Source organism: Streptomyces sp. NPDC047841, assembly GCF_040704085.1.
Lineage (GTDB): Bacteria > Actinomycetota > Actinomycetes > Streptomycetales > Streptomycetaceae > Streptomyces > Streptomyces argyrophylli.
This window is the reverse complement of the sequence record NZ_JBEYRP010000007.1, coordinates 293543-350726: the sequence shown is the minus strand read 5'-3', so window position 1 is coordinate 350726 and position 57184 is coordinate 293543. Positions and strand designations below refer to the sequence as shown.

General features: G+C 73.1%; 51 protein-coding genes (2 of these 51 cut by a window edge). 33 read left to right on the top strand and 18 right to left on the bottom strand.

Annotation, left to right across the window (positions count from 1 at the left end; all coding sequences use genetic code 11):
• On the top strand, positions 1-1080 hold the 3' portion of the coding sequence (locus AB0947_RS14010; RefSeq protein WP_366750579.1) for an amino acid permease. It extends 339 nt beyond the left edge of the window; 1080 of the gene's 1419 nt are visible here — the last part of the coding sequence; its start codon lies off the left edge, out of view; it ends in the stop codon at positions 1078-1080.
• 981 nt (positions 1081-2061) lie between these two features.
• On the opposite strand, the gene AB0947_RS14005 is transcribed toward AB0947_RS14010, so the two are convergent.
• Positions 2062-2643 carry a biotin transporter BioY gene (locus tag AB0947_RS14005; protein ID WP_366750578.1) on the bottom strand — a complete coding sequence of 194 codons (582 nt, stop codon included), beginning with the start codon at positions 2641-2643 and terminating at the stop codon, positions 2062-2064.
• Positions 2644-3080: 437 nt separating this feature from the next.
• On the opposite strand from AB0947_RS14005, the gene AB0947_RS14000 reads away from it, so the two are divergent.
• The 8 genes from AB0947_RS14000 (at position 3081) to AB0947_RS13965 (ending at position 11597) form a co-directional block, all read left to right on the top strand.
• Positions 3081-4280, top strand: coding sequence for an ROK family transcriptional regulator (locus AB0947_RS14000; RefSeq protein WP_366750577.1), 1200 nt, complete (start codon positions 3081-3083; stop codon positions 4278-4280).
• A 206-nt stretch (positions 4281-4486) separates the two neighbouring features.
• Positions 4487-5530, top strand: a complete 1044-nt coding sequence (locus AB0947_RS13995) for an ABC transporter substrate-binding protein (protein ID WP_366750576.1) — start codon at positions 4487-4489, stop codon at positions 5528-5530.
• A complete protein-coding gene (locus tag AB0947_RS13990) occupies positions 5527-6372 on the top strand; it encodes an ABC transporter permease (protein WP_366750575.1) in 846 nt (281 codons plus the stop codon). Before AB0947_RS13995 ends, AB0947_RS13990 begins: the two co-directional genes overlap by 4 nt.
• Positions 6348-7082: an ABC transporter ATP-binding protein gene (locus AB0947_RS13985; RefSeq protein WP_366750574.1), complete on the top strand. Its 735-nt coding sequence runs from the start codon at positions 6348-6350 to the stop codon at positions 7080-7082. The genes AB0947_RS13990 and AB0947_RS13985 overlap by 25 nt, the downstream gene beginning before the upstream one ends.
• Positions 7079-8416 (top strand): LLM class flavin-dependent oxidoreductase, encoded by a 1338-nt coding sequence (locus AB0947_RS13980; protein WP_366750573.1) that lies wholly within the window; start codon positions 7079-7081, stop codon positions 8414-8416. The genes AB0947_RS13985 and AB0947_RS13980 overlap by 4 nt, the downstream gene beginning before the upstream one ends.
• Positions 8417-8427: 11 nt before the next feature.
• Positions 8428-9318 carry a TauD/TfdA family dioxygenase gene (locus AB0947_RS13975; protein WP_366750572.1) on the top strand — a complete coding sequence of 297 codons (891 nt, stop codon included), beginning with the start codon at positions 8428-8430 and terminating at the stop codon, positions 9316-9318.
• 122 nt (positions 9319-9440) lie between these two features.
• A complete protein-coding gene (locus tag AB0947_RS13970; RefSeq protein WP_366750571.1) occupies positions 9441-10826 on the top strand; it encodes an amino acid permease in 1386 nt (461 codons plus the stop codon).
• A gap of 123 nt (positions 10827-10949) precedes the next feature.
• Entirely contained in the window at positions 10950-11597 is a 648-nt protein-coding gene (locus AB0947_RS13965; RefSeq protein ID WP_366750570.1) for a superoxide dismutase, read from the top strand.
• Positions 11598-11708: 111 nt separating this feature from the next.
• Here the strand turns inward: AB0947_RS13965 and AB0947_RS13960 are convergent, their stop codons facing one another.
• Positions 11709-12347 carry a DsbA family protein gene (locus AB0947_RS13960; protein WP_366750569.1) on the bottom strand — a complete coding sequence of 213 codons (639 nt, stop codon included), beginning with the start codon at positions 12345-12347 and terminating at the stop codon, positions 11709-11711.
• Positions 12348-12485: 138 nt separating this feature from the next.
• Between AB0947_RS13960 and pepN (AB0947_RS13955) the strand changes: the two genes are divergently transcribed.
• The 3 genes from pepN (AB0947_RS13955) to AB0947_RS13945 all read left to right on the top strand — a co-directional run bounded on the left by pepN (AB0947_RS13955) (position 12486) and on the right by AB0947_RS13945 (position 17263).
• The gene (pepN, locus tag AB0947_RS13955; protein WP_366750568.1) at positions 12486-15065 is read left to right on the top strand and encodes an aminopeptidase N; all 2580 of its coding nucleotides are present in this window, start codon (positions 12486-12488) and stop codon (positions 15063-15065) included.
• Positions 15066-15272: 207 nt separating this feature from the next.
• The gene (locus AB0947_RS13950; RefSeq protein ID WP_366750567.1) at positions 15273-16346 is read left to right on the top strand and encodes a hypothetical protein; all 1074 of its coding nucleotides are present in this window, start codon (positions 15273-15275) and stop codon (positions 16344-16346) included.
• 107 nt (positions 16347-16453) lie between these two features.
• Positions 16454-17263 carry an SGNH/GDSL hydrolase family protein gene (locus tag AB0947_RS13945; RefSeq protein ID WP_366750566.1) on the top strand — a complete coding sequence of 270 codons (810 nt, stop codon included), beginning with the start codon at positions 16454-16456 and terminating at the stop codon, positions 17261-17263.
• A gap of 4 nt (positions 17264-17267) precedes the next feature.
• On the opposite strand, the gene AB0947_RS13940 is transcribed toward AB0947_RS13945, so the two are convergent.
• From AB0947_RS13940 to AB0947_RS13915, 6 genes are all read right to left on the bottom strand, one after another.
• Positions 17268-18452, bottom strand: coding sequence for a glycosyltransferase (locus tag AB0947_RS13940; protein ID WP_366750615.1), 1185 nt, complete (start codon positions 18450-18452; stop codon positions 17268-17270).
• Positions 18453-18592: 140 nt separating this feature from the next.
• On the bottom strand, positions 18593-19720 hold the full coding sequence (locus tag AB0947_RS13935) for a serine hydrolase domain-containing protein (protein ID WP_366750565.1): 1128 nt from the start codon (positions 19718-19720) through the stop codon (positions 18593-18595).
• Between the two features lie 95 nt (positions 19721-19815).
• Positions 19816-21567, bottom strand: a complete 1752-nt coding sequence (locus AB0947_RS13930; protein WP_366750564.1) for a TIGR03767 family metallophosphoesterase — start codon at positions 21565-21567, stop codon at positions 19816-19818.
• Between the two features lie 199 nt (positions 21568-21766).
• The gene (locus AB0947_RS13925) at positions 21767-22231 is read right to left on the bottom strand and encodes an NUDIX hydrolase (RefSeq protein ID WP_366750614.1); all 465 of its coding nucleotides are present in this window, start codon (positions 22229-22231) and stop codon (positions 21767-21769) included.
• 27 nt (positions 22232-22258) lie between these two features.
• Positions 22259-23146, bottom strand: coding sequence for a pyridoxamine 5'-phosphate oxidase family protein (locus AB0947_RS13920; RefSeq protein ID WP_366750563.1), 888 nt, complete (start codon positions 23144-23146; stop codon positions 22259-22261).
• A gap of 2 nt (positions 23147-23148) precedes the next feature.
• Positions 23149-23595 carry a VOC family protein gene (locus AB0947_RS13915; RefSeq protein ID WP_366750562.1) on the bottom strand — a complete coding sequence of 149 codons (447 nt, stop codon included), beginning with the start codon at positions 23593-23595 and terminating at the stop codon, positions 23149-23151.
• A gap of 124 nt (positions 23596-23719) precedes the next feature.
• Between AB0947_RS13915 and AB0947_RS13910 the strand changes: the two genes are divergently transcribed.
• Complete coding sequence (locus AB0947_RS13910; RefSeq protein ID WP_366750561.1) at positions 23720-24262, top strand: CGNR zinc finger domain-containing protein; 543 nt, start codon at positions 23720-23722, stop codon at positions 24260-24262.
• Between the two features lie 152 nt (positions 24263-24414).
• Complete coding sequence (locus AB0947_RS13905) at positions 24415-27711, top strand: S8 family serine peptidase (RefSeq protein WP_366750560.1); 3297 nt, start codon at positions 24415-24417, stop codon at positions 27709-27711.
• 76 nt (positions 27712-27787) lie between these two features.
• Here AB0947_RS13905 and AB0947_RS13900 read toward each other — a convergent pair whose 3' ends face one another.
• Together AB0947_RS13900 and AB0947_RS13895 are read right to left on the bottom strand one after the other, a co-directional pair.
• A complete protein-coding gene (locus tag AB0947_RS13900) occupies positions 27788-28891 on the bottom strand; it encodes a hypothetical protein (RefSeq protein ID WP_366750559.1) in 1104 nt (367 codons plus the stop codon).
• A gap of 1 nt (position 28892) precedes the next feature.
• Entirely contained in the window at positions 28893-29444 is a 552-nt protein-coding gene (locus tag AB0947_RS13895) for a sigma-70 family RNA polymerase sigma factor (protein ID WP_171160015.1), read from the bottom strand.
• Between the two features lie 329 nt (positions 29445-29773).
• Between AB0947_RS13895 and AB0947_RS13890 the strand changes: the two genes are divergently transcribed.
• Positions 29774-30793, top strand: a complete 1020-nt coding sequence (locus tag AB0947_RS13890; protein WP_366750558.1) for an aspartate-semialdehyde dehydrogenase — start codon at positions 29774-29776, stop codon at positions 30791-30793.
• A 79-nt stretch (positions 30794-30872) separates the two neighbouring features.
• On the opposite strand, the gene AB0947_RS13885 is transcribed toward AB0947_RS13890, so the two are convergent.
• On the bottom strand, positions 30873-31355 hold the full coding sequence (locus AB0947_RS13885) for a DUF1203 domain-containing protein (RefSeq protein ID WP_366750557.1): 483 nt from the start codon (positions 31353-31355) through the stop codon (positions 30873-30875).
• Positions 31356-31467: 112 nt separating this feature from the next.
• Between AB0947_RS13885 and pepN (AB0947_RS13880) the strand changes: the two genes are divergently transcribed.
• Complete coding sequence (gene pepN, locus AB0947_RS13880) at positions 31468-34044, top strand: aminopeptidase N (RefSeq protein WP_366750556.1); 2577 nt, start codon at positions 31468-31470, stop codon at positions 34042-34044.
• Between the two features lie 164 nt (positions 34045-34208).
• Here the strand turns inward: pepN (AB0947_RS13880) and AB0947_RS13875 are convergent, their stop codons facing one another.
• Positions 34209-34514 carry a hypothetical protein gene (locus AB0947_RS13875; RefSeq protein WP_366750555.1) on the bottom strand — a complete coding sequence of 102 codons (306 nt, stop codon included), beginning with the start codon at positions 34512-34514 and terminating at the stop codon, positions 34209-34211.
• Positions 34515-34881: 367 nt separating this feature from the next.
• Between AB0947_RS13875 and AB0947_RS13870 the strand changes: the two genes are divergently transcribed.
• On the top strand, positions 34882-35382 hold the full coding sequence (locus tag AB0947_RS13870) for a MarR family transcriptional regulator (RefSeq protein ID WP_366750554.1): 501 nt from the start codon (positions 34882-34884) through the stop codon (positions 35380-35382).
• Between the two features lie 231 nt (positions 35383-35613).
• Here AB0947_RS13870 and AB0947_RS13865 read toward each other — a convergent pair whose 3' ends face one another.
• The 3 genes from AB0947_RS13865 to AB0947_RS13855 are packed head-to-tail and all read right to left on the bottom strand — an operon-like array spanning position 35614 to position 38280.
• Complete coding sequence (locus tag AB0947_RS13865; RefSeq protein WP_171156272.1) at positions 35614-35895, bottom strand: hypothetical protein; 282 nt, start codon at positions 35893-35895, stop codon at positions 35614-35616.
• A 9-nt stretch (positions 35896-35904) separates the two neighbouring features.
• On the bottom strand, positions 35905-38034 hold the full coding sequence (gene malQ, locus AB0947_RS13860) for a 4-alpha-glucanotransferase (protein WP_366750553.1): 2130 nt from the start codon (positions 38032-38034) through the stop codon (positions 35905-35907).
• On the bottom strand, positions 38035-38280 hold the full coding sequence (locus tag AB0947_RS13855) for a hypothetical protein (protein ID WP_366750552.1): 246 nt from the start codon (positions 38278-38280) through the stop codon (positions 38035-38037).
• 156 nt (positions 38281-38436) lie between these two features.
• Between AB0947_RS13855 and AB0947_RS13850 the strand changes: the two genes are divergently transcribed.
• The 5 genes from AB0947_RS13850 to AB0947_RS13830 all read left to right on the top strand — a co-directional run bounded on the left by AB0947_RS13850 (position 38437) and on the right by AB0947_RS13830 (position 43128).
• Positions 38437-39045 (top strand): RNA polymerase sigma factor, encoded by a 609-nt coding sequence (locus tag AB0947_RS13850; protein WP_366750613.1) that lies wholly within the window; start codon positions 38437-38439, stop codon positions 39043-39045.
• Positions 39042-40043 (top strand): zf-HC2 domain-containing protein, encoded by a 1002-nt coding sequence (locus AB0947_RS13845; protein WP_366750551.1) that lies wholly within the window; start codon positions 39042-39044, stop codon positions 40041-40043. Before AB0947_RS13850 ends, AB0947_RS13845 begins: the two co-directional genes overlap by 4 nt.
• Before the next feature lie 384 nt (positions 40044-40427).
• Entirely contained in the window at positions 40428-41186 is a 759-nt protein-coding gene (locus tag AB0947_RS13840; protein WP_366750612.1) for an ABC transporter ATP-binding protein, read from the top strand.
• Positions 41183-42529: a hypothetical protein gene (locus tag AB0947_RS13835; protein ID WP_366750550.1), complete on the top strand. Its 1347-nt coding sequence runs from the start codon at positions 41183-41185 to the stop codon at positions 42527-42529. Before AB0947_RS13840 ends, AB0947_RS13835 begins: the two co-directional genes overlap by 4 nt.
• Positions 42526-43128: a hypothetical protein gene (locus tag AB0947_RS13830; protein WP_366750549.1), complete on the top strand. Its 603-nt coding sequence runs from the start codon at positions 42526-42528 to the stop codon at positions 43126-43128. The genes AB0947_RS13835 and AB0947_RS13830 overlap by 4 nt, the downstream gene beginning before the upstream one ends.
• Positions 43129-43197: 69 nt before the next feature.
• On the opposite strand, the gene AB0947_RS13825 is transcribed toward AB0947_RS13830, so the two are convergent.
• Entirely contained in the window at positions 43198-43734 is a 537-nt protein-coding gene (locus tag AB0947_RS13825; RefSeq protein WP_014672759.1) for an HNH endonuclease, read from the bottom strand.
• Positions 43735-44051: 317 nt separating this feature from the next.
• Here AB0947_RS13825 and AB0947_RS13820 point away from each other — a divergent pair, with 317 nt between their 5' ends.
• Both AB0947_RS13820 and AB0947_RS13815 read left to right on the top strand, forming a co-directional pair.
• Positions 44052-45164: a mechanosensitive ion channel family protein gene (locus tag AB0947_RS13820; protein WP_366750548.1), complete on the top strand. Its 1113-nt coding sequence runs from the start codon at positions 44052-44054 to the stop codon at positions 45162-45164.
• A gap of 84 nt (positions 45165-45248) precedes the next feature.
• Positions 45249-45875 carry a Uma2 family endonuclease gene (locus tag AB0947_RS13815; protein WP_366750547.1) on the top strand — a complete coding sequence of 209 codons (627 nt, stop codon included), beginning with the start codon at positions 45249-45251 and terminating at the stop codon, positions 45873-45875.
• Here the strand turns inward: AB0947_RS13815 and AB0947_RS13810 are convergent.
• Complete coding sequence (locus AB0947_RS13810) at positions 45862-46476, bottom strand: hypothetical protein (protein ID WP_366750546.1); 615 nt, start codon at positions 46474-46476, stop codon at positions 45862-45864. The two genes, AB0947_RS13815 and AB0947_RS13810, sit on opposite strands and share 14 nt — an antisense overlap.
• Entirely contained in the window at positions 46473-47009 is a 537-nt protein-coding gene (locus AB0947_RS13805; RefSeq protein ID WP_366750545.1) for a hypothetical protein, read from the bottom strand. Before AB0947_RS13805 ends, AB0947_RS13810 begins: the two co-directional genes overlap by 4 nt.
• A 260-nt stretch (positions 47010-47269) precedes the next feature.
• Between AB0947_RS13805 and AB0947_RS13800 the strand changes: the two genes are divergently transcribed.
• The 9 genes from AB0947_RS13800 to AB0947_RS13760 all read left to right on the top strand — a co-directional run.
• Complete coding sequence (locus AB0947_RS13800) at positions 47270-48097, top strand: hypothetical protein (protein WP_366750544.1); 828 nt, start codon at positions 47270-47272, stop codon at positions 48095-48097.
• A 218-nt stretch (positions 48098-48315) separates the two neighbouring features.
• Entirely contained in the window at positions 48316-49527 is a 1212-nt protein-coding gene (locus tag AB0947_RS13795; RefSeq protein ID WP_366750543.1) for an ROK family transcriptional regulator, read from the top strand.
• Between the two features lie 41 nt (positions 49528-49568).
• The gene (locus AB0947_RS13790; protein ID WP_366750542.1) at positions 49569-50912 is read left to right on the top strand and encodes an ABC transporter substrate-binding protein; all 1344 of its coding nucleotides are present in this window, start codon (positions 49569-49571) and stop codon (positions 50910-50912) included.
• Positions 50912-51853 carry a sugar ABC transporter permease gene (locus AB0947_RS13785; RefSeq protein WP_366750541.1) on the top strand — a complete coding sequence of 314 codons (942 nt, stop codon included), beginning with the start codon at positions 50912-50914 and terminating at the stop codon, positions 51851-51853. The genes AB0947_RS13790 and AB0947_RS13785 overlap by 1 nt, the downstream gene beginning before the upstream one ends.
• Positions 51854-51855: 2 nt before the next feature.
• A complete protein-coding gene (locus tag AB0947_RS13780) occupies positions 51856-52749 on the top strand; it encodes a carbohydrate ABC transporter permease (RefSeq protein ID WP_366750540.1) in 894 nt (297 codons plus the stop codon).
• A 7-nt stretch (positions 52750-52756) separates the two neighbouring features.
• On the top strand, positions 52757-54022 hold the full coding sequence (locus AB0947_RS13775; RefSeq protein WP_366750539.1) for a 6-phospho-beta-glucosidase: 1266 nt from the start codon (positions 52757-52759) through the stop codon (positions 54020-54022).
• The gene (locus AB0947_RS13770) at positions 54013-54999 is read left to right on the top strand and encodes a BadF/BadG/BcrA/BcrD ATPase family protein (protein WP_366750538.1); all 987 of its coding nucleotides are present in this window, start codon (positions 54013-54015) and stop codon (positions 54997-54999) included. The genes AB0947_RS13775 and AB0947_RS13770 overlap by 10 nt, the downstream gene beginning before the upstream one ends.
• Positions 55000-55071: 72 nt before the next feature.
• Entirely contained in the window at positions 55072-56526 is a 1455-nt protein-coding gene (locus AB0947_RS13765; RefSeq protein WP_366750537.1) for a cytosine permease, read from the top strand.
• Between the two features lie 319 nt (positions 56527-56845).
• Positions 56846-57184 carry the start of a hypothetical protein gene (locus tag AB0947_RS13760; protein WP_366750611.1) on the top strand. The gene runs 987 nt beyond the window's last position, so only the first 339 of its 1326 coding nucleotides appear in the window; the start codon lies at positions 56846-56848; its stop codon lies off the right edge, out of view.

Sequence of the window (57184 nt, the reverse complement as noted above, 5' to 3'; positions counted from 1 at the left end):
CTCGAAGGGTGGGTCCCGGCCGTCCCGCAGTGGGGCTGGGCGCTCATCGTGATGTCCGTGCTGACCGCGACCAACCTGGTCTCCGTCGGCTCCTACGGCGAGTTCGAGTTCTGGTTCGCCGGCATCAAGGTCGTGGCGATCGGCGCGTTCATCGTCGTCGGCCTGCTGGCCGTCTTCGGCGTCCTGCCGGGCGTGCACGCCGACCAGGCGAGCTTCGGCAACCTGACCTCGCACGGCGGGTTCCTGCCGCACGGTCCGGGCTCGATCCTCACCGGTGTGCTGCTGGTGGTCTTCTCCTTCATGGGCAGCGAGATCGCCACGCTGGCGGCCGGCGAGTCCGAGGACCCGCAGCGCGCGGTCACCAAGTCCACCAACAGCATCATCTGGCGGATCGGCGTCTTCTACCTGGGCTCGATCCTGATCGTGGTCACGCTGCTGCCGTGGGACGACGCGTCCATCGCGAAGGACGGCTCCTACGTCGCCGCGCTGAACTCGCTGGGCATCGCGCACGCCGGTCAGATCATGAACTTCATCGTGCTGACCTCGGTGCTGTCCTGTCTGAACTCCGGCCTGTACACGGCCTCCCGCATGGCCTTCTCGCTCGGCGAGCGGGGCGACGCGCCGAAGGCGTTCGCGCGGGTCAACGGCCGTGGCGTGCCGATGGCGGCGATCCTCGCGTCCGTGGTGTTCGGCTTCGTCGCCGTCTTCTTCAACTACCTGTCCCCGGACAAGATCTTCCTCTTCCTCGTCAACTCCTCCGGAGCGGTGGCCCTGTTCGTGTGGCTGGTCATCTGCTTCTCGCAGCTGCGGATGCGGAAGATCATCCAGCGCGAGGCGCCGGAGAAGCTGGTCGTGCGGATGTGGCTGTACCCGTACCTGACCTGGGCGACGGCCGCGCTGATCGTGTTCGTCCTCGGCTACATGCTGACCGACACCAAGCACGACGGCCGCGAGACCGTGCTGCTGTCGCTGCTGGTCGCGGCGATCGTGCTGGTGATCGCCGTGGTGAGGGAGCGGATCCGGGCCGGCCGCCCGGCCCCCGCCGCGGAGGCCCCGGCCGACAAGGTGTCCGTCGGCTGATCCCGGCACGGCACGGCCGTACGCCATGGCCGCATGACCTGACGAAGACTGTCGGGTCGTGCGGCCATGCTGCGTTCGGAGCCGCACACGGACCAGCGCGCCGGCGTGACCCGCGCCAGGCGGTGGGGGAGGTTCCGCGCCGGGCGAGGGCGCGGTGTCGTACGCGCTGGGCGGCGGGCTCGGCATCCTGGCCGGAAGCTGGGTACGCGGCCGACCACCTGCGGTGACCGGAGCTCGTCACCGCCCCCGGCACACTCCGCCGGGCCCCCGGACTGCGACCCCGACCCCCACCGGGCACTGCCCGGTACCGGCCAGAACCCGGGCGTGGTGACCGAGCCGGAGGCCGGGCTCACCCCGGCGCGGACGCTGTACGGCGGCTCGCCCGGCTTCGACGGGCGGACGGTGGGCCCGGCGGGCATGCGGGGCCTGGGCGGACCGTGCCGGACGGGCGACCTCCTCCTCACCGCCGTGCCGCGCCCGGACGCACCCGGGCCGCCGCTGCGGCTGCGGGGCGCGTACGGCGACTCGCCCGGCTTCGACGGGCAGACGGTGGGCCCGGCGGCCGCGCTGCGGGCGTGCGGGGCCTGGACGCGGACCATGCCGGACAGGCCGACCTCGTCCTTCGCCGCCGTGCCGTACCCGGGCCGCAGCCGCGGGGCGCGTACGGCGGCTCCGGCCGGGGCGCCCACGGCGGTCCCGGCGGCGTGGACATCGTCGCCCCGCCGCGGCGCGCTCGCGCGGCCGGTGCCGGACGTGGTGCCCCGGCGGGAGGGGCGGTTCCCGGTGCGGGTGCTGACGGTCGGCGGCCGTCAGCGGGGGCGGGCCGTGCCGGAGCCGGTGTTCGCGCTGCCGGTCGCTCGGCTTCGCCTTCGGCGCGGGCGACCGGAGTGCGGGGCGGTACGACGCCAGGACGCGGAAGAGGCTCGTCCGGGTGAGGGGGGACCTACGACCCGGCGAGCCTCTTCCGCGGGAACTACGGCGTCAGCGCTTGTCGACCAGCTTCCAGGCGGTGGGCAGCAGGCCCATCGCCAGGGCGGCCTTGAGGGCGTCACCGATCAGGAACGGGGTGAGGCCGGCCGCGACGGCCTGGGACGCGGACAGGTGGGCGGCCAGGGCCAGGTAGGGGACGCCGACCGCGTAGACGACGGCCTCGCCGAGGATCATCGTGCCGGCCGTGCGCAGCGCGGAGCGGTCGGCGCCGCGGCGGGCCAGGGCGCCGACGAGCGCGGAGGCGAGCAGCATGCCGAGGACGTAGCCGAAGGAGACCATGCCCGCGCCGGAGGTGCCCTGCGCGAACCACGGCACGCCCGCCACACCGGCGACCGCGTACAGCGCGAGGGAGAGGAAGCCGCGGCGGGCCCCGAGCGTGGTGCCGACGAGCAGCGCGGCGAAGGTCTGGCCGGTCACCGGCACCGGGGAGCCGGGCACCGGCACGGACAGCTGGGCCGCGAGACCGGTGAGCACCGCGCCGCCGACGACGAGGGCGACGTCACGGACGCGGGACGCGGGCAGCAGGTCGGCGAGGACGGCGCCGGGGCGGGCGGTGGCGGTGGCGGTGCTCATGGGGACTCCGCGGGTGACGGGGACATGCTGGGACAGGGTGACGCTATCCGAGCCTGCCGCGGCCGATCACCGTCAGCGCCCGACAAAGGGCGGAACGAGAGCTTCGTCAGCTCCGGACAAAGAGTGCCGGCTACACCGGCCGGGGCGTGACCCTGATCACGGAGGCAGGGACGTTTCGCTCACGTGAAGTCCGTGCTGACGAAACTGTGCGGTCTCACCAAACGGACGCCGGTCGTCTGGTCGGAGTCCTTCCCCCTGCCCTACCCTTCAGCCATGGTTGCCCAGGCCCGTCATCTCACCTCGCGTCGCTATGTCGATCTGCGACGCCAGGGCACGGCCACCTGTCGCCGTCCGGGATAGGGGCGGGCCGTCCGGCACGCCTCACCCCCTTCCGAGCCTCCGAGACGTGTCGGCCCCGCTCCCGAGGACGGTCCTCCATGCCCCGTACCGCCGTTTCCGCCCTGCCCTCGCCCGTGCCGCGTGCCGCCGACAGCGACCGGCGGCGCACCAGCGCCAGCGTCGTGCTGCGCTCCGTGCTGGAGCACGGCCCGGTGGCGCGCAGCACCATCGCCCGGCTGACCGGGCTGTCCCCGGCGTCGGTGACCGAGCACTGCGCCCGGCTCGCCGAGCGGGGCCTGATCCGGGAGTCGGCCGCGCCCCGCCGCTCGAACGGGGTCGGCCGGCCGCACGTGCCCGTCGACCTCGACGACACCCGCTTCCTGGTCGCCGGGGTGCACGTGGCCGTGCCGTACACCACGGTGGCGCTGCTGGACCTGCGGGGCCGGGTGGTGGCCCGGCGGGAGCTGCGGCACGAACGGACCGACCCGGCCTGGGTGGTGGCGCGGGCCGCCGAAGGGCTCGCGGGGCTGCTCGCACGGATGCCGGGCCGGCGCCCGCTCGGGGTCGGGCTGGCGGTCGGCGGCTGGGTGGACCGGGAGACGGGCACCGTGGTCGAGCACGAGCTGCTGGGCTGGCGGGACGTGCCGGTGCGGGAGTTGCTGCGCGCCCGCGTCGGGCTGCCGGTCCAGGTGGACGGGCACGCGCGGGCGCTGGTGCACGGGGAGCGGCTGTTCGGACGGGCCCGGGGCAGCCGGAGCGTGCTGCACCTGTTCGTGGGCAACGTGGTCGACGCCGCCTTCGCCACCCATGACGAGGTGCACTACGGCCCCCGGTCCGCGGCCGGCGCGATCGCCCACCTGCCGGTACCGGGCGGCACCGAGCCGTGCGCGTGCGGCCGTACCGGCTGTCTCCAGGTGGAGCTGAGCGAGCGGACGCTGTGCCGGCGGGCGCGGGCGGCCGGGGTGGCCGATCCGGCCAACCCGATGCGCGTGGTGGCCGCGGCGGCGGGCGGGGACCCGGTGGCCCGGCGGCTGCTGGTGGAGCGGGCGCGGGCGACGGGGCGGGCGGCCGGGCTGCTGCTGGACGTGCTGAACCCGGAGACGGTCGTCGTCACCGAGGTCGGTGTCATCCATGTCGAGGGGTGCCTCGAGGCGTTGCGGGACGCGGTCGGCACGGAGCGTTCCGCCGCCGTCCTCCCGACGAGTTTCCCGGATTCCGTGCTCGCGGTGGCGGGCGGGTCCGTCGTACTGGAGACGTTGTTCCGGGATCCGCTGGGTGCGTCACCTGAGGGTATTTAATTCAGAAACTCGGAATGTTGACACGGGTCGAGCATGGCCGGGAACATCCTGGTCATGAGCCCTCTCACGAGCTGTCGCACCCTCTGTTGCTGACGTGTTGCCGCGCATGAAGCGCGTGTTTCCCGCTGCGTGAGTCCTCTTCCTCCGGCCTGCTTCTCCCGGAATTCCTCCTGCTTTTCTCTTCTTTTTCTCCTGGGAGTCCTCCCATGCACCGTCGTGCCTTTCTCACCTCCGTGTTCGGCGCGTCCGCCGCCGTCGCCGGGCTGTCCGGCTGCGCGCACGGCGACGCCGCCGCCGACACCCGTGGTGCCGCCACCGCACCGCTCGCCGACGAGGTCCCGGCCGGCACCAGCCTGAAGATCGCCTCCTACCTGGGCCAGCAGCAACTCCAGTTCCGGCTGGCGAAGCTGCCCGAGCTGCCGTTCAAGGTGGCCGACTGGGTGAACATCGGCGCGGGCCCGGACGTGATCAACGCGTTCCGCGCCCGGTCCCTGGACCTGGCCGACAACGCGGGCATCCCGCCGATCCAGGCCCATTACCAGGGCTTCGACGCGAAGATCGTGGCGATCGACATCACCCGCAAGCCCACCTACCTCTTCGCCACCAGGCCCGGCAGCGACATCCGCGCGGTCGCGGACTTCAAGGGCAGGAAGCTCGCCTTCTCGCAGGGGCAGGCCCAGGGCGTCGTGCTGCTGCGGGCGCTGAAGAAGGCGGGCCTCGGCTACGACGAGGTGAAGCTGGTCCCGCTGACCAGCAACCAGTTCTTCACCGCCCTGCAGTCCGGGCAGGTGGACGTGGCCCCGCTCGCCGTCAACCAGGCGCCCGCCTACCTGAAGCAGTACTCGTCCAAGGGCGCCCGCTCCATCCCCACCGGCGTCGTCGACCTGCTCAACCTGCTGTGGGCGCCGCGGTCCGTGCTGGACGACCCGGCGAAGGCCGCCGCGATCGCCGCCTACATCCCGCAGTGGGCCAAGGGCCAGGTGTGGCAGTACGAGCACCCGGACGTCTGGAACGAGGAGTTCTACGTCAGGACGCAGAACCTGACCCTCGCACAGGCGCGGGGCATCGCCGCCCTGGCCAACAAGCCGCTGTTCCCGCCCAGCTGGGACGAGGCGATCAGGTGGGAGCAGGAGACCGCCGATCTGCTCGCCGAGGGCGGCTTCGTGAAGAAGTTCGACGTGTCCTCGCTGTTCGACCACCGCTTCGAGTCCCTCGCCGCCAAGGCCGTACCCGAGGAGTACCGCAGGTGACCGCCGTGACCACGACGACCGCCGTCCCCGGGACCACCACCGGGGACCTCCCCCAGGTCCGCCGGCGCCGCCGGCTCTCCCCCGGGCGCCGACTGCCCGCCGCCCGGCTCATCGGCCCGCTGGTGCTGCTCGCCGCGTGGGCCGCTGCCTCGGCCGCCGGCGCGCTGGACACGGGGGCGATCCCCGCGCCGTGGACCGTCCTGCGCACCGCCGGCCGCCTGTGGACCGACGGCACCCTGCCCACCGACGTGCTGACCTCCCTCAGGCGGGCGGGCTACGGCTTCGCGATCGGCCTGAGCGCCGGGGTGCTGCTCGCCCTCGCCTCCGGTCTGAGCCGGGCCGGGGAGGCGCTGATCGACGGGACCGTGCAGCTCAACCGGGCGATCCCCACCCTCGGTCTGATCCCGCTGTTCATCCTCTGGCTGGGCATCGGTGAGACCTTCAAGATCGCCATCATCGCGATCGTCGTGTACGTCCCGGTCTACCTGAACACGCACGCCGCGCTGTCCGGCATCGACAGCCGTTTCGTCGAACTCGCCGAAGTGCAGGGCCTGTCGCGGCTCGCCTTCGTCCGCCAGGTGGTGATCCCCGGCGCCCTGCCCGGATTCTTCGTGGGCCTCCGGCTCGGCGTCACCGGCTCCTGGCTGGGACTGGTGGTCCTGGAGCAGATCAACGCCACCAGCGGGCTCGGCTACCTGATGTTCCAGGCGCAGAACTACGGCCAGACCGACGTCATCCTGGTCGGCCTGCTGATCTACGGCGTCTTCGGCCTGGTCTCCGACAGCGTGGTCCGCCTGATCGAACGGAGGGTGCTGTCATGGCGCCGCACACTGAGCAACTGACCCGGCCCGCCGTGCGGCTGCGCGGCCTGACCCGGTCGTTCGCGGGCCGCACCGTCCTCGACGGCATCGACCTGGATCTGCCCGCCGGGCAGTTCACGGCCCTGCTCGGGCACAGCGGTTCCGGCAAGTCGACCCTGCTGCGGGCGATCGCCGGCCTGGACCACGGGGTGGCCGGCGACGGGCGGCTGACCGCGCCCGAGCGGGTGTCGGTCGTCTTCCAGGACTCGCGGCTGCTGCCCTGGCGGCGGGTGCTGGACAACGTCCTGCTCGGCCTGGACGGCAAGGACGCCGGGGAGCGCGGCCGGGCCGCCCTGGCGGAGGTCGGCCTCGCGGGACGGGAGCGGGCCTGGCCGGGCGAGCTGTCGGGCGGCGAGGCGCAGCGGGCGGCGCTGGCCCGCTCCCTGGTCCGCGAGCCGGAACTGCTGCTGGCGGACGAGCCGTTCGGGGCGCTGGACGCGCTCACCCGGATCAAGATGCACCACCTGCTGCGCGAGCTGTGGACGCGCCACCGGCCGTCCGTCCTGCTCGTCACCCACGACGTGGACGAGGCGATCGTGCTCGCCGACCGGGTCCTCGTCCTGGACCGGGGCCGGATCGGCCTCGACCTGACCATCGACCGTCCCCACCCGCGCTCGTACCGCGAGCCGCTGCTGGGCGAGTACCGCGAGCGGCTGCTGGCCGCCCTCGGCGTCACGGAGGACCACCGGTGACCGCGAGACGGCTCCACCTCAACGCGTTCCTGATGAACACCGGACACCACGAGGCGTCCTGGCGGCTCCCCGAGAGCGACCCCTACGCCCACGTGGAGCTGAGCCACTACGTCCGGCTCGCCCGGATCGCCGAACGCGGCACCTTCGACTCGCTCTTCCTCGCCGACGGCCCCCAGCTGTGGAGCAACCTCGCCCAGCGGCCGGCCGGCGCGCTGGAACCGCTCACCCTGCTGACCGCGCTGGCGACGGCCACCGAGCACATCGGCCTGATCGCCACCGCGTCCACCTCCTACAACTCCCCGTACAACCTGGCCCGCCGGTTCGCCTCGCTGGACATCGTCAGCGGCGGCCGGGCCGGCTGGAACATCGTCACCACCGCCGGCCAGGAGGCCGCCCGCAACTTCGGGCTCGCCGACGAGCCCCCGCACGCGGAGCGGTACGCGCGCGCCGCCGAGTTCCTGGACGTGGCCCTCAAGCTGTGGGACAGCTGGGAGGACGACGCGATCGTGGCCGACAAGGCGGCCGGCGTCTGGGGCGACGACAGCAAGATCCACCCGCCCCGGCACCGGGGGACGTACTTCGGCGTCGCCGGCCCCCTCAATGTGCCGCGCACCCCGCAGGGCTACCCGCTGCTGGTCCAGGCCGGGTCCTCGGAGGACGGCAAGGCCTTCGCCGCCCGGTACGCCGAGGCGGTGTTCACCGCCCAGCAGACCCTCGCGGGTGCCCAGGACTTCTACGCCGACCTCAAGTCCCGTGCCGCCCGGGCCGGCCGGGACCCCGGGCACCTGAAGGTGCTGCCCGGGATCGTCCCGGTGCTCGGGTCCACGGAGGCCGAGGCGCGGGCCGCCGAACGGCTGCTGGAGGACCACATCGTGTACGAGCACGGCGTGGACCGCCTGGAGAACCTGCTGCGGCTCCCGGCGGGCACGCTGGAGCTGGACGGTCCGCTGCCCGACGACCTGCCGCCCGAGTCCGCCATCGAGGGCGCCAAGAGCCGCTACACGCTCGTCGTGGAGCTGGCCCGGCGCGACCGGCTCACCGTCCGGCAGCTGATCGGACGGCTCGGCGGCGGGCGCGGGCACCTCACCTTCGCCGGGACGCCGGAGCAGGTCGCCGACCGGATCGAGACCTGGTTCACGCGGGGCGCCGCCGACGGTTTCAACATCATGCCGGCCGTGCTGCCCTCCGGCCTGGACGCCTTCGTCGAGCACGTCGTACCGCGCCTGCGCGCCCGCGGTCTGTTCCGCACCGAGTACGGGCCCCGGCAGACCCTCCGGGAGCGCTACGGCCTCCCCCGCCCCGCCAACCAGTACCTGACCCCCGCCTTCGGCTGAGAGGAACCCCGATGTCCATCGAGTTCACCAAGGTCACCGCCCGGATCGGCGCGCGCGTCTCCGGCGTCGACATCACCCGGCCGCTCGCCCCGGAGGAGGTCACCGCGATCCGTGAGGCCCTGGGCGTCCACAAGGCGCTCGTCTTCGACGCCGGGGACCTGGACGACGCCGGCCAGCAGGCGTTCGCCCGCCACTTCGGTGACCTGACCACGGCCCACCCGACGGTCGGCGCGGTGGACGGCGCCCCGAACGTGCTGCCGGTCGACAGCGAGCGGGGCCGCGCCAACCACTGGCACACGGACGTCACCTTCGTCCTGAACCCGCCGCAGGCCAGCACCCTGCGTTCGCTCACCGTGCCGCCGTACGGCGGCGAGACGCTGATCGCGAACGCGGCGGCGGCCTACCGCGACCTGCCCGAGCCGCTGCGCCGCCTGGCCGACACCCTGTGGGCGGAGCACACGAACGACTACGACTACGCGGTGCCGGACGAGGAGATCGACGAGGAGCGGGCGGCCCAGCGCGCCCAGTTCACCTCCATCAAGTACCGCACCGCGCACCCGGTGGTCCGGGTGCACCCGCTGACCGGGGAGCGCGGGCTGTTCATCGGCGGGTTCGCGCAGCGGATCGTCGGCCTGTCGGCGGGCGAGTCCCGCAAGGTGCTGGACCTGCTCCAGGCGTACGTCACCCGGCCGGAGAACGTGCTGCGCCACCGCTGGTCGGAGCGCCGGCTGGTCCTCTTCGACAACCGCATCACCCAGCACTACGCCATCGACAACTACGACGGTCTGCCGCGCCGCCTGCACCGGGTGACCGTCGCCGGTGACGTCCCGGTCGGCATCGAGGGCAAGGAGAGCTACTCGATCGAGGGCGACGCGTCGCACTACACGCCCGTGGCCGCGTGACCGTGGGCTGACCCTGCGTACACCGGGTGTCCGGATAGTGGGCGGCCCTGTCACGCGAGCGGACGGGCCGCCCAGACTGGCGGGGTTTTTGCCCGCCTATCGCACTGGGAGAGCCGCCCCCCATGCCCAGCAGCACGACCACCGGGACGCCGCCGCAGCAGCGGGCGGACGCCTCCCTCTCCCACGGCCTCAAGCAGCGCCACCTGTCGATGATCGCCCTGGGCGGGGTGATCGGCGCGGGCCTCTTCGTCGGCTCCGGCGCGGGCATCGCCGCCGCCGGCCCGTCCATCGTGGTCGCCTACGCCCTCTCCGGCGTCCTGGTGATGCTGGTGATGCGGATGCTCGGCGAGATGTCGGCCGCCTACCCGTCCTCGGGCTCCTTCTCGGCGCACGCCGAGCGGGCGATCGGCCCGTGGGCGGGCTTCGCGGCGGGCTGGTCCTTCTGGGTCCTGCTCTGCACGGCGGTGGGCCTGGAGGGCATCGGCGCCGCGAAGATCGTCCAGGGCTGGCTGCCGGGCACCCCGCAGTGGATGTGGGTCGCGCTGTTCATGGTCGTCTTCTGCGGGGCGAACCTGGCCGCCGTGAAGAACTTCGGCGAGTTCGAGTTCTGGTTCGCCGCGCTGAAGGTGGGCGCGATCAGCCTGTTCCTGGTCCTGGGCGGGCTGGCCATCGCGGGCGTGCTGCCCGGCACCGACTCCCCCGGCGCGTCGCACCTGACCGACTTCCTGCCGCACGGCAGCGAGGGCCTGCTGGTCGGCCTGCTCGCCTCGGTCTTCGCGTACGGCGGCCTGGAGACGGTCACCATCGCGGCGGCCGAGTCGGAGGACCCGGTGCGCGGTGTCGCCTCCGCCGTCCGCACGGCGATGTGGCGGATCGCCCTGTTCTACATCGGTTCGATGGCGGTCGTCGTCACCCTCGTCCCCTGGGACTCCGCGGACGTCGTGGCGAAGGGCCCGTACGTCGCCACCCTGGACCACCTGGGCATCCCCGGCGCGGGCCAGCTGATGAACGTGGTCGTCCTGGTCGCCCTGCTGTCCGCGATGAACGCCAACATCTACGGCTCCTCGCGCATCGCCTACTCGCTGGTCGAGCGCGGCCAGGGCCCGAAGGCGCTGGCCCGGCTGTCCGGCGGGGTCCCGCGCGCCGCGGTCCTCACGTCCTGCTTCTTCGGCTTCGTGTGCGTGCTGCTCAGCTACTGGCGCCCGGACGACGTCTTCCCCTGGCTGCTGAACATGATCGGCGCGGTCATCCTGGTCGTCTGGATCTTCATCGCGGTCTCCCAGCTGCTGCTCCGCCGCCGCATCGAACGCGAGGCCCCGGGGAAGCTGGTCGTGCGCATGTGGGGCTTCCCGTGGCTGACCTGGGTCGCGCTGGCCGGCATGGTCGCGATCTTCGCCTTGATGGCCCGCGAGCCGGGCACCCGCGTCCAGCTGTACTCGACGGGCGGGATGACGCTGGTCCTGGCGGCGGTGGGGTACGCCCGGCAGCGGGCGCGGGCCGGGCGCTGACCGCCGTATCCCGCGACAAGGCCCCCGCGTGCGACACGTGGGGGCCTTTCTGTTGCTCCGAGGTTGTTGTTGCTAGCGTGTAGTTGCAAGCAACTTGCAATAAGGTTCCGGAGGGGATCACCCATGCCCGTCTACACGCTGCCCGACCTGCCCTACGACTACGCGGCGCTCGCTCCCGTGATCAGTCCCGAGATCATCGAGCTGCACCACGACAAGCACCACGCGGCCTATGTGAAGGGCGCGAACGACACGCTCGAGCAGCTCGCCGAGGCGCGGGACAAGGAGGCGTGGGGGTCGATCAACGGCCTGGAGAAGAACCTGGCGTTCCACCTGTCCGGGCACATCCTGCACTCGATCTACTGGCGGAACATGACGGGCCCGAAGGACGGCGGCGGCGAGCCGCTGGCGGCCGACGGCGTGGGCGGGCTGGCCGAGGCGATCAAGGAGTCCTTCGGCTCCTTCGCCGCCTTCAAGACCCAGCTGTCCAAGGCCGCCGCGACCACCCAGGGCTCCGGCTGGGGCGTCCTCGCCCACGAGCCGCTGAGCGGGCGGCTGGTCGTGGAGCAGGTCTACGACCACCAGGGCAACGTCAGCCAGGGCTCCACCCCGATCCTGGTCTTCGACGCCTGGGAGCACGCCTTCTACCTCCAGTACAGGAACCAGAAGGTCGACTTCATCGAGGCCATGTGGCAGGTGGTCGACTGGCAGGACGTCGCCAAGCGCTACGAGGCGGCGAAGTCCCGCGCGAACGTGCTGCTCCTGGCCCCCTGAGAACGTCCCGCCTCGTGATCGTCTTCTCACCCTTCACGACGGCGGGCGGATGGGAGAAGACCCCCGTGAGGACGTGACTCACGGGGGTCTTCGCCTGCGCGGCGCCGAAGGTCACAGGTTGCTGAAGTCCGGGCCCTTGGTGCGGCTGCGCTTGATCTCGTAGAAACCCGGGACCGAGGCCACGGCGATCGTTCCGTCCCACAGGCGGGCCGCCTCCTCGCCCTTGGGGGCGGGGGTGACGACCGGGCCGAAGAAGGCGATCTGCTCGCCGTCGGGGCCGGGCACCGCGATGACCGGGGTGCCGACGTCCTGGCCGACCTTCTCGATGCCCTCCTTGTGGGAGGCGCGCAGCTCGGGCTCGTACGGGGTGGAGTCCCAGTGGTCCATGAGGGACTCGGGCAGCCCGACGTCCTTCAGCGCGGCGGCCACGGCCGGCTTCTCCGGGCCCTCGCCCTGGTTGTGGATGCGGGTGCCGAGCGCGGTGTAGAGGTCGCCGAGCACCTCCGCGCCGTGCTCCTGCTGGGCCGCGATGACGACGCGGACCGGCCCCCACGCCTTGGTCGCGAGCATCTCGCGGTACTCCTCGGGCAGCTCGTCGAGGCGGTTCTCGTTGAGCACGGCGAGGCTCATCAGATGCCAGCGGACCTCGATGTCCCGTACCTTCTCCACCTCCAGCACCCAGCGGGAGGTCATCCAGGCCCAGGGGCACAGCGGGTCGAACCAGAAGTCGACGGGGGTCTTGTCCGACATGTCTCTCCTCGTGGGGAACGCCTTTCCCGGGAAAACGCGGCTGCCCGCTGTGCCATTCCCCGTCACCCCTGTCAGGAGCACATGGCAGGATCGGTGCTGTTCAGCCGCCATACACGCGATCACGAGGGAGTGCCGTCCGTGCCCGGTGAGAATCTGTCCCGCGACGAGGCCCGGGAACGGGCCGCCCTGCTGTCCGTCGACGGCTACGAGGTGTCCCTGGACCTGCGGTCCGCCGTCGGCGACGCGGGCGGCGAGCCGCGCACGTTCCGCTCGGTGACCACCATCCGCTTCCGCTGCAACGAGCCGGGGGCCTCCAGCTTCGCCGATCTGGTCGCGCCGGGCGTGACGTCCGTGTCGCTCAACGGGCGGGACCTGGACCCGGGCGAGGTGTTCGACGGCTCCCGGATCCTGCTGGAGGACCTGGCCGCGGAGAACGAGCTGGTGGTGGACGCGCAGTGCGCCTACTCCCGCACCGGCGAGGGCCTGCACCGCTTCGTCGACCCCGAGGACGGCGAGGTCTACCTGTACACGCAGTACGAGCCGGCCGACGCCCGCCGGGTGTTCGCGAACTTCGAGCAGCCGGACCTGAAGGCGCCGTACCGCTTCGAGGTGCGGGCGCCGCGGGGCTGGACGGTGTGGAGCAACGGCGCCGGTGAACTCGCCGACGGGGTCTGGCGGTTCGCCGAGACGAAGCCGATCTCGACGTACATCACGTGCGTGGTGGCGGGCCCGTACCACTACGTGACGGACTCCTACACCCGGACCTTCGAGGACGGCACGGAGCTGGAGATCCCGCTCGGCGCGATGTGCCGCAAGGGTCTGGCGCCGCACTTCGACGCGGACGACGTGTTCCTGGTGACCAAGCAGGGCCTGGACTTCTTCCACGACCACTTCGACTACCCGTACCCGTTCGGGAAGTACGACCAGGCGTTCGTGCCGGAGTACAACCTGGGCGCGATGGAGAACCCGGGCCTGGTGACCTTCCGCGAGGAGTACATCTTCCGCGGGAAGGTGACGCAGGCGTCGTACGAGGCGCGGGCCAACGTCATCCTGCACGAGATGGCGCACATGTGGTTCGGCGACCTGGTCACCATGGAGTGGTGGGACGACCTGTGGCTGAAGGAGTCCTTCGCGGACTTCATGGGCACGTTCGCCAACGTGGGCGCGACCCGCTTCAAGGACGCGTGGACCACCTTCGCCAACCGCCGCAAGGCCTGGGCGTACCGCGCGGACCAGCTGCCGTCCACGCACCCGATCACGGCGGACATCCGCGACCTGGAGGACGCCAAGCTGAACTTCGACGGCATCACCTACGCCAAGGGCGCCTCGGTGCTCAAGCAGCTGGTGGCGTACGTCGGCCAGGACGCGTTCCTGGAGGGCTCCCGGCGCTACTTCAAACGGAACGCGTACGGCAACACGCGCCTGGGCGACCTGCTGTCGGTGCTCGCGGAGACCAGCGGCCGGGACATGACGGCGTGGGCGGCCTCCTGGCTCCAGACCGCCGGGGTGAACACGCTGACCCCGCAGGTGCTGCTGGACACCGAGGGCGGCCGGATCGCCGAGCTGGCGATCCTCCAGGAGGCCCCGGAGTCGCACCCGGAGCTGCGCCCGCACCGGATCGCGGTGGGCCTGTACCGGCGTACGCCCGGGGGCGCGCTGGAGCGGTACGCGCGCGTGGAGACGGACGTGCACGAGCCGCGTACCGTCGTGGCGGAGCTGGCGGGCATCGAGGCGCCGGAGCTGGTGCTGGTCAACGACGACGACCTGACCTACTGCAAGGTCCGGTTCGACGAGACCTCGCTGATGACGCTGCGGACGCACCTGGGCGCGCTCACCGATCCGCTGGCCCGCGCGCTGTGCTGGTCGGCGCTGTGGAACCTGACCCGGGACGCCCTGCTGCCGGCGCGGGACTTCATCGGTCTCGTGCTGCGGTTCGCGGGCCGCGAGTCGGACATCGGGGTGCTCCAGATGCTGCACGCCTGGGCGAACGCCGCGCTGACCCACTACGCGGCGCCGGACTGGCGGGAGACCGGCGGGGAACTGCTGGCCGAGGGGGCGCTGCGGGAGCTGCGGCAGGCGGAGCCGGGCAGCGAGCACCAGCTCGCGTGGGCGCGGTTCTTCGCGTCGGTGGCGTCCGCCGAGCCGGACCTGAAGCTGCTGACCGACCTGCTGGACGGCACGGTCGAGATCGAGGGGCTGGAGGTGGACCAGGAGCTGCGCTGGGCGTTCCTGGAGCCGCTGGCCGCGCACGGGGCGGCGGACGAGTCGGTGCTGGCGGCGGAGCTGGTCCGGGACGACACGGCGTCCGGCAAGCGGCACCAGGTGCGCTGTCTGGCCGCGCGGCCGTCGGCGCCGGTCAAGGCGCAGGCGTGGGCGCAGGTGGTGGAGTCCGACGCGCTGTCGAACGCGCTGGTGGAGGCGACGATCTCGGGCTTCCAGCAGCCGTCGCAGCGGGAGCTGACCGCGCCGTACGCGCAGCTGTACTTCGCGGCGGTCGAGCGGGTGTGGCGGGAGCGGTCGATCCAGATCGGCATGGACGTGGTGCGGGGTCTGTTCCCGGCGTACCAGGACCGGCCGGAGACGCTGGAGGCGACGGACGCGTGGCTGGAGGCGCACCGGGACGCGGCACCGGCGCTGCGCCGGCTGGTGCTGGAGGCGCGGGACGACCTGGCGCGGGCGCTGCGCGCGCAGGAGTGCGACGCCGCGGCCGGCCGGTGAGCTTTGGCCTGAGCTTGCCCGGCCGGTGACCGTTACGAAATTCGGGCAAACACAGCCGTAACCCCTGGTCCGTACCCGTTCGGACCAGGGGTTTTGCTTGCCTACTCGGCATCCGAACACCTGACCTTTAGTCCCGTCTTGTCCGCATTTCTCGACGGGCGTGTAACAGCGGTTACAGTCCGCACCGGGCGCGGGAATCCCGAGGCCATGACCCACAACACCCCGCTCTCCCCCCGCCCCCTCCGCCACCTCTCCGACGTCCGCCGCCGCGTCCTGACGGCCGCCCAGCTGCGCGCCCACGGCGTGCCGACGGCCGAGCTGACCGAGCGGTGCCGGCCCGGCGGCCCCTGGCGGGAACTCCTGCCGCACGTGATCCTGCTGCACCCCGGCCCGCCCACCGGCGAGGAGCGGCTGCACGGGGCCCTGCTGTACGCGGCCCGCGCGACGGAGCCGGGCGTCCCGGTCCAGCCGACGGCCGGCAGCCCGCACCGGCCGCAGTACCAGGAGGCGGTGCTCACCGGACTGGCGGCGCTGACCCTGCACGGCTTCTCGTCCACCCCGGCGCTGACCGGCCTGGACCACGTGGACATCCTGGTCCCGCGCCAGCGCCGGCTGCGCTCCGCGCGCTACGTCCGCGTCCTGCGCACCTCCGCCCTGCCCGTCCCGCAGACGGTGACCGGTCTGCCGGTGGCGCCGGTGCCCCGGGCGCTGGCGGACGCGGTGGCGGAGCTGACGGACGCGGAGGAGGTACGGCGGCTGCTCACCGAGGCGGTGCGCGGCGGCCACTGCGAACCGGCGGCGGTCGTCCGGGAGCTGACCCTCGCCAAGCTGCTGAACCGCCCGCACGTGGTGGACGCCGTGGACGCCCTGCTCGCGGAGGGCCGCTCGATCGCCGAGGACCGCCTGTACCGGATGGTCCGCGAGTACGGCCTGCCCGACCCGGTCTGGAACGTCGACCTGCGCCTGCCCGGCGGCCCGCACCTGGGCGGCCTGGACGCCTACTGGCCGGACCAGGCCGTCGCCGTGGAACTCGACACCCGCGCGCCCCGGCAGGGCCGTCGCCAAGGGCAGGAGCAGGGGCAGGGGCAGGACGACGACGCGCTGTGGTCCGAGTACGCCCGCAAGCGCGAGCACCTGGAACGCCTCGGCATCACGGTCGTGTACATCACGCCCAGGAAACTGCGGGACTCCCTGGAGCAGCAGGCCGCGGTGGTGCGGACGGCGCTGATGGCGTCCGGGGACCGCGACCCGGCGGCGTACGTCGTGGTGCTGCCCCGGTAGCGAAGGCCGCCCGCTCCCGCCTGTTCTCCTGCGCCGGACGGGTGAGGAGTCACCGGAACGGACGAGCAGGGCGGGCGGGGCGGGGCGAGCCACGGTAGAGGAGAGTCATGAGACACCCCCGAATAGCGGCAGGCGCGTGTTCCCTCCTCCTCGCGGCCGCGTGCGCGTTCGCCGGCCCCGCGACGGCGCAGGTGGCGCCGCGCACCGTGACCGGAGGCTACGTGGCCCTCGGCGACTCCTACTCCTCCGGTGCCGGAGCCGGCGACTACCTGGACTCCGGCAAGGAGTGCAAGCGCAGCAGCTGGGCCTTCCCCGTGCTGTGGGCCGAGGCCCACGCGCCGGCCTCCTTCACCTTCGCCGCGTGCAACGGCGCCGGCGCCGACGACGTCCTGGCCGACCAGCTCGGCCACCTCAGCCCCCGCACCGGGCTGGTCACGCTCACCGTCGGCGGCAGCGACACGGGCTTCGTCTCCGTCATCGCGAACTGCGCGCTGGGCGGCGCCAAGGGGTGCCTGTCCGCCGTCTCCCGGGCCCGCACCACGATGGACGGGTCCCTCGCGGGCAGCCTCGACCGGCTCTACTCGGCCATCCGGGACCGGGCCCCCGCCGCCCGGGTCGTGGTGCTCGGCTACCCGCACCTGTACCACCTCCAGGGCGCCTGCGCGCTGGGCCTGCCGGACGGCGAACGCGCCACGCTGAACGACGCCGTGGACCACCTCAACGCCGTGATCGCCCGCCGCGCCACCGCCCACGGGTTCGTCTTCGCCGACGTCACCGCCGCCTTCGCCGGGCACGAGATCTGCTCGTCGCGGCCCTGGCTGCGCGGTGTCGACGTACTGTCGGTCACCGACTCCTACCACCCGACGGCACCGGGGCAGTCCCTCGGCTACCTGCCGGTGCTCAGCCGGGTGTCGTGAACCGCTACAGCGGCTCGGGCAGCCGCGAGGCCGCCGTGTGCACGCCCGCGAGCAGGGCGGCGTACGCCGCGATCATGCGCGTGCGGCTGAAGCGTTCGCGGCTCGCCGCCAGCACCGGGGCCAGTACGGCGCGGTCGGCGACCGCCGCCGACCAGGCCAGGGCGATCGCCCCGGGGTCCCGCGGGGTCACGAACCCGTGGCCCCGGATGATCCGCGCGCTGTCGCCCACGTCCGTCGTGACCGGGACCGCGCCGCACATCATCCCCTCGATCAGGCACAGCGGCGCCGCCTCCCCGGAGGCGGAGGTGAGGGCGACGACGTCGGCGGCGGCGTACACGGTCTCCATGTCCCGGCGCACGCCGAGCAGCCGCACCCGCTCCGCGAGGTGCCGGTCCGCGCCGAACGCGACCTCGAGGTCGGCCCGCAGCGCCGGGTTGGTGTCCGTCATGCCCGCACCGCACATCAGGACGTGCCCCTCGGGCTCGCGGGCGAGCCAGGCGCGGGCGGCGCGCAGGAACAGCGGCACGTTCTTCATCGCGGCGTAGCGGGCGGCGAAGACGGTCACCGGCGCCGGGGCCGGGATGCCCAGGGAGGCGCGGAACGCCGTCCGGGCGGCCGGGTCCGGGCGGAAGCGGAGCAGGTCCACCCCGTTGGGGATGACGTGCAGCAGCTCGCGCGGGACGCCGGCCGCCGCGTAGGCGTCCCGCGTGGACTCGGCGCAGCACACGCAGGCCACCACGGTGCCGTCGGCGATCGCGGCCTTCAGCTCGGCCAGCGCCGGGCCCTGGTTCTCCGGGTCGGAGCGGTGCAGGCAGACCACGACCGGGCGGCGGGGCAGCCCGGCCTGGTTCAGCAGCGCCAGCGGCTGCTCCTTCAGCGACAGGATCACGTCCGCCGCGGCCATGGACCGCGCGGTTTCGGCCAGCTCGGGCCCGCTGAAAACGTTCGCCGCGACCGTGCCGTCCACCAGCCCCGCGGTGCGGCCGAGCGAGGTGACGCCGACCCCGCCCGCGGTCAGGGCCCGGTAGCAGGCGTCGTCCTCCATGCGCTGCCGGGTGGCCTCGCGGTGGACCTCGCCGTGGATGCTGAGTACCTGGTGGGACTGGCCGCCCTCGGCCAGTCCCAGAACGACGTCGGAGTGCACGATCCGGGCCCCTCCGGAGAAGAAGCCCTCGTAGACCGACAGCACACGCAGTCCGTGCCTCGCGCGCACACGACCACCCGCCTTGCACAAAATCGAGCCATCCCCGTGAACAGCGGGTTAGCCGATATGAGGCGGTACGGACATGGCGTGCGCGTTAACGCGGCGCTAAGCGGGCGAAACGTTGGCTAACAGAACCCTTTTTCCAGCACGTCCACGGTGTCCCCGGCCCAGTCCCCGTTGAAGTTGACCGCCACCGAGTGCCGGCCGTCCGCCGTCGACGCCGCCTCGGACACCGAGCCGTGGATGCCGCCGTCGTGGCCCCAGACGCGGACGCCGCAGCTCAGCCGGGTGTTCATGAGCCCGAGGCCGTACCGGATGTGCGGGGAGTCGGCCTGCGTGGCGACGGTGGTCTCCATCTCCTTCAGCTGCCGGGCCGGGAGCAGCTCGCCGGCGAGCAGGGCGCCGTAGAAGCGGGACAGGTCGGCGGCGTCCGAGATCATCTCTCCGGCGGAGGAGGCCATGGACGGGTTGAGGTCGGTGACGTCGTACGCCGGGCCGCCGGGGACCCTGAACGTCGAGTACGCCCTGCTGCCCGGCCGCGGCAGGGTGACCCGGGTGCCGGGCAGGGAGGTCGCCCGCAGGCGCAGCGGGCCGATGATCCGGCGGTCGATCTCGGTGGCGTACGACCGGCCCGTCACCTTCTCGATCACCATCCCGGCGACGACGTAGTTGGTGTTGGAGTACCGCCAGGAGGTGCCCGGGGCGAAGTCCGGCGCGTGCCGCATGGCGAGGTCCACCAGGTACCGCGGGGTGAGGGTGTCGTAGCGGTGCCGGAAGAAGCCGTCCTTGGTGAAGTAGGCGGTGCTGAAGCCGGGGTCGGCGAGGTAGTCGTGGATGCCGCTGGTGTGGTTCAGCAGCTGCCGGACGGTGGTCCGGCGGCCGTCGTGGCCGTGGCCGCGCACCACGCCCGGCAGCCACCGGTCCACCGGGTCGTCGAGCGAGAGCCGGTCCTCCGCCTCCAGCTGGAGCAGGACGGTGGCGACGAAGGTCTTGGTGATGCTGGCGACGCGGAAGCGGTCGGCGGGCGAGCGCGGCTCGCCCGTGCGGGTGTCGCCCACGCCCGCGGTGGCGGACCAGACGCCGTGGCCGTCCCGCGCGGTGACGGTCGCGCCGGGGACGCCGGCCTCGACCGCCGCCTCGACGGCCTCGCGGGTGCGCTCGTGGGGTGCGGGGCCGGCCGCGACGGCCGGTCCCGCGAGGGCCGCCGCGAGGAGCAGGGCGGTGCCGCCCACCAGAGCTGTGCGTGCGCGCATGTCTTCCCCAACCTGTGGTGTGCCGGTGCGGTCGGGGGGAGGGACCCGGGAGGGTTGTGCGAAGGTTGCCCGGGTGTACTCCGGTTGAGTGAATATCAGTTCTTTTTCAGCACCAGCTCGGTGTTCCGGTCGGCCGCCTTGCCCCCGAACGTCGTGCTGGCGCCCGGGGCGTTGAAGGACAGCTCGCGGTAGAGGGCGGCGAGGCCGGTCTGCGAGAGGTCCGCGAAGTCGGTGCGGTGCGGGGCCGCGGACTCGATGAGGGTGGTGAAGACGGAGAGCGTGCCATCCTTGTTGTCGACCAGCTCGACGACGCGGGCGAGCTGGGGGTGGTCGATGTGCGAGGCGGTGGAGATCTCCCAGAAGGAGCGGCCGCCGGAGGCCGCGTGCGGGGTGATGACGTTCTTGTGGACGTGGCCGTTCACCCAGGCGAGCACGTTGCGGTACCGGGAGAGGAGGGCCACCAGCTCCTCGCCGGTGTGCCGGCGCTCGCCGGGGCGGGCCGGGTCGGGGCGGGTGTTGGTCATGGTCGTGCTGGTGTGGTGGCTGAAGACCACGGCGTAGGAGTCCTTGTTGTCCTTCAGGGTCTTGTCCAGCCAGTTGAGCTGGGCGGTGCCGAGGGAGCCCTCGAAGTGGCCGCCGGCGTCGTTGGTGTCGAGGCTGATCCCGATGACGTCGTCGGAGATGCGGAAGGAGTAGTACTGGGTCCCGGTGTCGAGGTTCGCGGAGGAGTAGCCGTGCCCGACCGGGCCGACGCCCTGGTGGGCGGGGTCGAGGTGGGCCTTGAGGTAGTCGGCGGGCGTGTACGGCGCCCGCTTCTCGTCGGGGGTGACGGAGCGCATGGCGCGCGCGTGCGCCTTGAGGAAGTCCCGGTAGCCGGTGCCCCGCGGGTCCCGGGCGTTCTTGTTGGTGTCCCGGAACTTCTTCGCCTCGGCGGCGGAGACGGTCATCAGCTTCCGGCCGCCGATGGCGGCCTCGGCCAGGTAGGGGTCGCCGTGGGAGCCGTAGACACCGAGCTGGAGCATGTCGTGGTTGCCGACGGTGGAGTACCAGGGCAGCTTCAGGCCGGGGCTGCGCACCTCGCGGATCGCCGCGGCCAGGAACCCGTCCAGGTGCGGGAAGCCGAGCGCCTTGTCGTTGTCGCGGAGGGCGGCGCCGGGCTGCCAGTACAGCTTCAGGCCGCTGTTCTGCACGCCTTCGTAGTGCGCCGGGTCACCGGAGTTCGGGGCGAAGCGGCCACCGCTCATCACCTTCATGTACCACTCGAGTTCGGACAGCGCGTTGTTGTCGGTGTTGTCGCCGGTGGTCATGACGAAGTGGAGCGGAGCGCCGGTGACGGGGCCGCCGCGCAGCGCGTTGACCCGTTCGACGAAGGCGATGGCACCCTGCACGGTCAGCGCCTCCTGCGGGCGCCAGGCGTGCGGGTCGGCGGCGCGCACGAACTCGGCGCGCAGCGGGTGCTGCACATCCGTCAGGTGCATGTCAGTGAACTGCACGAACGCGGCGAGGGCCCGGCGGCGGCCCGCGCGGCCGGCCTTGGGGGTGGCCAGCTCGTCGCGTACGACCCGCTTCCAGCCGGGACCGTCGCCGAGCCGGCGGTAGCCGGAGCTGTTGCGGGGGGCCGCGACGGAGGCGAGTGTCGTGCCCTTGGTGTAGGGGGCGAGCGGCGCGGCGGCCAAGGCCCGTCCGCTGTGGGCGACGGGCTCCTCGGCGGCGGTGACGGGCTCGCCGCCGGCCGGGCGCAGGGCGTAGCCGACGCCCGCGGAGAGCGAGACCGCTCCGGCGGCGGCGAGGACGGTACGGCGGTTGACCCCCGCGGCGGAGGTGGCGACAGAGCGTATGCGCGACATGCGCGGTCTCCCCGAGTGCGAACGCGTCGGCAGTGGTCGCGGGCCGCCACGGACGCGAACGTCCCGCTCACTGTGGATCGTTGGCACCGGGGATGACCTGCGCGTGAACGCGGTCGCAACGCGCGGCGCCAATCACCGTACGTGGATCACGGGTTACCGGGCGCGGTCATGGAGCGGATCGCCGGTGGACCGGGACCGGTCACTCCTCGTTCAACTGCCGGGGTAGGGCCACGTCCTCCAGGTGTCCGTGCGGGGGCTGTTCGCGCCACAGCCGCAGCGCGGTGTCGACCAGTCGCACCCGGGTCAGCCCGGGTACGGCGTCGAGGTCCTGCCAGGCGGCGAGGTCGGTGGAACCGCCCACCTCGTAGCGGAGTTCACCGCCCACGACCTCGCCGGTGTAGAGGATGCGCACTCCGTGGTGGTCGGTACGGCGGCGCGGGCGCCCGCCGGGCAGGACGTGGCGGGCGGAGTCGATGCCGAGGAGACCGGTCACCTCGATGCGGTAGCCGGTCTCCTCGCCGACCTCGCGGCGGACGGTGTCGTAGGGGTCCTCGCCGTGCTCCATGCCGCCGCCGGGCAGGACCCACTCGGGCGTGCCGTCCGGCGCCGGCGAGCGGGCGAGCAGGAGCTGTCCGTCGCGGACGCACACGGCGTAGGCCGCCACCCTCAGTTTCCGTCGCATGGACGGACGTTAGCGCGCGGTGTCCGGGTTGGCGGGCGAATACTCCGGCGCGGACCAGCGCAGGGGCAGGGCGGCCGGGGTGCACACGGCCTCGGTGAGCGTGAAGCGGACGGTACGGGTGCCGTCCCGGGCGAACTCGGTACGGGCCTCGCCGGTGAGCTGGAGGGTGGTGCCCGTGTCCCAGTCCAGGAAGAGCAGACCGGCGCGGGGGTCGGTGCGCAGGTTGCCGAGGCTGAGGAACATGGCGTTGCCGGGGTAGTCCGGCCAGGTCAGCTCGCGCGGGGACGTGACCTCGACGAAGCCGGGGTTGCCGCCGCGGTGGCTGGCGTCGGCGCCGGCCCCGTGCACGGTGGCGAGGAAGAAGGTGTCGGCGGACCGGATGAAGCCGGCTTCCCCGTCGCCGAGTCCGGTGAGGTGGCGGGGGGTGCCGGGGGTGCGGTCGACCGTTTCGTACGACTCCCTTCGCTGGATGTGTCTGGGGCAGTTGGAGAAGACCTGGTCCGCTTCCACGGTGAATCCGGTCGCCGTGGGGTGAAGGCGGCCGTTGAGGCGCATGCGGCGGCGGGTCCTCGGGTCCAGGGCGATGGTGCCGACGCGTGGTGGGCCGTCGTCCGGGTGCGCCTCCGTCGCGGCAAACGCCTGGGCGGTGTCTCCGTCGACGGATATCCGCCTCGGGCCCGTCGCCCGGACGAAACCCGGTGCTCCCGTGAGTGCCGAGGCCCACACCCTTCCCGTCCCCGGGTCCGCCGCGCCCACGATCAGCAGGGGCTGCTGCTCCAGGAAGGCCGCCGCGACCGGCTTGATGTCCTGGCCGAGGGAGCGGCCGACGTGGTCGGCCCGGTCCCGGACGCCGGTCTGGTCCTGGATGGCCCGCGAGCCCGCGTGGAACACGCCCATGGCTAGAAGAAACCGCAGGTCGGGGCGGACGCGTGCGGGGCGGGGGCCTGCTCGGCGCCGTGCGGGACGGAGATCTCCAGGCGGGTGCCGTCCGGGTCGTGGAAGAAGATCCCGCCGGAGGACGCGCCTTCCCGGTGGGCGACCACACCGTCGTGGGCGAACTCCACCCCGGCGGCCCTGAGCGCCGTCTCGTACTCCCGGACCCGGTCCATCGTGTCGGCGGTGAGGGCCAGGTGGTGCAGTCCGGCCCGGCCGCTGTCGTACGACCCCCGCGCCTGCTGCCACAGGGTGAGGAGGAGCTGGTCGCCGCCGTGGCCCAGGAACGCGTAGCGCCGGTCGTCCTCCTTGCCCTCGGCCAGCACGGTGAAGCCGAGGACGTCCCGGTAGAAGGCGAGCGAGCGGTCGAGGTCGGTGACGTTCAGGCCCGTGTGGCCGGTGCTCAAGGTCATGGCTCTTCCCTTCGGTGTGCCCTCACCGGGCATCTCTAACCTTCGAACAGCACGTTAGAAGGTTAGACTCGGCAGAGTCAACCGCTCACGTACGCTTGACCGGTTAGCCGAGGAGGAGTGCCCGATGTCCAGCGCCCGCGACCCCCGCCCGCTCACCGGAGAGCCGCTCGCGCTCGACCTGCTCAACACGCGGTGGAACAGCGACGGCGTCATCCAGGACCTGCTCGCGGACGCCGAGGGGCTGGCGGTCTGGCTCGCGTCCAACAAGCTGGCCGGAACCCATCCGGCCGACGCGGCGGTACTGCGCCATCTGCGCACGGCGCGCGAGGCGGTCAAGGCGGCCGTGGACGGGTCACCGCAGCGGGCGGCTCCGCTCGTGGACGCCGTACTGGAGCACGGCCGCATCCGGGCCCGGCTCACCGCCGGCGGCCCGGCGGAGGAGCCCGAGTTCGCGGACCCCGCCTGGGGCCCGGCCTGGCTGGCCGCCCGGAACTACCTGGACCTGCTCACCCGGGCTCCCGAGCGGATCCGCACCTGCGCCGGCGGCGGCTGCGTCCTGTACTTCTTCGACACGTCCCGCAACGGCACCCGCCGCTGGTGCTCGATGGCCGCGTGCGGCAACCGGGCCAAGGCCTCCCGGCATTACGCCCGTTCGAAGGAGGGTTGAGCGAAATCCGGACGATACCGGCCGACTTCGCTCATATCCATCGCGGGTTTTCCCCATACCTTGATTTCGATTCGGTCAACGGTCCCCAAAATCCGAGCCTTTCGGCCAGGCTGAGCGCTCCGTCCGCTCGTTCCTTGACCTGAGGGATGCCGATGACCCACACGCCCGAGCGTGATCCGATACCCGGTCCGAGACGCCTGGCCCGCATAGCCGTGGCCGTGGGCGTCGTGGCCGCCCTCTCCGCGGTGGGGCCCGTGCCCCTGGCCCTCGCCGCGGACCCGGCCCCCGCCCCGGCCGCCGACCCCGCCGTGAAGTCCGCCCACGACAAGCTCGGCTCCGACGACGCCGCCCTGCTCGCCGAGGCCAAGGCCGACGGCGACAAGAACGTCACGATGATGATCGCGACCTCGCCCGGGCAGACGGAACAGGTCGCCGGGCAGCTGGACGCGGTCGAGGGCGGCCTGGTGGGCCGCACCGACGACAAGCTCGGCTACGTCCGCGCCACCGTCCCGACGGGCCGGGCGGACTCGGCCATCGCCGCCGCCGCGAAGCTCTCCTCCGTCCAGGCGATCGACCTCAAGCAGGAGATCCCGCTGGACGACCCCGCGCCGAACGGCGCGAAGTCCACGACGGGCAAGGGCACGTACCCCGCGCCGGGGAAGAAGACCCCGGCCGCGAACCCGTACAACCCGTCCTTCGAGACCGGTGCCGTCGACTTCGTCGAGGACCACCCGAAGGCGGACGGCCGCGGCATCACCATCGGCATCCTGGACTCCGGCGTCGACCTCGGCCACCCGGCCCTGCAGAAGACCACCACCGGCGAGCGGAAGATCGTCGACTGGGTGACGGCGACCGACCCGGTCGTCGACGGCGACGGCACCTGGCGGCGGATGACCACCGGTGTCTCCGGCCCCTCCTTCTCCATCAGCACCGCCTCGCAGGGCACCGAGAAGTTCACGGCGCCCGAGGGCTCGTACAAGTTCAACTACATGTACGAGTCCGCCACCGCGGGAGGCGACGAGAAGGGCGACCTGAACCGGGACGGTGACACCACCGACGCCTGGGGCGTGCTCTACGACCCGGCCACCGGCACGGTCCGCGTCGACACCAACGACAACCTGGACTTCACCGACGACGCGGCGATGAAGCCGTACAAGGACGGTTACCAGGTCGGGTACTTCGGCACCGACGACCCCGCGACGGACGTCGTGGAGCGCGTCCCCTTCGTGGTCGAGACCCGCAAGGACGTCGTCTACAACTCCGCCGGCGCGAAGGCCGACTACGTCAACATCGGCGTCATCGAGTCCGAGCACGGCACCCACGTCGCCGGCATCACCGCCGCCAACGGCCTGTTCGGCGGGAAGATGAACGGCGCGGCCCCGGGCGCCAAGCTGGTCTCCTCGCGGGCCTGCACCTGGACCGGCGGCTGCACCAACGTCGCCCTCACCGAGGGCATGATCGACCTCGTCACCAAGCGCGGGGTCGACATCGTCAACATGTCGATCGGCGGCCTGCCCGCGCTGAACGACGGCAACAACGTGCGCGCCGCGCTGTACACCCGGCTCATCGACACCTACGGCGTGCAGCTGGTCATCTCCGCCGGCAACTCCGGCCCCGGCGCCAACACCATCGGCGACCCCGGTCTCGCCGACAAGGTGATCTCCGTCGGCGCGACCATCTCCAAGGAGACCTGGGCCGCCAACTACGGCTCGGCGGTGGAGACGAAGTACGCGATGATGCCCTTCTCCTCGCGCGGCCCGCGTGAGGACGGCGGCTTCACACCGACCCTCAGCGCGCCCGGCGCCGCGATCAACACCACCCAGACCTGGCTGCCGGGCTCCCCGGTCGCCGAGGCGGGCTACGCGCTGCCGGCCGGCTACTCGATGCTCCAGGGCACCTCGATGGCCTCCCCGCAGGCCGCCGGCGCCTCCGCGCTGCTGCTGAGCGCCGCCAAGCAGAAGGGCATCGACCTCACGCCCGCCGCGCTGCGCACGGCGCTGACCTCGACCGCCCACCACATCAAGGGCGTGCAGGCGTACGAGGAGGGCGCGGGCCTCATCGACATCGTGGACGCGTGGGACGCCATCAGGGACGGCGCCACCGCCCACGAGTACACCGTCAAGGCCCCGGTCGACACCGCGATCGACTACGCCCTGAAGCCCCCGGGCTTCGGCACCGGCCTGTACGACCGCGAGGGCGGTCTGAAGGCGGGCCAGAAGAAGACGTACGACGTGACGATCACCCGTACGTCCGGCCCGGACAAGGCGGTCCGGCACGAGCTGCGCTTCGCGAACGACGCCGGCGGGACCTTCCGGATCGTCGGCGACGACGACGTCAGGCTGCCGCTGAACCAGCCGGTCACCGTCAAGGTCCAGGCGGCCCCGAAGTCCGAGGGCATCAAGACCGCGATCCTGGAGGTCGACGACCCGCGGACCGAGGGCGTCGACAAGCAGATCCTGTCCACCGTCGTGGTCGCGGCCCCGGTGAAGTACACGTACTCCGCGTCCGGTTCGGTCCAGCGCAACAGCACGCGCTCCTACTTCCTGAGCGTGCCCGAGGGCGCGACCTCGCTGGAGGTCGCGATCGGCGGGCTGAAGGACAAGAGCCAGACCCGGTTCATCGCCATCCACCCGTACGGCGTCCCGTCCGACAACACCTCGACCCCGTACTGCTACAACAACTACCTGGACGGCAACGGCTGCAAGCCCGACGTGCGCTCCTACGCCGCCCCGCAGCCCGGCGTCTGGGAGGTCGAGGTCGAGTCCCGGCGGACCTCCCCGCTGCTCGACAACCCCTACCGGCTGGACGTCACCGTCCTCGGCGCCGCCTTCGACCCGCAGACCGTGACCGTGCCCGAGGCCAAGGTGGGCACCCCGGCCACCGCGTCCTGGAAGGTGACCAACGCCTACGCCGCGCTGGACGGCAGGCTGACCGGCGGTCCGCTCGGCTCGGCCAAGACCGCCCGCCCGGCCATCAAGGAGGGCGAGACCCAGACCACCACGGTGACGGTCCCGGCCGGCGCGACCTCGCTCGACGTCGCCATCGGGGGCGTCTCGGACACCGCGGCCGACCTGGACCTGATGGTGTACGACGCGTCCGGCAAGGAGGTCGGCAAGTCCGCCGACGGTGACTCGGAGGAGGCGGTGTCCGTGCCGTCCCCGGCCGCCGGCACCTACACCATCCAGGTCGTGGGCTACTCCGTCCCGTCCGGCTCGACCGACTACGACTACCGGGACGTGTTCTTCTCGACCGCGCTCGGCTCCGTCACGGTCGACGGCTCGGCCCCGGTCAAGCTCGGCACGGGCGACTCGGCGACGGTGACCGGCCAGGTCACGGCCGCCGCCGAGGCCCCGGCCGGCCGCGAGTTCTTCGGGCGGGTCCAGCTCGTGAACGCGCGCGGCACGGTCGCGGGCAGCGGCAGCGTGAAGATCGAGAAGGTCACGCCGTAACGGGGTGACGCACACGGGGAAGGGGCGGGGTCCTGACGGACTCCCGCCCCTTCTGCGTGCCACTGGCTGCCCGCCGTCACCCGGCCGGGTCCGTGGGCTCCGCGGAGCCGGCCGGGCCGTCACCCGAGGGGCAGGTCAGGTCCCGGGACCCGGGCAGGGCATCGGTGATCCAGGCGCGCGCGGCCGCCACCTCGCGGTCACCCACGGCCCACAGTCCCGCGTACCGCTCGCCCCGGCCGACCCGCACCAGCACGTGCTGGCCCGCGCGGGGCGCCGGCCGGGCACCGGCGCCGAGCAGGAAGCGGACCTCGGCGGGGCCGTGTGCGGGCCGGTAGGAGCGGATCACGGTGAGCGTGACCCGGCTGCCGGGCACGTCCCCGGCCCGTTCCACCCGTGCCACGGTCCCCTCCACGACGAGCCGGGAACAGGCCAGCTCCCGCTCCGGGTACGCCGGCCGCCCGCCGGCCCCGGCCTCCTGTCCCGTCGCGTCGGTATTCCGCTTGGCCCCCGACGAGGCCCCGCTGCTGTCGTCCGCCCCGCCGGGGCCACCGCCCTGGGCCACCAGCCAGCCGAAGCCCAGGACCAGGGAGAACGCCGCGGCACCGGCGAGCGAGCCGAGCGCGATCCGCAGGGCCCGGCGGGACCCGTCCGGCCGCCCGGGGGGCCCCGGCCGGGCTGGCCGGGTGGGCCGGGTGGGCCGGGTGGGCCCGGTGGGAGCGGAGGGGCGGGTACGGCCGCGGGTGCGCCGGGCGGCGTCCGGGGCGGGGGCGGCCGGGGCGGGGGCGGCGTCCGGGGACGCCCCGGGCGCCTCCCCGGTGCTCCCCTCCGCCGTCAGCGCCTCGGCCAGCCGCACCAGCTGGTCCCGCAGCACGGCCACGTCGGCCTCGGCCGCCCGGTGCGCGGCGAGGAAGGCGGGGTCCCGCCGGGCCTCCTCCGGCAGGGGGTCCCCGGTGACCGCTGCCATGAGGGCGTCCATGCCGCCGTACTCCCCGAGTGCGCGGTACTCGCCGTTCCCCCCGCGTTCCCCGTGCCCGCGGTACTGGCCGTCCCCTGGCTGTTCCCCGTGCCCGCGGTACTCGCCGCTCCCCCGCCACTCCCCGTGCCGCTCCCCCTGCTGTCCGGCGCTCTCGGCGCGTCCGGCGCCGTCGGCGCCCCGCGCGTCCTCGTGTCCGGCGGTCATGTCACGCCACCTCGTCCTCGTGCAGCCGGTCGCGCAGTGCGCGGACCGCCGTGTGCAGCCTGCTCTTGACCGTGCCCTCCGGGATGCCCAGCTCCTCCGCGATGGCCCGCACCGGCAGATCGGCGAAGAAGCGCAGCACGACCACCTGCCGCTGGGCGGCCGGCAGCTCGTCCAGACCCCGGGCGACGGCGAGGGAGAGCAGGCTGGTCTCCTCCCCGGAGGCGTGCGCGGGCGCGCGCAGCGCGGCCAGCCGCTCCCCCAGCCGTTCCTGGCGCCGCTTGGCCCGGTGCCAGTCCATGGCCAGGTTGGAGGCGACCACCGCCGCCCACGCCGACACGTCCCGCGGCGCCTCGCGCCCGCTCGCGGCCCGCTCCAGCAGCCGCAGCCGGACCTGCTGCACCCCGTCCGGCAGGTCCGACTGCGGCACCCCGCCGAGCGCGAGCACCGCCCGCACCCGGCGTTCCTGGGCCGCGTCCAGCGGATCGCCGCCGGTACCGTCCGTACCGGCGGCGTACTCCGCCCCCCGGTCGCGGCGCGCCTTTCCGCGCAGCACAAGCCACCCCCTCACGCGTTTGCCCCTACGACGCGGCGGCGGGCCGAAACGTTCGGCCGGTGCCGGAGGTCTTCGGAGGCGTACGTCACACCCCCGTATGGCCGGGATCCGGACGGGCAGGGGCGGGACAGCACAGCTTCCGGCGCGGACCCCCGGCAGAGGGAATTCCTGCAGCTCAGCCGGGTGCCCGGCGGAGGTACGGAACCGTCCGCCGGCTGAGCGTGTCCCATTCCTCGGGCACGCGGGACAAAGAATTGGACAGGTGGACCGGGGTCGGCCGCATGATGGAAACGCCCCGGTCAGGCAAGAGACACACAGAGGGAGTCACCGTGAGGGTCGGAATCGTCGGAGCCACCGGTCAGGTGGGCACGGTCATGCGCAGGATCCTCGCGGAGCGGAACTTCCCGGTCACCACGCTGCGCCTGTTCGCCTCGGCCCGTTCCGCCGGGACCGTGCTGGACGGCGTGACGGTGGAGGACGCGGCGACCGCCGACTACACCGGCCTGGACATCGTCCTGTTCTCCGCGGGCGGCGCGACCTCCAAGGCGCTGGCCGAAAAGGTCGCCTCCCAGGGCGCCGTGGTGATCGACAACTCCTCGGCCTGGCGCAAGGACCCCGAGGTCCCGCTGGTGGTCTCCGAGGTGAACCCGCACGCCATCGCCGACCGTCCCAAGGGCATCATCGCCAACCCCAACTGCACGACGATGGCCGCGATGCCGGTGCTCAAGCCGCTGCACGAGGAGGCCGGCCTGGAGGCGCTGGTCGCCACGACCTACCAGGCGGTGTCCGGGTCGGGCCTCGCGGGCGTGGCCGAGCTGCACGGCCAGGTGCAGAAGGTGGCCGCCGAGGCGGACAGGCTCACCCACGACGGCGCGGCGGTCGACTTCCCCGAGCCGAACGTCTACAAGCGCCCCATCGCCTTCAACGTGCTGCCCTTCGCCGGCAACCTGGTCGACGACGGTCTCAACGAGACCGACGAGGAGCAGAAGCTGCGCAACGAGTCCCGCAAGATCCTGGAGATCCCCGGCCTGAAGGTCTCCGGCACCTGCGTGCGGGTCCCGGTCTTCTCCGGCCACTCCCTCCAGGTGAACGCCCGCTTCGCCCGCCCGCTCTCCCCGGAGCGCGCGACCGAGCTGCTGGCGAAGGCGCCGGGCGTGGCCCTCTCCGACATCCCGACCCCGCTTCAGGCCGCCGGCCAGGACCCGTCGTACGTCGGCCGCATCCGCCGCGACGAGACGGTGGACAACGGCCTCGCCCTGTTCGTCTCCAACGACAACCTCCGCAAGGGCGCCGCGCTGAACGCGGTCCAGATCGCGGAGCTGGTGGCGGCGGAACTCTCGTCGAAGTAATCCCCGACCACGGGAAAGGGGCGGCCCTGAGGCCGCCCCTTTCCCGTGCCCCGCACCTCCCGCGCCGCGCCCGCGTGGCCTACGCCCGTCGCACCTCGAAGAGGAAGCACCCGTACTCCACCGCCCGCACGTGCGCCAACGCCACCTCCGGGTCGGCGAAGGCCTCCGCCAGGGCGGGGGCGAAGGCGTCCGGGTGCTCCACCAGGCGGCCGCCGAGGATGCGGCCGTCGGCCGAGTAGCGGCGCAGGACGCGGTGGGAGTCGGAGTCGGTGAAGGGCAGGGCGTCGCCGGCCGGGCCGGCGCACTCACCGGCGTGGACGAAGACGGGGCCCTGCTCGTCGTAGGCGCCCGGGTCGGCGCCGGTACCGGCCGCCCAGCGGCGCAGCGGCGCGTACGAGACCAGGGCGATCCGCTCGCCGGGCAGGCTGCGGCGCAGGCAGCAGCGCAGCGGGGCGCCGCCCTCCTCGTCCGTCACCGGGACCGGCGGTCGGCCGGCGTCGTCGGCGGTGCGCAGCTCCTTGAGAACCTCGGCCGGGATGGGCCGTGCGGTGTACGTCGTCATGCGCCCAGCCTCCCGCCGCGGCGCCGCGCCGACCGGCGGGATACGGACATCGCGTTCCCCCTCGATCACATGGAAGGATGACGCAACCGACACATAACGAGGAGATGACCGCGTGCCTGGCACAAACCTGACTCGCGAAGAGGCGCAGCAGCGGGCCGAGCTGCTCACCGTTGACTCGTACGAGATCGATCTCGACCTCTCCGGCGCGCAGGAGGGCGGCACCTACCGGTCCGTGACCACGGTGCGCTTCGACGTCGCCCGCGGCGGTGCCGAGTCCTTCATCGACCTGGTGGCCCCGGCCGTCCACGAGGTGGTCCTCAACGGTGACCACCTGGACGCCTCCGCGCTCTTCAAGGACTCGCGGATCGCACTGCCCGGGCTGCTGGAGGGGCGCAACGTCCTGCGGATCGTCGCGGACTGCGCCTACACCAACACCGGCGAGGGCCTGCACAGGTTCGTCGACCCGGTCGACGACCAGGCCTACCTGTACACCCAGTTCGAGGTCCCGGACGCCCGCCGCGTCTTCGCGTCCTTCGAGCAGCCGGACCTGAAGGCCACCTTCCAGTTCACCGTGAGGGCGCCCGAGGGCTGGACGGTCATTTCCAACTCGCCGACCCCGGAGCCGAAGGACAACGTCTGGGTCTTCGCGCCGACCCCGCGGATCTCGACGTACATCACCGCGCTGATCGTGGGCCCGTACCACTCCGTGCACAGCGTGTACGAGAAGGACGGGCAGTCCGTGCCGCTCGGCATCTACTGCCGGCCCTCGCTCGCCGAGTTCCTGGACTCCGACGCGATCTTCGAGGTCACGCGGCAGGGCTTCGACTGGTTCCAGGAGAAGTTCGACTACGCGTACCCGTTCGAGAAGTACGACCAGCTCTTCGTGCCCGAGTTCAACGCCGGCGCCATGGAGAACGCGGGCGCGGTCACCATCCGCGACCAGTACGTCTTCCGTTCCAAGGTGACCGACGCGGCGTACGAGGTCCGCGCGGAGACCATCCTGCACGAGCTGGCCCACATGTGGTTCGGCGACCTGGTCACCATGGAGTGGTGGAACGACCTGTGGCTGAACGAGTCGTTCGCCACCTACACCTCCATCGCCTGCCAGGCCGCGGCCCCCGGCTCGCGCTGGCCGCACTCGTGGACCACGTTCGCGAACTCGATGAAGACCTGGGCGTACCGGCAGGACCAGCTGCCGTCCACGCACCCGATCATGGCGGACATCCGCGACCTGGACGACGTCCTCGTCAACTTCGACGGCATCACGTACGCCAAGGGCGCCTCCGTGCTGAAGCAGCTCGTCGCCTACGTCGGCGAGGACGAGTTCTTCAAGGGCGTGCAGGCGTACTTCAAGGCGCACGCGTTCGGCAACACGCGCCTGTCCGACCTGCTCGGCGCCCTGGAGAAGACCTCCGGCCGCGATCTGAAGACCTGGTCGAAGAAGTGGCTGGAGACGGCCGGGATCAACATCCTCCGCCCGGAGGTGGAGACCGACGCCGAGGGCGTGATCACGTCGTTCGCCGTCCGCCAGGAGGCCCCGGCGCTGCCGGCCGGCGCCAAGGGCGAGCCGACGCTGCGCCCGCACCGCATCGCGATCGGCCTCTACGGCCTGTCCGACGCCGGCAAGCTGGTGCGCACCGAGCGGATCGAGCTGGACGTGGACGGCGAGCTGACCGCCGTACCGCAGCTGACGGGCACCCGCCGCCCGACGGTGATCCTGCTCAACGACGACGACCTGTCGTACGCGAAGGTCCGCCTGGACGAGGAGTCCCTGAAGGCCGTCACCGAGCACCTCGGCGACTTCGAGGCGTCCCTGCCGCGCGCCCTGTGCTGGGCGTCGGCCTGGGACATGACGCGGGACGCCGAGCTGGCCACCCGCGACTACCTGTCCCTGGTGCTGTCGGGCATCGGCAAGGAGTCCGACATCGGCGTGGTGCAGTCCCTGCACCGCCAGGTCAAGCTGGCCATCGACCTGTACGCCGCCCCGGCCACCCGCGAGGCCCTGCTGACCCGCTGGACCGACGCCACGCTGGCGCACCTGCGCGCGGCGGAGCCGGGCAGCGACCACCAGCTGGCCTGGGCGCGTGCCTTCGCGGCGACCGCGCGCACCCCGGAGCAGCTCGACCTGCTGGAGGCCCTGCTCGACGGCACGCAGACCGTCGAGGGCCTGGCCGTCGACACCGAGCTGCGCTGGGCGTTCGTCCAGCGGCTCGCGGCGGTCGGCCGGTACGACGAGGCGGAGATCGCGGGCGAGTACGAGCGGGACAAGACGGCGGCCGGTGAGCGGCACGCGGCCACGGCCCGGGCGGCCCGCCCGACGGCGGAGGCGAAGGCGGAGGCCTGGTCCTCGGTCATCGACTCCGACAAGCTGCCGAACGCCGTGCAGGAGGCCGTGATCGGCGGCTTCGTGCAGACCGACCAGCGGGAGCTGCTCGCGCCGTACACGGACCGGTACTTCGAGGTCGTCAAGGGCATCTGGGACTCCCGTTCGCACGAGATCGCCCAGCAGATCGCGATCGGCCTGTACCCGTCGGTCCAGGTCTCCGAGGAGACCCTGGCCAAGACGGACGCCTGGCTGGCCTCGGCCGAGCCGACCGCGGCCCTGCGCCGCCTCGTCTCGGAATCGCGCGCGGGCGTCGAACGGGCCCTGAAGGCCCAGGCGGCGGACACGGCGGGCTCCGCCGAGTAGCAGCCGACACGGCAGGGGCGCCCGGCGCGAGACCGGGCGCCCCTGGGCGTCGGTGGTCCTTCCGCGCATGCCGATGCCGGGCGGGCTCGGCCCGTCCGGCATCGGGTGGGTTCAGCGGGCCGGGACCGTGGTGCGGTTCAGCGGTCCCGGACCGTGATCGGCTGTCAGTTGACGACGACCACCACGGTGCTGCCGCTGCCGTAGCCGGGGGCGAAGCCCGACCCGTAGAAGCCGGGTCCGTAGCCGTAGAAGCCGTTGCCATAGCCGTAGAAGCCGCTGCGGAAGCCGTTGTTGTAGCCGCCGTAGCAGTTGCTGAACCCGAAGCCGCGGTTGAAGCAGCCTCCGTTGGTCGTGACCTGGTGCGAGGTGGCGGCCGAGGCCGTGCCCGCCGTACCGATCGCGGCACCACCCGCCAGGAGGACGCCGGCGGCGGATACCGCGAAAAGACGCCTCACGCTACGTGCTGTCATGGGCTACCTTCCTTCCACGCCCTCGCGGGGTTTCCGGTCCGGGGGCGATGGCCGCGGCCGCGTGCGAACGGGGCACGGCGCGGTCGTAGGTGTTGCCGCGGGGACGAGCAGCAGACCTGGCCACGACGGCTGCCGGTCCCGGTCGTACGGGGCTCTCGCCGCCTGCGGCGGACACACCCCTGATCGCGGCCCTTTTACTTCACGCTAACCGGCCTCCGGTCAGTCAGCATCTCGGACAGCGACGGATTGTGACCGCCCGGCCCCCGCCGCGTCCGGCGCGTAGGCGCACAGACTCCCTCCTGATTAGCTTAGCCGCAAGCTACTTAGCTTTCTTGCGGGCGAGCGCGACGCGGTCGATACTCTGCGCATGCAGCCACAGCCCGCGGACACCGTCGACGCGATCATCGAGCAGTGGGCGCGGGTGCGGCCCGGCCTGGACACCCGGGCCATGGAGGTCTTCGGCCGGATCTCCCGGCTCTCGCGCGTGATGGGCGACCGGATGGAGAGGACGTACAAGCCCTACGGCCTCTCCCGCGGCGAGTTCGACGTCCTGGCCACCCTGCGCCGGGCCGGCGAGCCGTACACCCTCTCGCCCAGCGAGCTGTCGGCCGCGCTCATGCTCACCACCGGCGGGATGACCGGCCGGCTCGACAAGCTGGAGCGGGCCGGACTGCTGCGCCGCTCCCCCGACCCGCACGACCGGCGCGGCCTGCGGGTGAGCCTCACCGAGGAGGGGCTGCGGCTGATCGACGAGGCGGTGGACGCCGGACTGGCGCAGGAGAGCACCGCGCTGTCCGCCCTGGACGCCGAGGAGGCCGAACAACTGGCGGGCCTGCTACGGAAGCTGCTGGACGCGACGGCCGAGTAGCCGCCACAGCCGTCACCGCGCGTCGCTCACCGCACGTCACCCGGCGCGCGGCGGGCGGGAGCGGCGGAGCCGAGGTGCCGGGCCGGCGCCGCCTCGCTCCCTGCCGGGCCGGTGTTCATGCCCTGACCGACCAGGCGGGAGAAACGCCGAGGGCGCCGGTCCCACCCGGGTACGGCGTGCGCGCGTACCGACGGGAGGACCGGCGCCCCCGGCGAACGGACCGACGGTCGCTCAGGCCTTGGCCCGGGCGTCGGACTGGACGTTGATGTTGGACGAGGTGGTGTCCTTCTTGGCCCGGGACTTGTCGAGGGCCATCACCAGGCCGGCGATGACCAGGAACAGCACCACCGGGGCGAACACGTAGAGGCCCAGCGTCTCGATGACGCTCAGGCCCTTGCCGGGGTCGTCACCGTCGTCGCGGGTCAGCGCGAGCGCGGGGGACGACATGAGCAGCATCATCAGCGTCGTACCGGCGGCCAGGGCGCCGGCGCGCAGGGCGTTCTTCTTGTCCACGGAATCACGTTAGCGAACCGCCGTCGGGGCCGCGCGGCCGGGGTGCCCGTACGGGGGCGCGGGCGGTCGGCGCAGCACCTCCAGCAGGGCCCTGAGCCGGGGCGAGGCCACCAGTTCCTCCAGCGGTACCGGGCGGCCGTCGGCGCCGGCGACCGGCAGCCGCCAGTTCGGGTACTGGTCCCAGGTGCCCGGCAGGTTCTGCGGGCGGCGGTCGCCGACGCCGTCGGGGAGCCAGACGCCGACCAGCCGGGCGGGGGTGCGCAGCAGGAAGCGGTGGACGGCGCGGATCTCCTCCTCCTCGTCGGAGCCGGGCGGTCCGGCCGCCGGGCTGTCCAGCAGACCGAGGCTGCCGAGCAGGGCGAGCCACTCCGCGGTGTCGGCGGCGGCCTCCGCGCGTTCCTCGGCGGCCGAACGGGTCAGCAGGCCGAGGCGGTCGCGCAGCTCGACGTGGTCGCCGGTGAGCCGGGCGGCCGTGGGCGGCAGGTCGTGGGTGGTGGCGGTGGCCAGGCAGTCGGCGCGCCAGCGGTCGGGCGGCAGCGGGTGGCCGTCGCCCTCCCAGTCCCGTTCGAACCAGAGCACGGAGGTGCCGAGCACCCCGCGCCGCTGTAGCGTCTCGCGCACGCCGGGTTCGACGGTGCCGAGGTCCTCGCCGATCACGACGGCGCCCGCGCGGGTCGCCTCCAGGGCCAGGACCGCGAGCATGGCCTCGGCGTCGTAGCGGACGTAGGTGCCCTCGGTGGGCGGGCTGCCCTGGGGGACCCACCAGAGCCGGAACAGGCCCATGACGTGGTCGATGCGCAGCGCGCCGGCGTAGCGGAACAGGGCGCGCAGGAGGTCGCGGTAGGGGGCGTGGCCGGTCGCGGCGAGCCGGTCGGGGCGCCAGGGCGGCAGGCCCCAGTCCTGGCCGCGGGCGTTGAAGGCGTCCGGCGGGGCGCCGACGGACATCCCGGCGGCGAACACGTCCTGCTGGGCCCAGGCGTCGGCGCCCGCCGGGTGCACGCCGACGGCGAGGTCGTGCACGATCCCGACCGGCATGCCGGCCTCGCGGGCGGCGCGCTGGGCGGCGCGCAGCTGGCCGTCGGTGAGCCAGGCGAGGCGGGTGTGGAACTCCACCCGGTCGGCGAGCTCCCGCCGGGCCCGGGCGGTGTCGGCCGAGCGGGGGTCGCGCAGCCCGTCCGGCCAGTGGTGCCAGTCGGAGCCGTGGACCTCGGCGAGGGCGTACCAGGTGGCGTGGTCGTCCAGGGCCCGGCCGTGGGTGGCGCGGAAGGCGTCGTAGGCGGCCTGGCGGCCGGGCCCGAGGGGCACCCGGGCGACCAGCTCCAGCGCCTCCCGCTTCAGCTCCCACACCGCGTCCCGGTCGATGAGGGCGCCCTTCTCCAGGACGGCGGCGCGCAGCCGCCCGGCCCGCTCCAGCAGCCCGGCGAGCCGCTCGCGGTCCTCGGCGTACGCGTATTCGGGGACGTCCTCGACGCGCAGGTGGACGGGGTCGGGGAAGCGGCGGGAGGAGGGGCGGTACGGGGAGGGGTCGGTGGGGGCGCCGGGTACGGCCGCGTGCAGCGGGTTGACCTGGACGAACCCGGCACCGGCGGTGCGTCCGGCCCAGCCGGCCAGCTCGGCGAGGTCGGCGAGGTCGCCCATGCCCCAGGAGCGGTGGGAGAGCAGGGAGTAGAGCTGGACGAGGAGGCCGTAGGAGCGGCCGGGCGGGGCGGGCAGCCGGTCCGGGGCGACGACGAGACACGCCTCACCGGTCCGCCCGTCGGGCGCGGTGGCGGTCAGCCGGTGGACACCCGGCGGAAGGTCGTCGGCGCCGTCCTGTTCCGGACCGTCCTCGGTTGCGACGCGCAGCCGGGTGCCGGGGGGCAGCGCGGTGAGGGCGGCGGGCGGTTCCTCACCGGCCCACTGGACCACCGTCGGCGGCAGCAGGCGCTCGCGCAGCTCGCGTTCCCGGGCGGTGAGGGAGGCGCGCACGGCGTCCGGGCCGGCCGCGTCGACGCCGAGGGCGGCGAGGGCGGCGGTCACGGCGGTGGCGGAGACCTGGACGGTACGGTCCGGGGCGGGGCGGTAGGAGGTGGCGACCCCGTGCAGCTCGGCGAGCCGGGCGAGGTCCTCGGTGGGGTGCTCGTCAGGCGCCGCGGCCATCTACAGCCCCGGCGCGAAGGAGTCCGGGACCGGGTCGGACTCGCTGGTCAGCGGGGCGCCCTCGGCGAGCGGGGGCTCACTGGTCAGGGGCTCGGCGTCGGGCAGCGGCGGCTCGCTGGTCAGCGGTGCCTGCGCGCAGGCGCTCTCCGCGCTGAACGCGCACAGCGACGTCGTACCGGTCTCGGCGGACGGCTCCGCCACGGGTTTGAGCTGGGCCGGGATCGTGAGTCGGGCCGGTGCGGCCACGGGGGCCTCCTAGGGGGTGCGCGGATGGTGCGGCTCGGACGGGTCACGGCAGGCCTACCCCGTGAGCCCGCGGCCACGCGCGGCAAAAGACCGGCGCCGGGGTGATCCGGCACCGGTCCGGTGATCGATAGAGGGGGTGTGAGACTGTTCCGCCCCATGGGGGGCCAGCGGGAGAAGGGCGACGGGAGCGGCGGGGACGCGGCCCTGTTGCGGGCCGTCGCGCGGGGGGACGCCGCGGCGATGGCCGCCCTGTACGACCGGCACGCCGGGTGGCTGCACGCGCGGCTGGCCCGCCGGTGCGCCGACCCCGAGCTGGTGCGGGAAGTGCTCCAGGACACGTTCGTCACGGTGTGGCGGTCGGCGGCCGGGCACCGCGGGCAGGAGGCGGGCGGCTGGCTGTGGACGATCGCCGCGCGCCGGCTGGTCGACGCGCGGCGGGCCCAGGAGCGGGCCGCGCGGGTCGCGGGACCGCTGCCGGAGCCGGAGTCCCCCGGGCGGTGCGGGTCCGCCGCCGCGCCGTCCGCCGAGGACCGGGTGCTGGCGGGTCTGGAGTACGGCGACGTGGGCACCGCGCTGGACCGGATCTCCCCCGAGCTGCGGGAGGTGCTGCGGGCGACGGTCGTCGACGGGCTGAGCACCCGTGAGGCGGCCCGGCTCCTCGGCATCCCGGAGGGCACCGTCAAGTCCCGGGCCCGCCGCGCCCGCGTGGAACTGCGCGAGGCACTGGCCCAGCTGAACCCGTCCCCGTTGGGAGGCACGGCATGACCCACCACGACAGCCGCCCGTGGCACGTCCCCGACGACCAGGTGACCCGCTACGCCAAGGGCACGCTGCCGGACCCGGACGCCTGGTCCCTGGAGAAGCACGTGGAGGACTGCACGAGGTGCGCGTCCCGGGTGTCGGCCGCGGTCGGCGGCACGGCGGCGGGGACGGTACTGGCGGCGGTGCGGACGGCGGTGCTGGAGTCGGCGCCGGGAGCGGCCGGGACGATCCCCGGCGGGGCGGCGGTGACTGCGGCGCCGGGGGCGGCCGTCGCGGCGGAACCGGAGCCCGGCCCGGCGGTGCGGACCCCCGCGCCGGGGGCGGCCGTACCGGTGCGGCCGCCGGCGGGCGCGGTCGGCGGGCGGCCCGTGGTGTCGCGGACGGCCCGGCTGCTGTGGGCCGCCGGGCCCGCCGTGCGCGGGGCCTGGCTGCCGGCCGTGCTGGGCGTGGCCGCGGCCGCACCGGCCCTGTCGTACGGGGCCGGGTTCCCGGGGGCGCGCGCGCTGCTGCTGGCCATCGCTCCGGTGGTGCCCGTCGCCGGGGTCACCCTGTCCTACGGTCCGCACGCGGACCCCCTGCACGAGGTCACCGCGGCCGCACCGGGCGGCGGGCTGCGGCTCGCGCTCATCCGTACGGTCGCCGTGCTCGCGGTGAGTCTGCCGCTGCTGACGCTCACCGGGCTGCTGCTGCCCGCGTCCGGCGCCCCGGCCGCGGCGGCCTGGCTGCTGCCCGGGCTGGCGCTGGCGCTGGCCTCGCTGGCCCTGGCCTCCTTCGTCGGGTGCCGGGCGGCGGCCGGGGTGACGGGCGGCGGCTGGCTGTGCGCCGTCCTGGCGCCGGTGGCCGTCGCGCCGGGCGATGCGGCGGCCCCGCGGCTGGCCGAACAGCTCTCCCGCTGCCTGGACGGCGTCGCCGCGCAGGGCGCGTGGGCGGCGGCGGCCGTCCTGAGCGCGACCCTGCTGACGGCGCGGCGTCCGGCGTACGACCGCCCGCTGCGCCCGTGACGGCACCCTGACCGCTTCCCCCGGCGAGCCCCGCACCGCGGCCACGCTCACCGCGCCGGCCGGACCGGCCGGGGGCTGCCGCCACGGTCACCTGCGACCACACCCGTGACCACCGGTGGTCACGGCCCCGCGCGGGCGGCGGCCGGCTGTGCGCTGCGCGGCCGGCACGCCGGGCGGCGCGGCGACCCCGCGGCCCGGCCGAGCACCTCACCCGCCACCCGGGCCACCACCCGCGAACACCCACCACTCCCTAGCCCCCTGACGACCGTGGCCCGCGCGGCCACCCCTCGCGATTCCGGTGCCGCGCCCACGCGCGCCGGCCGAACCCCCGGACCCGCAAACGGGTCCCCGCCCTCCCCTGGAGAGACGTTGCCTTCGATACGTGTGACCGGCCTGCGGGTCCGGCACCGCAAGACGCTCGCCCTCGATTCGCTCGACCTGGCGCTCGGCACCGGGGTGCACGGGCTGCTGGGGCCGAACGGGGCCGGGAAGACCTCGCTGATCCGGGTGCTCGCCACGGTGGCGCGGCCGGACGCCGGCCGGGTGGAGCTGCTCGGGCAGGACACCGCCGGTCACCGCGGGCTGGCCGGGGTGCGGCGCCGGCTGGGCTATCTGCCGCAGGAGTTCGGCTACTACCCGGGTTTCACCGTGCGGGAGTTCGTGGCGTACGTGGCCTGGCTGAAGGAGATGCCGGCGGCGGACGTGCCGGCGGCCGTGGAGCGGGCGGTGGCCCGGGTCGGCCTCGCCGACCGTGTCGACGCCAAGGTCCGGACGCTGTCCGGCGGCATGGTCCGCCGGGTCGGCATCGCGCAGGCCATCGTCAACGACCCCGCCGTGCTGCTGCTGGACGAGCCGACCGCCGGTCTGGACCCGGAGCAGCGGGTGGAGTTCCGCGAGCTGCTGCGCACGCTGGGCGCCTCGGCGACGGTGGTGGTCTCCACCCACCTGGTGGAGGACGTGGCCGCCGCCTGCACCGAGGTCACCCTGCTGGACGCGGGCCGGATCGCGTACCGGGGCACGCCCGAGTCGCTGACCCGGCTCGGCGAGATGTCGGACGGGCCGGGCGACCATCCGATCGAGCGCGGGTACACGGCGGCCCTGCGGGCGCACCGCGCGCCGGGTGCGCGGGAGGCGGTGCGATGACCCTCGTCACCGACCACGTCACCGAGCCGGAGGCGGCGCCGCGTGCGCCGCATCCGCTGCGCGCCGAGTGGGTGCGGGGTTTCGCCCCGTGGGCCGGGGCCGCCGTACTGCTGACGCTCGGCGTGACGCTGTGGGCGAAGGCGGACCAGTGGCAGGGCGGGTGGTCGGAGACCGCCGGCCAGGTGCACTCGGCGATGCTGATCACCCTTCCGCTGGCCGCGGCGGCGGGCTGCTGGCAGGGCGGCCGGGAGCGCCGGCGCCGTACCGAGGAGCTGTGGGGGACGACCGTACGGCCGCCGCTGGCCCGTCTGCTGGCCGCGGCGCTGCCCGTGACGGTCTGGGTGGCCGCCGGCTACCTGCTGGCCGTGGCCCTGGCCCACCTCGCCACCTGGCCCTACGCCCAGGGCGACCGTCCCCGTCTGGCGCTGCTGCCCGGAGACACGGTCGCCATGGCGGCGGGCGCGCTGACCGGGCACGTGGTGGGCCGGGCGGTGCCGACACGGCTCGCGGCGCCGCTGCTCGCGATGGCCGGCTACGTGGGCCTCGGGATGGTGACGGTCGACGACTCGGTCCCCGGCCGGGTTCTGAGTCCCACCGTCGGCCCCCTGGGCGGCGCGCTGCCCGTGTGGTGGCAGCCGTGGGCCATGGCGGTGTGGACGGGCGGGCTGGCGGTCGCCGCGGCGCTGGCGTACGCGGCCCGGCGCCGGGTGACGTCCGTGCTGCCGCTGGCCGCCGCGCTGGCCGCGGGCACGCTGCTCGCGCAGACCGGAAGCGGCCTGTGGCACGCCGACCCCATCGCCCGCCGTCAGGTGTGCGACACCTCCACCACACCGGCGGTGTGCGTCAACGCCCGGTACGCCGGGATGCTCCCGCAGGTCAGCGACGCGCTGTCGGGCGTCACGGGCAAGCTGCACGGCGTGCGGAACCTGCCGGTGCGGTGGGCGGACCATGCCGGCGCCCCGCGCGCCGACGAGGCCCGGCTGCCGTACATCACCCCGCTGGGCTGGTCGGCCGTACGGGGGCGGCTGACCGATCCGGAGCAGTTCGCGTGGGAGGCCGTCGCCGCGCTGGAGGGCTACGACTGTCCCGGGCGGCCCCGGACGGCCCGGGGGGCGCTCAGGGCGGACGACGCGGTGGAGCACTACCTCGCGCCGACCGCGGTACAGAAGGCGATCGACGAGGACGACGCCCGGGGCGACGCGGTCCGGCGCGCCGACCTGCGCGAGCGCCGCGCCGCCCGGGCGAGGCTGGCCGGCATGGACGAGCGGACCCGCCGGGAGTGGCTGTCGGCCTACTTCGCGGCCCGCACCGACTGTGCTGCCAAGGGGGTGCCGGCCCTGTGACCGGACCCCTCCTGTACGCCCGTTCCCGTGCGCTCCCCGCCACGCTGGCCACGCTCGTCGGCACCGCCGCCTTCGCCCTCTGGGCGGCCGGCCGGCTGGACGCCTACCTCGATCCCGACCGCCGGGTGCCGATCGTCGCGCTGGCGCCGCTGCTGGCGTCGGCGGCGATCGGGGCGAGCCTGTACAGCGCCTCGGACGAGCTGGACCGCACGGCGGTGCGCCGCTGGTGGCCGCGGCGGCTGGGCCAGCTGACGGCCCTGACCGCACTGGCGGCGCTGCTGGTCGTCCCGGCCGTGCTCGGCCACGCGGACACCTTCGGCCCGCCCGCTGTCGTCCGCAACACCCTGGGCTGCACGGGCGTCACCGCGACGGCGGCCGTCCTGCTGGGCGCACGCCTGAGCTGGCTGCCCGCGTTCGCCTACGTGACGGCCGTGTACCTGGGCTCGTCCGCCGCCCGTGGCCGCGCGGCCACGGTGTGGGCCTGGCCGATGCAGCCGGGCGCGCAGCCGGGAGCCTGGGCGGTGGCCCTGGCCGCGTTCGCGCTGGGCGCTGCCCTGTACGCGGCGCGCGGCGCCCGCCCGGAGGGGGGCGGCGGCTAGGCGCGGACCGGCCGACGCGCCCCCTTCTCGCAGGCGTTCTCGCAGGCGTGCGAACAAACCGGCCCGGATCTAGGCGGAGATGCCGTCGATCCGGGCCAGGGCGTCGTCCGCGCCGTACGGCTGCAAGTACGGCAACCAGCGCGGGTCGCGGTGTCCCGTGCCGATGATCCGCCAGGCCAGCCCCGTGGGCGGAGCCGGTTTGTGGCGCAGCCGCCAGCCCAGTTCCACGAGGTGGCGGTCGGCCTTGACGTGGTTGCAGCGGCGGCAGGACGCCACCACGTTGTCCCAGACGTGCTTGCCCCCGCGACTGCGCGGGATGACGTGGTCGACGCTGGTTGCGACGCCACCGCAGTACATGCACCGGCCCCCGTCGCGCGCGAACAGCGCACGGCGGGTCAGGGGAACGGGCCCCCGGTAGGGGACCCGGACGAATCGCTTGAGCCGGACCACGCTGGGTGCGGGGAGGGTGACGGTCGCGCTGTGCATATAGGCGCCGGATTCCTCGAGGGAGACCGCCTTGTTCTCCAGGACGAGGACGAGCGCGCGGCGGAGCGGTACGACGCCGAGCGGCTCGTACGACGCGTTGAGGACCAGGACATGCGGCACGGGTGCCTCCTTGGGCGTCGGCGGCGCGTGGCTCGCGCCGGGACGATCTGCAGTCAGTCTCTCCTCATGCCTGGTGGACGCGCCACCATGTCCCGGTAACGGGCTGGGAGTGTTTTCGACCACATCCTGATTCATCCCCCGGATCATGGCCTGTTCAAGCCCGCGTGAGCCGCGTCTCTCCCGCCCGCCTCCTGTGCGGATCGGCACGAGGCATACAGAATGCCCCGTTAGTGTGGTGGTCCTGTCCGTCCGGTGACCTTTTCGTGACCTTGACCGCCCGCCGGTACGGACCGCGCAGCACCTGGGAGGTACCTGCCGTGTCGTCCCTGCCCGCCGCCGTCCTGGCCGCCGGCGCATCGCCGTCTCCTTCGCCGTCGCCGTCGGGATCGACGGCCCCGGTCGTGCCGACGCTCCAGGACGCCCAGGAGAGCGCGACGAACGCGGCGAGCTGGGTCGAGCAGAACTGGTCGACATGGCTCGCGATGGGCCTGCAGATCCTGCTGATCCTGGTCATAGCGGTGGCGCTGCGGGCGGTGGTGCGGCGGGCGATCACCAAGCTGATCGAGCGGATGAACCGCACCGTGCAGGCCGTGGACGGCAGTGCGCTGGGCGGGCTGCTGGTGAACGCCGAGCGGCGGCGGCAGCGGGCCGCGGCGATCGGTTCGGTGCTGCGGTCGGTGGCGAGCTTCCTGATCCTCGGCACGGCCGCGCTGATGGTGCTGGGCACCTTCAAGATCAACCTGGCGCCGCTGCTGGCGTCGGCCGGTGTCGCGGGCGTGGCGATCGGTTTCGGCGCGCGCAACCTGGTCACTGACTTCCTGTCCGGCGTGTTCATGATCCTGGAGGACCAGTACGGCGTCGGGGACGTGATCGACGCGGGGGTGGCGACCGGCGAGGTGATCGAGGTCGGGCTGCGCGTGACCAAGCTGCGCGGCGACAACGGGGAGATCTGGTACGTCCGCAACGGCGAGGTCAAGCGGATCGGCAACCTGTCCCAGGGCTGGGCGACGGCCGGGGTCGACGTGACCGTGCGGGCGAGCGAGGACCTGGACCGGGTGAAGGCCACGCTGGACGAGGTCGCCGAGAAGATGGGCAAGGAAGAGCCCTGGAACGAGCTGCTGTGGAGCCCGATCGAGGTGCTCGGTCTCGACTCGGTGCTGATCGACCACATGGTGGTCCGGGTGTCGGCCAGGACGATGCCGGGCAAGTCGGTGACGGTGGAGCGGGAGCTGCGCTGGCGGATCAAGCGGGCGTTCGACGCGGCGAGCATCCGCATCGTCGGCGGTGCGACGGCCGTCGAGGACCAGCAGGACGCCCCCGACCCGACGGCCGCGGTCGCGGCCCCGGTGGTGTACTCCGACGCGGAATCCCCGCAGTCGGCGGCGGCCACCCCGATAGTCCCGCAGCGGTCGGCGCCCTCAGGGAAGTAGCGGAACGGTTCGGCACACGCGTTCGAGTGAACGGACGGGGCATTCCGGCGCGGGGGGCGCGCGGGGTGCCCCATCGTTCCGGCCATGAACACCGACCGCACCGGGGAGCCGGACCTCATGGCCCGTATGGACCCCGTCCAGCTCCTGGCGGCGTACGAGGCGGTCTCCCCCGTGCCCGTACGCCCCGAGTTCATCGAAGGCCGGGCGTGCGTACCGCTGGCGCCGCCCGGGGACGGGCACAGCGACACGGCTCTGTCGCTGTGCTTCCGGCTTCGCTCGGCAGCGGTCCCTCACGTCGGTATCGGCAACGGCTTCAGGTCCGCCGACCCGGCCCACGGCACGACGGCGTTGATCATCCCCGACTTCTACGCCATGCGTCGCGAGCCGACGAGCACGGACGAGGCGCACTTCGCCACGCATCCCGGCTGGTACCCCATCGACATGCTCGCCCTGGTCGGCGAAGTCACCTCCACGAACCACGAGACCGACACAGGCCCCAAGTTCCGTACCTACGCCGCCGCCGGCGTCCCCGTCTACGTCCTCATCGACCGCCATTCCACAACGGCCCACTGCTACACGGACCCCGTCCTCCCCGGCGACGACCCCACCGAGGCGTACTACGCCACCGACACCGAGGCCGACCTCGGCGAACCGCTTCCGCTCCCGGCGCCCTACCCCACCCTGGACACCGCCCCCTTCATCGAGGGCTGAGCGGGCCGCAGGCCAGCCGGTACGCCTCGCGGACCCACGCCTCGCCGCCGGGGTCGGTGCCGCAGGCCAGGGACGCGCCCTGGGTGCCGGTGAGCCAGGTCGTGACGCTGCCGTAGTGCGTGCCGTCGGGGCAGCTCACCGCGAAGCTCGCGTCCACCACCTGCACGGCCTCCGCGGTGACGAAGCGGCCGGCGCCGTCGAAGTCGATCCGGTCGTGGTGCCGGGGATGGTGGGCGGTGCTCTCCCCGGGGGCCGTCAGGTCGCCCGCGTCGTAACCCAGGTGCCGCGCGAGCGAGGCCGTCGCCCGCCGCTCGGACACCTCCGCGCCGTTCGTAACGACCGACGCGACGATCGTGCGGACGGGCACGTTCCGGAACGTGGTCCAGCCGTCGTCCTCGCCGAGCGTCACCACCGGGGACACACCGGTGAGCCGCGTCTCCCGCCGTACCGCGCCCCAGCGGAACGCGCCGGAGCCGCAGGACGCCGATGCGGAGCGTCCCGGCGGGGGCGCCACCCGGACGTGCCGCGGCTGCTGTGCCGTACACGCCACCGCTCCCAGCAGCAGCACCGCCAGCCCCATCGCCGCTGGGCCGCTCCTCACTCGGTCTCCCCCGCTCTCGCCACCTGGCACAGCGCCACGAACGCGCTCGCCATGCGCTGCCCCGGCATGCCCGTCAGTCCCCGGTCCGCGCGCAGCAGGACCCGGGCCGCGCCCGACGACCGGTCCACCGTCAGGGAGCCGGTGACCGCGTGCCGGCCGCGGAACGGGCGCCACCGGAAGTCCCACGCCCCCGCCTCGCCCGTCACGTCGTACGCCCGCTCGGACGCGGCGATCGCCGCTCGCAGCCGCTCCGCCTGCCCCGCCGGGAACGCCCGCTCCTGTGTGGCCCGCAGGGCGTCCACGGTGACCGGGATGCCGGTGCCGCGTGCCCGGCGGACCAGGGCGGCGTACACGTGGAGGGCGGCGAGCAGGCCGAGGGCGGCCCAGACGAGCGGGACGAGGACGAGGTCCTCGGCGAACGACCGGGACAGTCCCTCGCCCAGGAAGTCGCTCAGGCCCACCGTGATCAGCAAGGGCACGTACCCGGACAGGGTGAGCAGCCACAGCCTCCCGAGCAGCCTCCGGTCGACCATCCCCGCCGTCCCCCGTCCCCCGTGCCCCGCGTCCGTCCGTTCGTCGGTTCGTCCTTCGCCCGAATGTAGGGCCGGTGACCAGCGAAGACCATGTCCGTGACGCACTCGTGACGCAGCCTTGGACCCCATCCGAACACAGATCGTCTTCACAGGAACCCCGCGTTCCCTCCCCATCCGGTGATCCTCTAGGGTCGCCTCACAACGGGCCCTTGTTCTGGAGCGCGACGCCGCCCGGGGGCCCGTCTCGAATGTGGGGAAACATGCGAAAGCTCGCCATCGGCACCGCCCTGTCCGGTGCCCTGGCCCTGGCCGGCCTGGCCGCGCCCGCCGCGTCGGCGGCCGGCACGCCGGACCTGACCTTCGCCGGTGTGACCGTGAACAAGGGCAAGCCGATCGTGGTCGGCGCCACCAAGGCGGTGAACGTGCCGGTGTCGTACACCCTGACCCGGCCGAAGGGCCTGGTCATCGACCAGGAGAAGACGGTGCAGGCCGTGCTGCTGTACCGCGGCACGCTCAAGTCGCCCGACAACGAGCTGGGCCCGCGCGAGGCGCCCGTCTGCACCACCAAGGCCACGACGGAGACGACCGTCACCGAGAGCTGCGCCGAGACGATCGTCGCCGTTCCGGACCAGGAGCTGTACGAGGCCGCCGACGCCGGCACCTGGAAGGCCGCCGGCGTCTACGCGCACAGCGACGGCAGCGCCTCGGACGACTACCTGCACAGCGAGAACGACGTCACCATGTGGGGCAACCTCGCGTCGACGCAGGTCAAGCGCGCCTCCCGGCTGACCGTGGACGCCGCCCCGGAACCCGTCGCCAAGGGCCGGACGCTGACCGTCAAGGGCAAGCTGACCCGCGCCACCTGGGCGACCGGCACGTACACCGGGTACAAGGGCCAGAAGGCCGTCCTGCAGTTCAAGGCGGACGGCGGCGCGTACGCCAATGTCAGGACGCTCACCTCCGGCACCGGCGGCGCCCTGTCCACCACGGTGAAGGCGGGCCGGAGCGGCACCTACCGCTTCGTCTTCGCCGGCACGTCCACCACGGACGCGAAGACGTCCGCCGGTGACCACGTGACCGTGAAGTAGCCCCGGGCACTCCCCGTACCGCAGCGCCCCCGAGGTAACGACTCTGTTGCCTCGGGGGCGTTGTCTATTGACGCCCCCTTCGTCCTCGGCTTACGTTCCTCCCACCCCAATAGGAAAGTTTCCTAACAGTGATCTCCCGGGCGGTCGTTGATCATGACTGGACGTCATGCCCAGGTCACTGAGAAGCTGGGCGGCTGGAAAGGCAGGTGTCGACCCCCATGGCAGGAACCGCCGGTACGCCGGGCACCCCGCGCGTCCTGCGCGCCATGAACGACCGTGCCGCCCTGGACCTGCTGCTGGAGCACGGGCCGCTGTCGCGCACCCGGATCGGCAAGCTCACCGGCCTGTCCAAGCCCACCGCCTCCCAGCTGCTGGCCCGTCTGGAAGCGGCCGGACTGGTGCGCGTCACCGGCACCAGCGAGGGCCGGCCGGGCCCCAACGCCCAGCTCTACGCGATCAACCCCACGGCCGCGTACGCCGCCGGGCTCGACGTCACCCCGCACCGCATCCGGGCCGCCGTCGCCGACATCACCGGCCGCACGGTCGGCGAGTACGAGCTGCCCACCCCCGGCCGGCGCCCGGCGCACCCCGTCGTCCGGCAGGTCACCGACGCCCTCGACGGCGCCGTCAAGGCCGCCGGGCTCGCCCGGCCCGACGTGCACCGGCTGGTCATCGGCACGCCCGGCGCCTTCGACCCCAACACCGGGCGGCTGCGCTACGCCTCCCACCTGCCGGGCTGGCACTCCCCCGCGCTGCTCGAAGACCTCGCGGCGGCCCTGCCGATGCCGGTCGAGTACGAGAACGACGTCAACCTCGTCGCCATCGCCGAACAGCGGCTCGGCGCGGCCCGCGGCCACGCGGACTTCGTGCTGCTGTGGAACCAGGAGGGCCTCGGCGCCGCCCTGGTCCTCGGCGGCCGGCTGCACCGCGGCTGGACCGGCGGCGCCGGCGAGGTCGGCTTCCTCCCGGTGCCGGGCACCCCGCTGGTCCGGCAGGTCACCAAGGCCAACAGCGGCGGCTACCAGGAGCTGGCCGGCTCCCAGGCGCTGCCGAAGCTGGCCCGCGAGCTCGGTGTCGAGGACGTGCCCGCGGGCCCGTACACCGAAGCCGCCACCACGCTCGTCGCCCGCGCCGCCGACCACGCGAGCGGCCCCCACCGGGAACTGCTCCGGACCTACGCCACCCGGCTGGCCACCGGTCTCGCCTCGCTCGTCTCCGTCCTCGATCCCGAACTCGTCGTCCTCAGCGGCTCCGCCCTGACGGCCGGCGGCGAGGTGCTGCGCGCCCTCGTCCAGGCCGAGCTGGAGGAGCTGGCCGCGGCCCGGCCCCGGCTGGTCGTCGGCGACGTCCACGAACACCCCGTGCTGCGCGGCGCGCTGGAGTCCGCGCTCGCCGCCACCCGCGACGAGGTCTTCGACACCTCGCGCTGAGCGCCCCCTCTTTCCCGACCCGTCCCCTGGGAGACCTCGCCATGCCCACAGCCATACCCGGAGTTGCCCGAAAAGCGGCTTTTGCCCTGACTGCCTCCGCCGTGCTCCTCACCGCCGCGTGTACCGGCCAGTCCGACTCCGGTGCCACCGACGATCCCTCGCAGGACACGACGATCAACTTCTGGCACGCCTGGAGCGCGCCGAACGAGGTGAAGGCCGTCAAGTCGCTGGTCGCCGGCTTCGAGCACGCGCACCCCAACATCCACGTGAACGTCGTCGGCAACATGACCGACGACAAGATCAACCAGGCGCTGCGGGCCGGCGGCGAGAAGGCCCCGGACGTGATCTCGTCGTTCACCACCAACAACGTGGGCAAGTTCTGTTCCTCGGGTGCGCTGGTCGACCTCAACCCCTTCTTCGAGAAGTCCGGGATCGACCCGGAGAAGACGTTCCCGAAGCCGATGAACGAGTACACCCAGTTCGACGGCGACCGCTGCACGGTGCCGCTGCTCGGTGACGCGTACGGGCTCTACTACAACAAGACGGCGTTCGAGAAGGCCGGCATCGCGCGTCCGCCGCGGACCTGGTCCGAATTCGAGGCGGATGCCAAGAAACTGACGATTCCTCAGGGTAACGGGTACAAGCAGCTCGGGTTCATGCCGAACTACCACGGCTGGGAGTCCACCACCGAGCACTACCTCGGCCAGTTCTCGCCGACGTACTTCGACAAGAACGGCAAGTCGAACCTCGCCAAGGACCCCGCGTTCGAGAAGGGCTTCACGCTCCAGAAGAAGCTCGTGGACGAACTCGGCGGATTCGAGAAGCTGGAGAGGTTCCGCGCCACGCTGGGCGACGAGTGGGGCCCCAAGCACCCCTTCCACACCGGCCAGGTCGCCATGCAGCTCGACGGCGAATGGCGGCTCGGAATGGCCGAGGAGGCGAAGCCCGGCTTCGAGATCGGGGTCGCCCCGCTGCCCGTCCCGGACGACCAGGCCGGTCAGTACGGCAAGGGCTACTTCACCGGCACCATCGCGGGCATCGCCGCCACCAGCCACAAGCGGAACGCGGCCTGGGAACTGGTGAAGTACATGACCACGGACACGGACGCGGTGGTCGGCTTCGCCAACGGCATCCACAACGTGCCCTCCACGCTGGCCGCGCTGAAGTCGCCGAAGCTGAAGTACGACCCGCGGTTCAAGACCTTCCTGGACATCGCCGCCGACCCGCACTCCACCACGACTCCCGCCTCGATCAACGGCGGTGTGTACCTGGTGACGATCCAGCAGTTCGGCTACGACTACGAGAGCGGCAAGGCCACCGATCTCAAGGCCGGGCTGAAGAAGGCGGCCGCGCAGATCGACACGGACATCGCGCAGGCCCAGTGATGAGCGCCGTGACCCTCGCGTCGAGACGCCGGCGCTCGGCCCTGCGCACGCTCGCCTTCATGTCGCCGTGGCTCATCGGCTTCGCGGTCTTCTTCGCCTACCCGCTGGTCTCCACGGTCTACTTCTCCTTCATGCACTACGACGGCTTCCGGCCGCCGACGTGGAGCGGCGGGAAGAACTGGACGTACGTCTTCGAGCACTACCCGCTGTTCTGGCCCGCGCTGCGCAACACGCTCTGGCTGGTCGTGGTCATGGTGAGCCTGCGGGTGCTGTTCGGGCTGGGCGTCGGACTGCTCATCACCAAGATCAAGACCGCCACGGGCGTCTTCCGTACCCTGTTCTACCTGCCCTACCTCGCCCCGCCGGTCGCGGCCACCATGGCCTTCGCGTTCCTGCTCAACCCCGGTACCGGCCCGGTGAACTCGCTCCTGGAGAAGGCCGGGCTGCCGGCGCCGGGCTGGTTCAACGACCCCACGTGGTCCAAGCCGGCGCTGACCCTGCTGGCCCTGTGGGGCGTCGGCGACCTGATGGTCATCTTCATGGCCGCGCTGCTCGACGTACCGACGGAGCAGTACGAGGCGGCGGAGCTGGACGGCGCCTCGGCCTGGCAGCGCTTCCGCTACGTGACCCTGCCGAACATCTCCCCGATCGTGATGTTCGCCGTCGTCACCGGCGTGATCCAGACCATGCAGTACTACACGCAGCCGCTGGTCGCCGGGAAGGTCGCCTCCGGGGTGATCCAGGGCGCCGGCACCCAGTTCGAGCCCGGCTACCCCGACAAGTCCACGCTCACCCTCCCCCAGCTCGTCTACAACCTCGGCTTCCAGCGCTTCGACTACGGCTCGGCGTGCGTGGTGGCGCTGGTGCTCTTCGCCCTGTCGATGGCGTTCACCGCGCTGCTGATGCGGCGCCGGGGCGGCCTGATCCAGGCAGGTGACTGACCATGACCCAGGTACTGGACCAGCCGGTGAAGCCGGCGCCGCTCGCCACCGGAGCCGAGCGCACCGCCCGGCGCCGGGCGGTGCTGGAGTGGATCGCCATCCACTCGCTCGGCGTCGCCGCCGCGCTGTTCTTCACGCTGCCGTTCGTGTTCGTGTTCCTGACCTCGCTGATGAGCGACAGCCAGGCCCTCAGCCGGGACCTGATCCCGCACACCTGGGAGTGGGACAACTACCGCAAGGTCTTCGACACGCCCGGCTTCCTCACCTGGTGGAAGAACACGCTGCTCTACGCCGGTCTCGGCACCGTGCTCACCGTGGTGTCCTCGATCCCGGTGGCGTACGCGCTCGCCAAGTTCCGCTTCCGGGGCCGCAACCTGTCGCTCATGCTGGTGATCTCGATGATGATGCTGCCCCCGCAGGTGGTCGTCATCCCGATGTACCTCTTCTGGGCGAAACAACTGGACCTGTCGGGCACGCTGTGGCCGCTGATCGTCCCGATGGCGTTCGGGGACGCGTTCTCCATCTTCCTGCTGCGCCAGTTCCTGATGACGATCCCGAACGAGTACCTGGACGCGGCGAAGGTGGACGGCTGCGGCGACCTGCGCGCCCTGCTGCGGGTCGTGCTGCCCATGGCGAGGCCGGGCATCGCCGCCGTCGCCCTCTTCCAGTTCTTCTACGCCTGGAACGACTACTTCGGGCCGCAGATCTACGCGTCCGAGAACCCCGGCGCCTGGACGCTGTCCTACGGCCTGGAGTCCTTCAAGGGCGCCCACCACACCGACTGGAACCTCACCATGGCCGCCACCGTGCTGGTCATGGCCCCCGTGATCCTCGTGTTCTTCTTCGCCCAGAAGGCGTTCGTCGAGGGCGTCACCCTCACCGGAGTAAAGGGTTGAACTGGCTATGAAACTCACCGTGGTCGGCGGCGGCTCGACCTACACACCGGAACTCATCGACGGCTTCGCGCGCCTCAGGGACACCCTGCCCGTCGAGGAACTCGTCCTGGTCGACCCGGCCGGGGACCGGCTCGAACTGGTCGGCGGCCTGGCCCGGCGGATCTTCGCCAAGCAGGGCCACGGCGGCCGGATCGTCACGACCTCCGACCTGGACGCGGGGGTCGACGGCGCCGACGCCGTCCTGCTCCAGCTGCGCGTCGGGGGCCAGGCGGCCCGGCAGCAGGACGAGACCTGGCCGCTGGAGTGCGGCTGCGTCGGCCAGGAGACCACCGGCGCGGGCGGCCTGGCGAAGGCCCTGCGCACGGTCCCGGTGGTCCTGGACATCGCCGAACGGGTCCGCCGGAGCAACCCGCGCGCGTGGATCATCGACTTCACCAACCCGGTCGGCATCGTCACCCGCGCCCTGCTCCAGGCCGGGCACCGGGCGGTCGGCCTGTGCAACGTGGCGATCGGCTTCCAGCGCAAGTTCGCGGCGCTGCTGGGCACGGCCCCGGCGGATGTGCACCTGGCCCATGTGGGCCTGAACCACCTCACCTGGGAAACCGGTGTGCGTCTGGGCGGACCGGAGGGCGAGAACGTCCTGCCGAAGCTGCTGGCCGAGCACGGCGACGCCCTCGCCGACGACGTCCGCCTGCCCCGCCCGCTGCTGGACCGCCTCGGTGTCGTCCCCTCCTACTACCTGCGCTACTACTACGCGCACGACGAGGTCGTCCGGGAGCAGCGCACGAAGCCCTCGCGGGCGGCCGAGGTCGCGGCGATGGAGCGCGAGCTCCTGGCGATGTACGGCGACCCGGCCCTGGACGAGAAGCCGGCCCTGCTGGCCAAGCGCGGCGGCGCCTTCTACTCGGAGGCGGCCGTGGACCTGGCGGCGGCCCTGCTGGGCGGCGGGGGCAGCCCCTACCAGGTGGTGAACACGCTCAACAGGGGAACGCTGCCCTTCCTCCCGGACGACGCGGTGATCGAGGTGCAGGCGGCGGTCGGCCCGGCCGGGCCGGTCCCGCTCCCGGTCCCCGGCCTGGACCCGCTCTTCTCGGGGCTGATCGCGAACGTGACGGCCTACGAGGACCTGGCCCTGGAGGCCGCCCTGCGCGGTGGCCGGGACCGCGTCTTCCGCGCGCTGCTCGCCCACCCCCTGATCGGCCAGTACGCGTACGCCGACGCCCTCACCGACCAGCTGATCGCACACAACCGGGAGCATCTCGCGTGGGCCTGACCGCACCCGACCCGCTGACGGTCCTCGCCATCGACGCGGGCAACAGCAAGACCGACGTGGCCGTGGTCACCGCCACCGGTGAGGTGCTGGCCACGGCGCGCGGCGGCGGTTTCCGGCCGCCCGCCGTGGGCGTGACCGCAGCGCTGGACGCACTGGCGGAACCGGTGGCCCGGGCGTTCGCGGACGCCGGGGTCACCTCCGTCGGCCATGTCGCGGCCTGCCTCGCCAACGCCGATCTGCCGGTCGAGGAGGAGCAGTTGGCGGCCGCGCTGCACGCGCGCGCGTGGGGCGCGTCGGTGGAGGTCCGCAACGACACCTTCGCGATCCTGCGGGCGGGCGTCGCCGAGCCGCGCGGGGTGGCGGTGGTGTGCGGCGCGGGCATCAACTGCGTGGGCATGCGGCCCGACGGCCGTACCGCCCGCTTCCCGGCCATCGGCCGCATCTCCGGCGACTGGGGCGGCGGCTGGGGCCTGGCGGAGGAGGCCCTGTGGCACGCGGCCCGCGCGGAGGACGGGCGCGGCGGCCCGACCTCGCTGGCCCGCACCCTGCCCGCGCACTTCGGCCTGCCGACCATGTACGCCCTCATCGAGGCGCTGCACCTGGAGTACCTGGACCACGACCGCCGGCACGAGCTGACCCCGGTGCTGTTCGCCACGGCGGCGGACGGCGACCCGGTGGCCCGCGCGATCGTCACCCGGCTCGCGGAGGAGGTCACGGTGATGGCCACGGTCGCCCTGACCCGCCTGGACCTGCTGGACGAGGAGACCCCGGTGCTGCTCGGCGGCAGCGTCCTCACCGCCGGCCACCCGCAGCTGGACGACACCGTCCGCACCCTGCTGGCGGCCCGCGCCCCCAAGGCCGACGTCCGCGTGGTGACGGCCAGCCCGGTCCTCGGGGCTGTCCTCCTGGGCCTGGACCGGCTCGGGGCGGACGCGGAGGCGCGGGAGCGGGCGCGGGGCCACTGGGAGGCGGGCTGATCCTGAGTCGTCCCCGGGGCGGAGCGGGGCAACAATGTGACCAGAGGTGCGGACCCGACCTCGGGAGGCATCATGAGCGCATCAGCCGAGCCACGGGTGTCCGGTCTCGAGGTCCGGTCCATCGACTACGTCCCGCTGGACGAGCGGCACGGCAAGCTCTGGCACCTGGGCCCGCTGTGGTTCATGTCCAACGCGCAGATCGCCACCCTGGCGGTCGGGCTGGTCGGCATCACCCAGGGCGGCAACCTCGTCTGGTCCCTGCTGGCCATCGTCTCGGGCACCGTGACCGGCACCTTCTTCATGGCCTTCCACTCCGCCCAGGGACCCCAGCTCGGGCTGCCGCAGATGATCCAGTCCCGGCCCCAGTTCGGCTACGTCGGCGCGCTGCTGGTGTGGCTGTTCGCCTACGTGCAGTACGCCGGGTTCAACGTCTTCAACAGCATCCTCGCCGCCGACTCCCTGCACGCCACGCTGCACGGCGGCGTGAAGCCGTGGGTCGCCGTGGTGACCGTGGTCGCGCTCGTCATCGCGCTGGTGGGCTACGACGTCATCCACAAGGCCGAGCGGATCCTGACGTACGCCTTCCTCGTCATCTTCGGGGTCTTCACCGTGGGCGTCCTGGTCACCCTGCACTACCCGGCGGGCTCCTTCGACCTCGGCGGCTTCCGGTGGACGCCGTTCCTCGCGCAGTTCGGCGTGGTCGCGGGCTACCAGATCAGCTGGGCCATCTACGTCTCCGACTACTCCCGTTACCTCCCCCCGGACGTCACCGTCCGCAAGACCTTCTACTGGACCTACTTCGGCTCCGCGCTGGGCGGCATCTGGCTGATGGTGCTCGGGGCGCTGCTGGCGGCCTGGGCGGGCCCGGGGACCTTCCAGACGATCCCGGCGATCGACGCCGCGGGCGACAAGGTGTTCACCGGGTTCGGCGCCGTCGTGCTGCTGTTCTCGGCCCTCGGCCTGGTCTCGGTGACCGCGCTGAACATGTACGGCGGGTCCCTCACCCTCATCAGCGCCATCGACTCGTTCAAACGGGTCCGGCCGACGCTCGCCGTACGGCTGGTCACCCTCGGCCTCACCGCGGCGCTCTCCCTGGCCGGCGCGCTGGCCGCGACGTCGGACTTCCTGGCGAACTTCGAGAACTTCCTGCTCCTGGTGCTCTACCTGTTCATCCCGTGGACCGCGGTGAACCTCATGGACTACTACGTGGTGCGCCGCGGGCACTACGCCATCGCCGAGATCTTCAACCCGCACGGCATCTACGGCCGCTGGGGCCGGCACGGCATCATCGCCTACCTCGTCGGCTTCGCCGCGATGGTCCCGTTCTTCTCCGTCGGCACCCTGTTCGCCGGTCCCGCCGCGAGGGCGCTGGGCGGCGCCGACATCTCCCTCTTCGTCGGCCTCCCCGTCAGCGCCCTGCTGTACTGGTGGCTGACCCGCTCGATCGACGTGGCGGCGGAGACCCGGCTGGCGGTGGCGGAGGCGGCGGCCCTGGAACAGGCCGCACACGAGCACCGCGAGCCGTGAGGCCGTCCCCCACCGGCCCGCCGCACAGGGAACCGATCCCCCGTCACCCGCGTGTTCCAGCACGGGGGGTGGTACGTACGCCGGTACGCGCCCCCAGGCGGGCTGCGATCCGATCAAGATCCAGCGAAGGCCGGTGCGCGATGTCGGTGCGGGCGGTGATACTGGGCGGCGTACGGATGACCATGGGGGAGGTCGAGTGACACACCCGCCGAAGAGCAGCGCCGCACCACCGCGCGCCGGGTCCGCCGGTGCGGCCGGTGTCCCCGCCATCCCCGCCCAGCCCGGGCCGCCCCGGCTCCCCGCGACCGCCGGCCCGGGGGTGCCGCCCGCGCGCCGGACCGCCTTCGCCGAGGGCGCCGAGCGGCTGCGGGCCGCCGCGACGACCGAGCCGGGGCGGCTGCGGATCATCGGTGCGGTCCTGGCGCTGCTGGTCGTCGCGTTCGGGGCGGCCACCGCCTGGCAGACCAGCACCCGCTCAGCCGCCGCCGACGACGTGCTGCACCGCAGCCAGCCGCTCAGTTACGGCGCGGCCGGCATCTACCGGTCGCTGGCCGACGCCAACACCGCGGCCTCCAGCGGGTTCCTGGCGGGCGGGCAGGAGAACGCGCAGTCCAGGGACCGGTACGAGAAGGACATCCGCAGCGCCGCCGCCGGGCTC

What these genes read in the sequence shown, in the direction of transcription:
- AB0947_RS14005 (WP_366750578.1), bottom strand. Translation starts at nt 2,643, where the DNA reads ATGAGCACCGCCACCGCCACCGCCCGCCCCGGCGCCGTCCTCGCCGAC.
- AB0947_RS14000 (WP_366750577.1), top strand. Translation starts at nt 3,081, where the DNA reads ATGCCCCGTACCGCCGTTTCCGCCCTGCCCTCGCCCGTGCCGCGTGCC.
- AB0947_RS13995 (WP_366750576.1), top strand. Translation starts at nt 4,487, where the DNA reads ATGCACCGTCGTGCCTTTCTCACCTCCGTGTTCGGCGCGTCCGCCGCC.
- AB0947_RS13985 (WP_366750574.1), top strand. Translation starts at nt 6,348, where the DNA reads ATGGCGCCGCACACTGAGCAACTGACCCGGCCCGCCGTGCGGCTGCGC.
- AB0947_RS13975 (WP_366750572.1), top strand. Translation starts at nt 8,428, where the DNA reads ATGTCCATCGAGTTCACCAAGGTCACCGCCCGGATCGGCGCGCGCGTC.
- AB0947_RS13970 (WP_366750571.1), top strand. Translation starts at nt 9,441, where the DNA reads ATGCCCAGCAGCACGACCACCGGGACGCCGCCGCAGCAGCGGGCGGAC.
- AB0947_RS13965 (WP_366750570.1), top strand. Translation starts at nt 10,950, where the DNA reads ATGCCCGTCTACACGCTGCCCGACCTGCCCTACGACTACGCGGCGCTC.
- AB0947_RS13960 (WP_366750569.1), bottom strand. Translation starts at nt 12,347, where the DNA reads ATGTCGGACAAGACCCCCGTCGACTTCTGGTTCGACCCGCTGTGCCCC.
- AB0947_RS13950 (WP_366750567.1), top strand. Translation starts at nt 15,273, where the DNA reads ATGACCCACAACACCCCGCTCTCCCCCCGCCCCCTCCGCCACCTCTCC.
- AB0947_RS13945 (WP_366750566.1), top strand. Translation starts at nt 16,454, where the DNA reads ATGAGACACCCCCGAATAGCGGCAGGCGCGTGTTCCCTCCTCCTCGCG.
- AB0947_RS13935 (WP_366750565.1), bottom strand. Translation starts at nt 19,720, where the DNA reads ATGCGCGCACGCACAGCTCTGGTGGGCGGCACCGCCCTGCTCCTCGCG.
- AB0947_RS13930 (WP_366750564.1), bottom strand. Translation starts at nt 21,567, where the DNA reads ATGTCGCGCATACGCTCTGTCGCCACCTCCGCCGCGGGGGTCAACCGC.
- AB0947_RS13920 (WP_366750563.1), bottom strand. Translation starts at nt 23,146, where the DNA reads ATGGGCGTGTTCCACGCGGGCTCGCGGGCCATCCAGGACCAGACCGGC.
- AB0947_RS13915 (WP_366750562.1), bottom strand. Translation starts at nt 23,595, where the DNA reads ATGACCTTGAGCACCGGCCACACGGGCCTGAACGTCACCGACCTCGAC.
- AB0947_RS13910 (WP_366750561.1), top strand. Translation starts at nt 23,720, where the DNA reads ATGTCCAGCGCCCGCGACCCCCGCCCGCTCACCGGAGAGCCGCTCGCG.
- AB0947_RS13905 (WP_366750560.1), top strand. Translation starts at nt 24,415, where the DNA reads ATGACCCACACGCCCGAGCGTGATCCGATACCCGGTCCGAGACGCCTG.
- AB0947_RS13900 (WP_366750559.1), bottom strand. Translation starts at nt 28,891, where the DNA reads ATGACCGCCGGACACGAGGACGCGCGGGGCGCCGACGGCGCCGGACGC.
- AB0947_RS13885 (WP_366750557.1), bottom strand. Translation starts at nt 31,355, where the DNA reads ATGACGACGTACACCGCACGGCCCATCCCGGCCGAGGTTCTCAAGGAG.
- AB0947_RS13875 (WP_366750555.1), bottom strand. Translation starts at nt 34,514, where the DNA reads ATGACAGCACGTAGCGTGAGGCGTCTTTTCGCGGTATCCGCCGCCGGC.
- AB0947_RS13870 (WP_366750554.1), top strand. Translation starts at nt 34,882, where the DNA reads ATGCAGCCACAGCCCGCGGACACCGTCGACGCGATCATCGAGCAGTGG.
- malQ (WP_366750553.1), bottom strand. Translation starts at nt 38,034, where the DNA reads ATGGCCGCGGCGCCTGACGAGCACCCCACCGAGGACCTCGCCCGGCTC.
- AB0947_RS13850 (WP_366750613.1), top strand. Translation starts at nt 38,437, where the DNA reads ATGGGGGGCCAGCGGGAGAAGGGCGACGGGAGCGGCGGGGACGCGGCC.
- AB0947_RS13845 (WP_366750551.1), top strand. Translation starts at nt 39,042, where the DNA reads ATGACCCACCACGACAGCCGCCCGTGGCACGTCCCCGACGACCAGGTG.
- AB0947_RS13835 (WP_366750550.1), top strand. Translation starts at nt 41,183, where the DNA reads ATGACCCTCGTCACCGACCACGTCACCGAGCCGGAGGCGGCGCCGCGT.
- AB0947_RS13815 (WP_366750547.1), top strand. Translation starts at nt 45,249, where the DNA reads ATGAACACCGACCGCACCGGGGAGCCGGACCTCATGGCCCGTATGGAC.
- AB0947_RS13805 (WP_366750545.1), bottom strand. Translation starts at nt 47,009, where the DNA reads ATGGTCGACCGGAGGCTGCTCGGGAGGCTGTGGCTGCTCACCCTGTCC.
- AB0947_RS13800 (WP_366750544.1), top strand. Translation starts at nt 47,270, where the DNA reads ATGCGAAAGCTCGCCATCGGCACCGCCCTGTCCGGTGCCCTGGCCCTG.
- AB0947_RS13795 (WP_366750543.1), top strand. Translation starts at nt 48,316, where the DNA reads ATGGCAGGAACCGCCGGTACGCCGGGCACCCCGCGCGTCCTGCGCGCC.
- AB0947_RS13790 (WP_366750542.1), top strand. Translation starts at nt 49,569, where the DNA reads ATGCCCACAGCCATACCCGGAGTTGCCCGAAAAGCGGCTTTTGCCCTG.
- AB0947_RS13785 (WP_366750541.1), top strand. Translation starts at nt 50,912, where the DNA reads ATGAGCGCCGTGACCCTCGCGTCGAGACGCCGGCGCTCGGCCCTGCGC.
- AB0947_RS13780 (WP_366750540.1), top strand. Translation starts at nt 51,856, where the DNA reads ATGACCCAGGTACTGGACCAGCCGGTGAAGCCGGCGCCGCTCGCCACC.
- AB0947_RS13775 (WP_366750539.1), top strand. Translation starts at nt 52,757, where the DNA reads ATGAAACTCACCGTGGTCGGCGGCGGCTCGACCTACACACCGGAACTC.
- AB0947_RS13765 (WP_366750537.1), top strand. Translation starts at nt 55,072, where the DNA reads ATGAGCGCATCAGCCGAGCCACGGGTGTCCGGTCTCGAGGTCCGGTCC.